Origin of the sequence: Kitasatospora sp. NPDC057940, from assembly GCF_042887425.1 — a bacterium.
Lineage (GTDB): Bacteria > Actinomycetota > Actinomycetes > Streptomycetales > Streptomycetaceae > Kitasatospora.
Map to the genome: position 1 here is coordinate 389,528 of NZ_JBHVPH010000004.1, position 55,749 is coordinate 445,276.

Consider the following 55,749-nt stretch of genomic DNA (forward strand, 5'->3'; position numbering starts at 1 on the left):
CACGCGCGAGCGGGTGTCCGCGCGGGCCTCCTGGGAGTCGGGAGCGGGGCCGGGGCGACGGGGCCGTCGCAGGGACTGGCGACCGCGGGGGGGGGCTGTCGATCGACTGCCCGCCCCGGCGTTCGTCCAGCGTGTACGCGGCTCAGAAGCCGCCGGCCTGCTCGTCCCGACGACGCTGCCAGCGCTGTTCCACCCGGTCCATCATCCCGGCCTTGCGGCGGGGCGCGGCGGCCGGCCGGGGGCCGGAGCCCTGGCCGGCGGGGCCGCGGCGCCAGCCGGTCACGGCGAACACCGCGCACCCGAGCATCACCAGGAAGCCCACGACGCTGACCCAGATCTGGTCGGGGACGACCATGCCGCCCATCAGCAGGCCGATGCCCACCACGAAGCCGGCAACGGCCAGGTACACCCGCCGGCGGGTGTAGGTGCGCAGCCCGGTTCCCTCAAGCGCCGTCGCGAATTTGGGATCTTCGGCATACAGCGCTCGCTCCATCTGGTCGAGCAGTCGCTGCTCGTGCTCCGAGAGCGGCACGGAGTCCTCCTACTCGTCGGTCGCGGGTGCGACCGGTCCGCCACCCCGGTCGGGGAGGCAAAGTCCAATCAGCCTTCGGGGCACACGGTCGGACGCCTGTGCGGGGGGACCCGGCCCGTGTCGTCCATATGCCCCACGCATCCGGCTGTCATGCTTTCCGGCTTTACCCAGATCATACGGTCCGTGGGCCCGTTACGGAGTGGTCTGCGCCGCGTGGGACGGGCCACTTCGACCGGGCACGGCCGCACCCGGCTCAACGCCACGAGACGCGGACAAGTGCCCGAACGGGTGGAATCGGTCCGGAGCTGGGCAGGTTCGGGACCACCCGGACGAGGCCGGGGGGCGTCCGGAAGGCGAACCGCCGCCGCACGGTGCGCGAACCGTACGGCGGCGGACGGTCCCTCGCTCGCTCAGGCCAGGGTGGCCAGCAGGTGCAGCTGGGTCGCCACGGCGTGGAACGCGGGCTGCTCGGCGGCGGCCTCCTCCAGCTTCAGCAGCGCCTCCATCGCGCCCGGCTCGGCGTCCACCAGCACCCCGGGGACGAGGTCGGCGAAGACCCGTACGCCGTGCACCGACTCCACCCGCAGGCCCGCGCCCTCGGCCAGCCGGCTCAGCTCCTCGCCGGTGAAACGGCGCGGCATCGGGTCCTGCTCGCCCCAGCGGCCGTCGGTCGCGGACAGCACCGTACGGGCCTCGGTGAAGTGGCCGGCCAGCGCGCGGGCCAGCACGGCGCCGTTGCGGTTGGCGGCCAGCAGGCTGACCAGGCCGCCCCGGCGCAGGGTGCCGGCCAGGCTGCCGAGCGCCTCCGCCGGGTCGTCCACGACCTCCAGCACGCCGTGGCAGAGCACCGCGTCCACGGTGCCGGGGGCGACCAGCTCGGGCAGCGTCTGGGTGTCGCCCTGGACGGCCCGGACCAGCGCCGTCACCCCGGCCTCGGCGGCCCGGCGCTCCAGCGCGAACAGCGCGTCCGGGCTGGGGTCGACCACGGTGACCCGGTGGCCGAGCTTGGCCACCGGCACGGCGAAGTTGCCGGTGCCGCCACCGGTGTCGACCACGTCGAGGACCGGCTGGTCCAGCTCGGCCGCCCGCTTCTCCAGGGCGGCCCGCACCACCTCCCACACCACGGCGGTACGCAGGGCACTGCGGGGACGCGTCGGGTACAAGGCGGGGCTCCTCGGCACATGCAGATCGATCAGGATGCCTCCACCTTAGACCGGGCGGGTGGCGGGGCCCGTCACCCCCGGCGGGTCGTCGCCGTCCAGCGGCAGCCGCGGGGCCGGCGGGGTCGGGCGCAGGCCGAGCAGGCGCTCGACCAGGCGCAGGAACAGGGCGGAGTTGCGGACCAGGTCGTCGGCGTCACGGGCCGAGGCGGCACCCCTGATCCCGGCCTCGGCGGCGGCCCGGCGGCGGGCGCCGGCGGCGTAGTAGAGCGCCCACTCGGCCAGCTCGGGGGCCATCTCGGGCAGCACCTCCCAGGCGCTGCGGATGGCCTTGCGCCGACGCGCGCTCTTCTCCGGCCGCCCACGGACCGCGAGCACGGCCGCCACCGTGCGCAGCGCGGCCAGGTGGGCGGTGGCGTACCGCTCCAGCGGGTCCTCCAGGACGCGGGCCCGGGCGAGCGTGCGGTGGGCGTCGGCGAGCAGGTCGAGGGCGGCCGGCGGCGCGGCGGTCCGGCGCAGCACGGGGTGGACGTCCCCGCCACCCGGGCGCCCGCCCGGGGAGGACGGCAGGGCGGCGGAGTGGAGGCGGGCGGTGACGGGCTCAGGACGGCTGATGGTCATGGTCTCCCCCGTTCCGAGGCAGCGCGCGGACCGGGCGGTCCGTGCCCCTCCATCGTGAACGGGACCACTGACAACGCGGCCCGGAACGGGTGAGCGGCGGCGGGCACCGGCCTGTCCCCCCAGGTCCTGTGCCGCCGCCGTACGCCGCCGCTCCGCCGTTCCCCACAGGCGGCGGTGGCCAGCTCTCCCCCTCTGGTGGCCGGTCTCCCCCCGGCCCGCTCCGCCGCCCCGTGTCGGCGGTGCGAGGCCCGTGACCGGCTCCCGCGGCGGACCTCCGCCGCCGCCCCGCCGACCCCTCATCTGCCGGCCGGGCGGACGGATCCGCCACCCGGGGCGGGGCGCCCGACGCGCCGCCGTCCCGGTGCCACCACTCTCCCGTCCCGGCAGGTCGGCGGGCCATCCGCTGACGTACTCAACCCCGGATCTGAGTACGCGTACTCAGATCCGTCGGCCCCGGACCCGGCCGTGGCCGGAACCGGCGGGCCGACCCGGCACGTCCGGGTACGGTACGGCGTGGCCGGAGCGGACCGGCCACGGCCACGAGAAGGAGGGGGAAAGCGATGAGGAGGGGGAAGCCATGACGATCGTGCCGCTGATCTTCACCAGCGGACTCGCCAGCGGCATCAACGCCTACGCGGTGGTGCTGCTGCTCGGACTGCTGGGCCGCTTCGGCGGCGCGGACTCGGTGCCGCCCGCGCTGGAGCGCACCGACGTGCTGGTCGCGGCCGCCGTGCTGTTCCTGCTGGAGGCGGTGGCCGACAAGATCCCGTTCGTCGACAGCCTCTGGGACTCCGTGCACACCGTGATCCGGCCGATCGCGGGCGCCACCGTCGGCGCGCTGATCGCGAGCACCGACCCGGGCTCGCTCGGCGAGGTCGCGGCGGGCGCGATGGGCGGCACCACGGCGCTGGTCAGCCACCTGGTCAAGGCCTCGCTGCGGATGGCGGTCAACACCTCGCCCGAACCGGCCAGCAACATCGCGGTCAGCATGGCGGAGGACCTGTCGGTGGCCGGGCTGGTCTCCCTGGCGATCTTCCACCCCTGGCTGGCCGCCTCGATCGCCGCCGTCCTGCTCGCCGTCGGCCTGCTGCTGGTCTGGTTCGCGGTCAACCGGATCCGCGCCTTCCGGGCCCGCCGCCGCGAACGCCGTGCCGCCCGCGAGGCCCGGTCCGCCGCCCGCGAGCAGGAGGCGGACCGGCCGTACGTCCCGAGGCCCTGAGGACGGCGCCCGCCGGGCCCGGCCCAGGTCACGGCCTAGGATCAGGTGCCATGGCACGGATCGTCATCATCGGCGCAGGAATGAGCGGGCTCGCCGCGGCCTCCAGGCTGGCCACCCTCGGACACCGGGTGACGGTCTGCGAGGCCGGCGGCACGTACGGGGGCATGGTCGGCCGGTACGAGCGCGACGGCTTCGCGTTCGACACCGGCCCCGGCCTGCTGACCCTCCCGGCCGTCTACCGCGACCTCGCGCTAAAGACCGGCAAGGAGCCGCTGGAGCAGCTCGTCGACCTCGCCCCGGTGGACCCGGAGAGCCGGCACCTGTTCCCGGACGGCACCGCCGTCAGCCTGCCCAACGCCTCCCGCGGCGGCGTCAGCCAGGCCCTGGACGCCGCCTTCGGCGCCGGCTCGGGCGCCCGCTGGAGCGCGGTCATGAACCACGGCCGGACGGTCTGGGAGGCCACCCGCCGCCCGCTCCTGGAGGAGCCGCTCCCGGCCGACCGGTCGCCGCTGCACACCGACCCCTACCCCGTCCCGCCCCGGCGCGGCCTGCTCGCCCGGCTCGGCCGGCCCCGCCCGTGGACCCTCGCCGACGTCGCCGCCCGCGAACTCGGCGGCCACCCCGGCCTGACCGCCCTGCTGGCGGAGCACGCCCTGCGCTTCGGCCTGCCCCCCGGGTCCGCCCCCGCCGGGGCCACCGTGCTGCCGTACATGGAGCAGTCCTTCGGCGTCTGGTACGTCCGGGGCGGCCTGCGGGCCCTGGCGGACGCGGTGCACCGGCGCTGCGAGCTGCGCAAGGTGGAGTTCCGCTTCGACACCCCGGTCACCGAGGTGCTGGTCGAGGACGGCCGGGCCCGTGGCGTCGACACCCCGGGCGGCCGGATCGACGCGGACCTGGTGGTCTCCTCGATGGACGCCAGGACGCTGTTCCGTGACGGCCTCGCCCGTGGGCCGGAGTCCGGACCCGACCACCGGGAGCCGTCCGGCGTGCCCGGCCGGTTCAGCGTGCTGCTCGCGCTGCGCGGCGCCCGGCCGGCCGGCACCCCGCACCGGACGGTGGTGCACGCCGCCGACCCGGCGGCCGAGCAGAACGCCCTGACCGTCCCCGGCCCGCCCTGCGAGCGCCCGACCCTCCAGGTGCTGCGCCCGGACGATCCCTCGCTGTGCCCCGACGACGCGCACGAGAGCGTGGTGCTGACCGCGACCGTCCCCGCCCAGGGCGACGTCGACTGGACGGCGCCCGGGATCGCCGAGCGCTACGCGGACCAGCTGCTGGCGCACGCCGACGCCGCCGGCCTGGGCCTGCGCGAACGGGTGCTGTGGCGGGTCGTGCGGACCCCGGACGACACCCGCCGGGAGACCGGCGCCCTCGGCGGGTCGGTCCCCCGCCCCGCGCTCGCCGGAGACGGCGGCGGATGGCTCCAGCCCGCCAACGAGTCGCCCGTCCCCGGCCTCTACCTGATCGGCGGGGCGGCCCACCCCGGCGGCGGACTGGCCCGGGCCGGCATGTCCGCCTGCATCGCCGCGAACCTGATCGGCCCCGCGTAGCGGCCCCGGCGCCGGAGCTCAGCCCTGGGGCCAGGTGTTCTGCTGCTGGTAGCCGTAGGTGTGGTCGTAGGACTGCTGCTGCGGGATGCCCTGGGGGTGCTGGCCCGGCTGCTGGCCGGGGTGCTGCTCCAGGTGCTGCTCGGGGTGCTGCTGCGGGGTCTGCCACTGCTGCTGGGGGTGCTGCTCCCAGCCGGGCTGCTGCTGCTGCGGGTAGGACTGGTACTGGTCCTGCTGCGGGTAGCCGCTGTACGGGTCGGACTGCTGGGGGTAGGCCCCGTAGCCCTGGTCGTAGGCGAAGGCGGGCTGCTGCTGGCTCTGCCACTGCTGCTGCTCGTAGGCCGGCTGCGGCTGGGCGGCGTTGTCGTAGCCGGACTGGTAGGCCTCGGCGTAGGGGTCGTGCGGCGCCTGGGCCTGCTGCTGCTCGTAGTAGGCGGGCGCGTAGACGCCGTCCTGGGCGAGTTCCTGCATCTCGAAGGAGGCGGTCTGCTCGACCTCGGGGACGTCCTCGGCGACCGGGTCGGGGGCGGCGACCGGGGCCTCCTCGACGGCGCTGACCTCGCCGATCCGCTTCTCGGTGGCCTCGACCGCGGCCACGGCGGCCGCGCCGCCGGTGAGGGCGCCGAGCAGGGGCACCTTGGCGAGCGGGCCGGGCAGCGAGCCGTCGGCCTTGCGCAGCGACCAGCCGGCCCGGTAGCCGCGCTTGACGGAGAGGGTGACGAAGGTCTGGCCGGCCGCGAAGAGGGCGGCGCCGGCGCCGATCACCGGGACGGAGCCGAGCACCATGCCGGCGGCCACTCCGAGGAAGCCGACCAGGGCGAGGGCCCGCCAGTGCAGCGGGGCCCGGTTCTGCAGCAGGACCTCGGCGACCAGCCAGAGCGCCACCACCGCCAACGCGACGTACAGCAGCAGGTATCCGATGCCCATCCGCCCGCTACCTCCAGTCGCGTGCCCGCGCTCGCCGCGCGTGTGCGGCGACTGTACCGGTTCAACGGCCGGGGTACCGCATCGCGTTCCCGCCGGTCGCGGCCGGGGCGCACACGACCGAGCCCGTCACCGTCGGGGCGGTGACGGGCCGGTGGACGTCCGGGTCCGCGGGCCCCGGGCGGGGGCGGGCGAGGCCCCGGACGGGGCCTACGCGTGGCGCTGGTGCAGGCCGAGGTTCTGGTAGATCTCCAGCGTCGCCGTGGAGTGGTTGAGCGTGATGAAGTGCAGGCCGGGCGCACCCTCGGCGAGCAGGCGTTCGGCCATCGCGGTGGCGTGTTCCATGCCTATCGCGCGCAGCGCCGCCGGGTCGTCGACGGCGGCCCGCAGCCGGGCCTCCAGGTCGGCGGGGAAGGCGGAGCCGCTCAGCTGGGGGAAGCGTTCCAGCTGCTTGGCGTTGGTGACCGGCATGATCTCCGGGATGATCGGCGTCTCGCAGCCGGCGGCGGTGACCCGGTCGCGCAGCCGCAGGTAGTCGTCGACCTCGAAGAACATCTGGGTGATCGCGTAGTCGGCGCCCGCCCGGACCTTGCCGACGAAGTGCCGGATGTCCTCGTCCCAGTCGGTGGAGCGCGGGTGCATGTTCGGCGAGGCGGCGACGCCGACGCAGAAGTCGCCGATGCCCTTGATCAGCTCGACCAGCTCGTACGCGTACGTGACGCCGTCGGGGTGCTTGACCCACTCGCCCATCGGGTCGCCGGGCGGGTCCCCCCGGACCGCGAGGACGTTGCGCACGCCCTGGTCGGCGTACTGGCCGATGATGTTGCGCAGTTCGGCGATCGAGTGGTCGACGGCGGTCAGGTGGGCGACCGGGGTCAGCGTGGTCTCGGTGGCGATCCGGCCGACCATGTTGACGGTGCGCTCGCGCGAGGAGCCGCCGGCGCCGTACGTCATGCAGACGAAGTTGGGGTCCAGCGGTTCGAGCCGGCGGATGGCGTCCCAGAGTCGCTGCTCGCCGACCTCGGTGCGCGGGGGCATGAACTCGAAGGAGAAGGACCGCTTTCCTGCTGCCAGGAGTTCGCGGACCGTCAGTGCGCGGTCCGGTCTGGTGGAAGCGATGCCGAGTGCCATGCTGGCAGGTTATCGGGCGTTCGAAGGGGCCGGACAACTCGGTACCACGGATTGAGACAAGTGGTGGACGACATTCCATCCGCGTTCCGTCCGCGTTCCGTCCGTGGGCCGACGAATTCCGACCGGCGTTCGGGTCCCGCGCCCGGTGCGCCCGCACGCCCGCGCACACGCCCGCTCGCACATCCGTTCCCGGCCACCCCGCTACGCTTGCTGAACCCCAGCGAACCAGCGGAGCCTCATCGTGACCTCGTCCAGCAACCGGCCGGCCAACCCCATAGACGTGGAGGACGTCCGCGCGCGCGTCAACGCCGCCCTCGCCGCGTTCATGGACGGCCAGTCCGCCCTGTTGGACAAGATCTCCCCGCAGCTCGTGCCCGCCGCCGACGCCCTGCGCGACTTCCTGCTGGACGGCGGCAAGCGGCTGCGCCCGGCCTTCTGCTACTGGGGCTGGCGCGGCGCCGGCGGCCCGGCCGGCGGCGAGGGCATCGCGAACGCGGCGGCCGCGCTGGAACTGCTCCAGGCGAGCGCCCTGGTGCACGACGACCTGATGGACCGCAGCGACACCCGCCGCGGCCTGCCCTCGATCCACCGCCGCTTCGAGGCGCTGCACCGGGCGAACGGCTGGCGCGGCGACCGCGAGCAGTACGGCGCCTCGGCGGCGGTGCTGCTCGGCGACCTGCTGCTGATCTGGTGCGACGAGCTGTTCCTGCGCTCGGGCCTGGAGCCGGCCGCCGTGCTGGCCGCCAAGCCGGTGTTCGACCTGATGCGCACCGAGGTCATGGTCGGGCAGTACCTGGACGTCCTGGAGCCGGTGGCCGGCGACTCCGCCGACGAGGGCGCGCTCGACCGGGCGCAGACGGTGCTGCACTACAAGTCGGCGAAGTACACGATCGAGCGGCCCCTCCAGGTCGGCGCGCTGCTGGCCGGGGCCGGCCCGGAGCTGGTGGCGGCGCTGGGGGCGTTCGGACTGCCGCTGGGCGAGGCCTTCCAGCTGCGGGACGACCTGCTCGGCGTCTTCGGCGATCCGGCGGTCACCGGCAAGCCGGCCGGGGACGACCTGCGCGAGGGCAAGCGCACCCTGCTGGTGGCGCACGCGATGCGGGGCCTGCCGGCCGCCGACGCCCGGCACCTGGACGAGCGGCTCGGCGCGCCGGACCTGGCGCCCGAGGAGGTCACCGGGCTGCGCGACCTGGTGGCCCGCAGCGGCGCGCCCGAGCGGGTGGAGCGCCGGATCGACGAGCTGATGGAGCAGTCCCTGGCCGCGCTGGCGGCGGCGCCGCTGGCCGACGAGCAGGCCCGCACGGTGCTGCTGGCCCTGGCCGAGGCCGCCACCGTCCGCAAGTACTGAGATCCGCGCGCAGGGGGATCCGCAGGTACGGAGAACGGTGACGGCCCCCGGGGCCGTCAGGCCGAGCGCACCCGCCGGGCGAGCTCGGCGGCGGCGGCCCGCGGGTCGTCGGCGGCCGTGATCGCACGGACCACGACGATCCGGCGGGCGCCGGCGGCCAGCACCTCGTCGAGGTTGCCGAGGTCGATGCCGCCGATGGCGAACCACGGCCGGTCGGTGCTCTGCTTCGCCGCGTACGAGACCAGGCCGAGGCCCGGCGCCGGGCGGCCCGGCTTGGTCGGGGTCGGCCAGACCGGGCCGGTGCAGAAGTAGTCCACACCGGGCTCGGCGAGCGCCGCGTCCACCTCGGACTCGGCGTGGCAGGACCGGCCGATCAGCACCTCGTCGCCGAGGATCGCCCGGGCGGCCGGCACCGGCAGGTCGTCCTGCCCGAGGTGCAGCACGTCCGGCCGGGCCGCGTGCGCGACGTCGGCGCGGTCGTTGACGGCCAGCAGCTTGCCGTGGCGGCGGCAGGCGTCCGCGAAGACCTCCAGGGCCTCCAGTTCCTGCTTGGCCTCCAGGCCCTTGTCACGGAGCTGGACGATGTCCACCCCGCCCGCCAGCGCCGCGTCCAGGAACTGGGCGAGGTCGCCCTGCTCCCGGCGGGCGTCGGTGCACAGGTACAGCCGGGCGTCGGCCAGCCGCCGGCGCGGTGTGTCCGCCGCCATCAGATCAGCATCGCCTGGGCGCGCCGCTTGACCTCGGTGCCGCGGTTCTCCTGCAGCGCCTGGATCGGGCTGCCGGGCAGCGACGGGTCCTCGGTGAAGAGCCACTCCAGGATCTCCACGTCGTTGTACCCGCAGTCGCGCAGCACGGTCAGGGTGCCGGACAGGTGCTTGACCAGCCCCTGGCCGTCGATGAACGCCGCAGGGACCTGCAGCGACTTGTTGGGGCCCCGCCGGACGGCGATCAGCCCGCCGCTGCGGACCAGGTCGCGCACCTCGGTGACGCGCACCCCCCACTGCTCCGAGATGTCGGGCAGGTACATCCACTCGGAAACCAGGGCTTCAATCTTGCTTTCAATCTCACTCACGCCACCAGACTGCCACCTCCACAGCCCCCCGCGCACCAGCCGCTACCCCGCGACCGCCGACTTCAGCGGCACCGAGGGGTCCGCCGCGCGGGCCCGGTCCAGCGCGGTGCCGCGCTCGATCAGCCGGCGGCCCTGGGTCAGGTCGCGCGGCCGGTCGACGGCCAGCAGCGCGCTCGGCACCCCGTCGCGCAGCCAGAGCGCCGTCCAGGAGGCGTCCTGCGGGTCGCCGCGCCACAGCAGTTCGTCGCCCTCGGCGTGCCGCCCGGCGTACTGGACCATCCGCCCGAACTGCTCCGACCAGAAGTACGGCACCGGGTCGTACGGCGGCGCGTCCGCGCCGAGGACGGCGGCCGCCACGGCCTCGCCGGACTGCAACGCGTGGTCCCAGTGCTGGACGGCCAGCCGGGCGCCGGAGCGGGCGGACGGGTAGCTGACGCAGTCCCCGGCCGCGAAGACGCCGGGCAGGCCGGTGCGCAGCCGCCCGTCCACCAGGACGGCGCCGGTGCCGTCCAGCTCGACGCCGGAGCCGGCCAGCCAGCCCGTCGCGGGCCGGGCGCCGACGCCGACCACGACCTCGTCGGCGGGCAGGTGCGAGCCGTCCGCCAGCAGCACCGCGCCCTCCTCGACGGCGGCCACGCCGACCCCGCAGCGCAGGTCGACGCCGGCCTCGGCGTACCAGGCGGCCATTGCCGAACCGACCTCGGCCGGCAGCGCGCCGGGGACGGGCGCCGGGCCCGCCTCGACGACCGTCACCTCGCAGCCGGCCGCGCGGGCGGCGGTGGACACCTCGGCGCCGATCCAGCCCGCGCCGACCAGCACCAGCCGCAGGCCGGGCCGCAGCAGGGCGCGCAGCGCCAGCGCGTCGTCCAGGGTGTGCAGCAGGTGCGCGCGCTCGGCGCCGGGCAGGGCGCGCGGGGTGGCGCCGGTGGCGATCACCAGGGCGTCGTACGGGAGGTCACCGGCGTCGGTGTGCAGCACGCCGGGGGCGAGGCCGGTGGCGCGGCGGCCGGTGAGCAGTTCGATGCCCAGCTGCGGGTAGTCGATGTCCAGGGTGGTGGCGTCGGCCTCGCCGAGCAGCACGTCCTTGGAGAGCGGCGGCCGGTCGTACGGCGCGTGCGGCTCCTCCCCGACCAGCGTGATCCGCCCCCGCCAGCCGCCCTGCCGCAGCTTCAGGGCGCACTGCGCCCCGGCCAGCCCGGCCCCGACGACGACCACCTGATCCGTTGCGTTCAGCTCTGCCACGCCCGTCACTGTACTCAGCGCCCTGCCGGGGCCATCGGCCCGTCCACCCCGCGTATGGGCCTTCGGCCGGGCCCGCCCCCGGCGTTATGGTGGGGGCACCATCACGGGAGCCCGGCGTACCGGGCTGAGAGGCGGGCTGGCACGGCCCGCGACCGTCCGAACCTGATCCGGGTCATTCCGGCGAAGGGAGAAGAGCAGCCTTGTCACGCTTGCCCGAGGAAACCCACGCCGACGTGCTGGTGATCGGCGGGGGCATCATCGGCCTCGCCGTCGCCTGGCGCGCCGCGCAGCGCGGGCTGAGGAACATCGTCGTGGTCGACCCCTCCCCCGGCGGCGGGGCGGCCGGGGTCGCGGCCGGGATGCTCGCCCCGGTCACCGAGCTGCAGTACGGCGAGGAGCCGCTGCTGCGCCTCGGCATGGCCTCCAACCAGCGGTACGGGGACTTCGCCGCCGAGCTCACCGAGGCGAGCGGCGGCCTGGACACCGGGTACCGCCGGTGCGGCACGATCGCCGTCGCGCTGGACTCCGACGACCGCGAGGAACTGCGCGAGCTGCACGCCTTCCACCAGCGGCTCGGCCTGGACTCGGCCTGGCTGACCGGCCGGGAGGCCCGCAGGCTGGAGCCGATGCTCGCCCCCGGCGTGCGCGGCGGCCTGCACGTCGCGGACGACCACCAGGTGGACCCCCGCCGGCTGCTGACCGCCCTGGTGGCCGCCTGCGGGCTCGCCGGGGTCGTGGTCCACCGGGCCGAGGCCGTCGGGCTGCTGGTCGAGGGCGGCCGCGCGGTCGGCGCCCGGCTCGGCACCGGCGAGACCCGGAGGGCCGACCAGGTGGTGCTCGCGGCCGGCCCGCACAGCCACCGGCTGCCCGGGCTGCCGGAGGGCGTGCTGCCGGCCGTCCGCCCGGTGAAGGGGCAGATCCTGCGGCTGCGGATCCCCGAGGCGTACCGGCCGTTCCTGTCCCGCAACGTCCGCGCGGTGGTGCGCGGACAGCACCTGTACCTGGTGCCCCGGGAGAACGGCGAGCTGGTGATCGGCGCGACCACCGAGGAACAGGGCTACGACACCACCGTCACCGCCGGCGGGGTGTACGAACTGCTGCGCGACGCCCACGAGTTGGTGCCGGGCATCACCGAACTCCCGCTACTGGAGACCTCCGCCGGGCTGCGGCCCGGCTCGCCGGACAACGCCCCGCTGCTGGGCCCGACCGCGCTGCCCGGGCTGGTCGCCGCCACCGGCCACTACCGCAACGGCGTGCTGCTCACCCCGGTGACCGCCGACCTGCTCGCCGAGTACCTGGCGAGCGGCGAACTCCCTGAGCTTGCACAGCCGTTCACACCCACCCGGTTCTCCCCCGACCGCTCCACCGCGAAGGCCTCCGCATGACCGAGATCGCACCACCCCAGACCACACCGGCCCAGACCACGCCGACCCAGACCACACCGGCCCAGACCGCGCCGGCCGAGATCGGGCTGACCGTCAACGGCGAGCCCCGCCGGGTGTCCGCCACGACCACCCTCGCGGAGGTGGTGGCCACCCTCAGCGCCGCCCACAGCGGCGTCGCCGCCGCCCTCAACGAGGCCGTGGTGCCCCGCAGTTCGTGGCCGGCCACGGAACTGTCGGCGGGCGACCGGATCGAGATCCTCACCGCCGTCCAGGGAGGCTGACATGGCTGACGACCTGCTGACCATCGCCGGGGAGTCCTTCGGCTCCCGGCTGATCATGGGCACCGGCGGCGCGCCCAGCCTGGAGATCCTGGAACGGGCGCTGCTGGCCTCCGGCACCGAGCTGACCACCGTGGCGATGCGCCGGGTCGACGCCGGCACCCAGGGCTCCGTCCTGGACGTGCTGACCCGCAACGGCATCCGGGTGCTGCCCAACACGGCGGGCTGCTTCACCGCCGGGGAGGCCGTGCTGACCGCCCGGCTGGCCCGCGAGGCGCTCGGCACCGACTGGGTGAAGCTGGAGGTGATCGCCGACGAGCGGACCCTCCTGCCGGACCCGATCGAGCTGCTGGACGCCGCCGAGACCCTGGTCGACGACGGCTTCACGGTGCTGCCGTACACGAACGACGACCCGGTGCTGGCCCGCAAGCTGGAGGACGTCGGCTGCGCGGCGATCATGCCGCTGGGCTCGCCGATCGGCTCCGGCCTGGGCATCCGCAACCCGCACAACTTCCAGCTGATCGTGGAGGGCGCGGGCGTCCCGGTGATCCTGGACGCGGGCGCCGGCACCGCCTCGGACGTCGCGCTGGCGATGGAGCTGGGCTGCGCGGCGGTGATGCTCGCCTCCGCGGTGACCAGGGCGCAGGACCCGGTGCTGATGGCCGAGGCGATGCGGCACGCCGCCGAGGCGGGCCGGTTCGCCCACCGGGCCGGCCGCATCCCGCGCCGGTTCCACGCCGAGGCCTCCTCGGCGATGGCCGGCCGGGCGGAGCTGGACACCCGCGAGCACCCGGCGTTCTGACGCCGGGACGCCCGGCACCCGCCCGCGTGTGCCGTGTCACAAACCGGGCACAGCCGGGCCCGGAGGCGATGTCCTCCGGGCCCGGCCGACAGCCGGAGCCCTAGACTCTCCGGGTGGACATGGCACTGCACGACCCCTTGATCGGTACCCTGCTCGACGGCCGGTACCGGGTCGAGCAGCGCATCGCGACCGGCGGGATGTCCACCGTCTACAGGGGCACCGACACCCGGCTGGACCGGGTCGTCGCCCTCAAGGTGATGCACCCCGCGCTGGCCGGGGACGACGGCTTCACCGCCCGGTTCATCCGCGAGGCCAAGGCCGTCGCCCGGCTCTCCCACCCGAACGTGGTGAACGTCTTCGACCAGGGCGCGGACGGCGCGAACGTCTTCCTCGCCATGGAGTACGTGCCCGGCCGCACCCTGCGGGACCTGCTGCGCGACCGCGGCGCGCTGTCCGTGCGGGCCGCGCTGGACGTGCTGGAGCCGGTGCTGGCCGCCCTCGGCGCCGCCCACCGGGCCGGGCTGGTGCACCGGGACGTCAAGCCGGAGAACGTGCTGATCACCGAGGACGGGCTGGTCAAGGTCGCCGACTTCGGCCTGGTCCGGGTCCTCGGCACCGCCGACGGCGCGCCCACCTCGACCAGCACCGCGACCGGCGGCACGGTCCTCGGCACCGTCTCCTACCTGGCCCCCGAGCAGATCCTCCCGGACGCCCCCACCGACCAGCGGGTCGACGTCTACGCGGCCGGCATCCTGCTCTACGAGATGCTCACCGGCCGCCGCCCGCACACCGGCGACAACCCCGTCCAGGTGATGTACAAGCACCTGCACGAGGACGTCCCCGCCCCCTCGCTGATCGCCCCGGCCGTCGGCCCCGGGCTGGACGCCATAGTGGCCGGCGCCTGCGCCCGGACGGCCGACGCCCGCCCGTACGACGCGGTCGAACTGCTCGCCGCCCTCCAGCGGATCCGCCGCACGCTCACCCCGGCCGAGCTGGACGCCGAGCCGCCGGCCTCCACCCGGCCCAGCCCGCGCTACCCGACCAGCGAGCCGACCTCGGTGATCCAGCAGCCGGCGGGGCCCGTCGACGCGGCGCCGGAGCCCACCAGCGTGCTGGACGTGCCGGCGGAGCTGCTGGACCAGCTGCTGGTCGAGCCGCGCCCGTACGACGAGCCGACCCCGGTGCGCGGGCGCCGGCCCGGCCTGCTGCGCCGCCTCCCCCGCAAGCCGCTGATCTGGGTCGCCGCACTGACCGCCCTGGTGCTGGCGGTCGGCGGCGCGACGTACGGGCTGTCCGAGGGGCTGTACGGGCCGGTGCCCGGCGTGCTCGGCAAGGACCGGGCCGAGGCGCAGCGGATCCTGGACAAGGACGGCATGCACGGCCGCTTCGTCGAGGTGTTCAGCGAGAGCGTCCCGGCCGGGCAGGTGATCGCCACCGACCCCGGGGTGGGCGCGCGGACCCGCAAGAGCGACACCGTGACGGTGACCGTCTCCCGGGGCCCCAAGCGGATCGCGGTGCCGGACCTGGCCGGGAAGACCGCCGACCAGGCCGCCGACGCGCTGACCGCGGCCCAGCTGACCAGGGGCGGCGTGACCGGGACGTACGACGACACCGTGCCGGAGGGCGTGGTGATCAGCAGCTCGCCGGCGGCCGGGCAGCTGCTGCAGGAGAACACCGCGGTCTCGCTGGTGGTCAGCAAGGGCATGGTGCCCGTCCCGGACGTCACCGGGATGAGCAAGGACGACGCGGCGAAGGCGCTCCAGGCGGCCGGCTTCACGATGCAGACCAGCGGGGTCAACCTGTTCGGCACCGGCAAGGTGTCCAGCCAGTCCCCGGCGGCCGGCGAGCGGCGCCCTCAGCACACCGCGGTGACGGTCAACTTCCCCTTCTTCTAAGGGGATTCCTCGCTCCTGAGGGGATTCCTCCGGACGTCGGCCCGCCCTCAGCGCAGCGGGCCGTCGCCCGGCTCCTCCTGGTGGGAGTAGCGCTGCTCGCGCCACGGGTCGGCGAGGTTGTGGTAGCCGCGCTCCTCCCAGAAGCCCCGGCGGTCGGCCCGCATGTACTCCACCGCGCGGACCCACTTGGGGCCCTTCCAGGCGTACAGCCCGGGGACGATCAGCCGGACGGGGAAGCCGTGCTCGGCGGTCAGCGACTCGCCGTTGCGGTGGGTGGCGAAGATCGTCCGGGGGTCGGCGAAGTCGGCCAGCCGCAGGTTGGCGCTGTAGCCGTACTCGGCCCAGACCATGACGTGGGTGACGCCGGGCGCGGGGGGCTCCAGGTCGAGGAGGGCGGCGGCCGGCACGCCCGACCACTCGTTGCCGAGCAGCGTGAACTTGGTGACGCAGTGCAGGTCGGCGACGACGGTGGTGCGCGGCAGGGCGTGGAAGGCCTCGAAGTCCCAGCTGTGCTTCTCCGCCGAGGCGGTGGCGCCGAACACCTGGAGGTCCCAGGTCAGCGGCTTGAAGCGGGGTACGGGCCCGTAGTGCAGGGCGGGCCAGCCGCGCTGCACGCGCTGCCCCGGGGGGAGCCTCGGGTCAGACGGCGGAAGTGGTTCTTGTTCGGACTGACCCATGACTCCATGGTGACAGACGGCGGCCGACGCGCCGTGCGCGCCCCTTGGCGCGACCACGCGCCCCACTCTCAAGAACCGGTGGCCGAGCCCGTATCGGCCCAAATCGGATATTCCAAAACATGTCCTAGTGAGTGTGAACTTACTGGAACTTCCTCCCATTTCGATGCCAGGATGCGCAGCGCAGGAGTCACAACAGGCCGTAGCGCAGGGAGGCACCAGCCATGCAGGGCGACCCAGAGGTCATCGAGTTCCTCAACGAGCAGCTCACCGCGGAGCTCACCGCGATCAACCAGTACTTCCTGCACGCCAAGATGCAGGAGAACTTCGGCTGGACGAAGCTCGCCAAGTACACCCGGCACGAGTCCTTCGACGAGATGAAGCACGCCGAGACCCTCACCGACCGGATCCTCTTCCTGGACGGGCTGCCGAACTACCAGCGGCTGTTCCACGTCCGGATCGGCCAGACGGTCAAGGAGATGTTCGAGGCGGACCGCCAGATCGAGGTCGAGGCGATCGACCGGCTGAAGCGCGGGATCGTGGTGATGCGCGCCAAGAACGACGTCACCTCGGCGAACATCTTCGAGGACATCCTGGCCGACGAGGAGCAGCACATCGACTACCTCGACACCCAGCTGGAGCTCCTGGAGAAGCTCGGCGAGGCGCTCTACCTCGCCCAGGTGATCGAGCAGCCGGACTCCTGAGCCCTCAGGCCGCGCGCAGCGGGGCGACCGGGGTCGGGGCGGCCTGGGTCGCGGTGGCCACCGGCGCGGGCGCGGCCTGGTCCTGCGGGTCGGCCAGACCGAGCTTCGCGGCGAGGCGGGCGGTCGGGCAGGGCCGGGCGCCGTGCTCGCCGAGCAGGGCCTGGATCCGGCGGACGCAGGATCCGCAGTCGGTGCCGGCCTTGCAGCCCCGGGCGATCTGGCGCGGGGTGCCGGCCCCGGCGTCGATCGCCTTCTTCACCTGGTCCTCGGTGACCGCATGGCACATGCACACGTACATCGCGGACTCTCCAGGGTGGTGCGGCGCCGACCGGCGGAACGATCTTGACTAAGGCTTGCCTTACTTCACTAAGCCTCACCTTACCCGGCGATCCGGGTACGAAAAAGCCCCTCCGGGCTCGGGGACCCCGAATCCGGAGGGGCTTTCGTCACATTCGTCCAGCGGTGACCCGCCGGCGGCGGCTCACCCGTGGCAGCTCACTGGCCGCGGTACATCTCCGCCACCAGGAACGCCAGGTCCAGCGACTGGCTGCGGTTGAGCCGCGGGTCGCAGGCCGTCTCGTAGCGCGTGTGCAGGTCGTCGACCAGCACCTCGTCGCCACCGCCGACGCACTCGGTCACGTCGTCGCCGGTCAGCTCCACGTGGATGCCGCCCGGGTGGGTGCCCAGCGCGCGGTGCACCTCGAAGAAGCCCTTGACCTCGTCGAGCACGTCGTCGAAGCTGCGGGTCTTGTGGCCGCTGGAGGCCTCGAAGGTGTTGCCGTGCATCGGGTCGCAGATCCACACCGGCTGGGCGCCGGACGCGGTGACCTTCTCCACCAGGGTGGGCAGGTGGTCGCGGACCTTGCCCGCACCCATCCGGGTGATGAAGGTGAGGCGGCCGGGCTCGCGCTCCGGGTCCAGCTTCTCGATCAGGGTCAGCGCCTCGTCGACCGAGGTGGTCGGGCCGAGCTTGACGCCGATCGGGTTGCGGACCTTCGAGGCGAACTCGATGTGCGCGTGGTCCAGCTGGCGGGTGCGCTCACCGATCCACACCATGTGGCCGGAGACGTCGTACAGCTCGCCGGTGCGCGAGTCCACGCGGGTCAGCGCGGTCTCGTAGTCGAGGATCAGCGCCTCGTGCGAGGAGAAGAACTCGACGGTCTTGAACTCCTCCGGCGCCACACCGCAGGCGTTCATGAACGCCAGGGCGTTGTCGATCTCCCGGGCGAGCTGCTCGTAGCGCTGGCCGGCCGGCGAGTTGCGCACGAAGTCCTGGTTCCAGGCGTGCACCTGGCGCAGGTCCGCGTAACCACCGGTGGTGAACGCGCGCACCAGGTTCAGCGTCGCGGCGGACGCGTTGTACATCCGCTTGAGGCGCTCCGGGTCCGGGATGCGGGACTCGGGGGTGAACTCGAAGCCGTTCACCGAGTCGCCGCGGTAGACCGGCAGCGTCACGCCGTCGCGGGTCTCGGTCGACTTGGAGCGCGGCTTGGAGTACTGGCCGGCGATCCGGCCCACCTTCACGACCGGCACCGAGGCCGCGTACGTCAGCACGGCGGCCATCTGCAGCAGGGTCTTCAGCTTGTTGCGGATGTGCTCCGCCGAGACGCCGTCGAAGGCCTCGGCACAGTCACCGCCCTGCAGCAGGAAGGCCTCCCCGCGCGCCACGGCGCCGAGCCGGGCGCGCAGCTGGTCGCACTCGCCGGCGAACACGAGCGGCGGATACGAGGCGAGCTCGGCAAGGGTCTTGCGCAGAGCCTCTTGGTCCGGCCATTCAGGCTGCTGCGCCGCGGGCAGGGACTGCCAGGAGTGGCCAGTCCTCGATGTCTCAGTCGTCACGGTCACACCACCAAGGCTACGGGGTGACGCGAGCGATTCGTGACCATTGCCCGAGGGGTGAGACATAACTCGGACAAACAAGTGACCGGGCTCACCCTCCCCGCACGATCCGCTACGCTCGAACCATGCACGCGCCCCACACCCACTCCTGGTGGTGGGCCTCCCCCAAGGGTGGCCCACCGATCGCGCGTTCCTAGACGAACACGACGGCCGCCCCTCGGGGCGGCCGTCGGCGTATGCGCAGACGGCCCTCCGGGAGCGGATCCCAGCACCGCACCTCACCAGTCCCCCGGAAGGAAGCCGCTCCGTGACCGCCACCGCCGACCTGCTCGCCCGCCTCACCGCTCCCGACGCGCCCGCGTTCGCCCTGCTGCACCGCCGCACCCCCCGGCTCGCCCCGGACACCGTCGAGGTGCTGGTCGGCACCGTCGACAGCTACCGGAACCTCGCCGACCTGCCGGTCCGCACCGGCGTCCCGGCCGACGGCCCCGTGCACGACCTGCTCGCGCTCGTCCCGTACCGGCAGATCCGCGAGCGCGGCTTCGAGGCGCACGACGACGGGACCCCGCTGCAGGCCCTCTCGGTGGCCGAACAGCACACCCTGCCGCTGGCCGAACTCACCGCCGCCCTGCCGCAGTCGCCGGTCTCGCTCACCGGCGGCTCGTTCGACATCGACGACGAGGCGTACGCCGCGATCGTCCGCCGGGTGATCGAGGAGGAGATCGGCAACGGCGAGGGCGCCAACTTCGTGATCCGGCGCGACTTCGGCGCCACCCTGGAGAACTTCTCGCCCGCCCTCGCGCTCACCCTGTTCCGGCGGCTGCTGGAGCAGGAGCGCGGCGCCTACTGGACCTTCCTGGTGCACACCGGAGAACGCGTCCTGGTCGGCGCCTCCCCCGAGGTGCACGTCCGGCAGAGCGGCGGCACCGTCGTGATGAACCCGATCTCCGGCACCTACCGCTATCCGGCCGGCGGCTCCGACATCGACTCGCTGCTCCGGTTCCTCCACGACCCCAAGGAGCTGGAGGAGCTGACGATGGTCGTCGACGAGGAGCTCAAGATGATGTGCACGGTCGGCGACCTCGGCGGCCAGGTGCTCGGGCCCCGGCTCAAGGAGATGTCCCACCTCGCCCACACCGAGTACGAGCTGCGCGGACGCACCTCGCTGGACGTCCGCGAGGTGCTCCGCGAGACGATGTTCGCCGCCACCGTCACCGGCAGCCCGGTGCAGAACGCCACCCGGGTCATCAAGCGGTACGAGCCCGGCGGGCGCGGCTACTACTCCGGCGCGCTCGCCCTGATCGGCCGCTCCGCCAGCGGCGGGCAGCTGCTGGACTCGCCGATCTGCATCCGCACCGCCGACATCGACCCGGCCACCGGCCGCCTGGTCGTCCGGGTCGGCGCCACGCTGGTGCGCCACTCCGTCCCCGAGTCCGAGGTCGCCGAGACCCACGCCAAGGCTGCCGGGGTGCTCACCGCGATCGGCGCCCGGCCCGCGCCCGCCCGGCTGCCCGGCCCCACCGGCCCCCGGCTCGCCGACGACCACCGCGTCCAGGCCGCCCTGGACGCCCGGCGGGCCGACCTCGCCCCGTTCTGGCTGCGGATGCAGACGCCGACCGTGGTCACCGAGCCGACGCCGACCCTGGTGGTCGACGGCGAGGACACCTTCACCTCGATGCTCGCCCACCTGCTCACCTCGATCGGCCACCAGGTCAGCGTCGTCCGCTACGACGCGCCCGGGCTGCCCGCGCTGCTGGCGGCGCACCGCGGGCCGCTGGTGCTGGGCCCCGGGCCCGGCGACCCGGCGCTCGCCGACGACCCCAAGATGGCCCTGCTGCGGCCGGTCGTCGCGGACGCCCTGGCCGCGGTCCGCTCCGGGGCCCGCACCGCGCCGCTGCTCGCGGTCTGCCTCAGCCACCAGTTGCTCTGCGGCGAGCTCGGGCTGGCGCTGGGCCGCAAGGACGTCCCGTACCAGGGGGCGCAGGAGAGCGTCGACCTGTTCGGCACCAAGCACACCGTCGGCTTCTACAACACGTTCACCGCGCGCTGCTCGGACGCCGACGCGGCCCGGCTCGCCGCGCAGGGCGTCGAGGTCGCCCGGGACGCCGCCACCGGGGACGTCCACGCGCTGCGCGGTCCCGGCTTCGCCGGCCTCCAGTTCCACCCCGAGTCGGTGCTGACCCGCGACGGCGTCGGCATCGTGGCGGGCCTGCTGCGCGAGGCGGCGGCCGTCCGCGGCTGAGCGGCCGGTGGGGGCCGGTCCCGGACCGGCCCCCACCGCACGCGGCATCGCCGACGCGGCCGGACCCGCCGGAACCGTCAGAGGTCGTCGTCCAGCCCCTGCTCGATCGCGTACCGCACCAGTTCCACCCGGTTGTGCAGTTGCAGCTTGCCGAGCGTGTTCTGGACGTGGTTCTGCACCGTCCGGTGCGACAGCACCAGCCGGTCGGCGATCTGCCGGTACGACAGGCCCTTGGCCACCAGGCGCAGGACCTCGGTCTCCCGGGCGGTCAGCTGCGGGACGGCCGGCGCGGAGGCCGGGGCCGGTTCGGCGGCCAGCCGGCGGAACTCGCCCAGCACCAGGCCGGCCAGGCCCGGGGTGAACACGGCGTCGCCCACGGCCGTGCGCCGCACCGCGTCCAGCAGTTCCTCCCGCCCGGCCGACTTCACCAGGTACCCGGTCGCGCCGGACTTCACCGCCTCCAGCACGTCCTGGTGCTCGCCGCTGGCCGAGAGCACCAGCACCCGCACCGCGGGGTCCTGCGCGACCACCTGGCGGCACACCTCGGCGCCGGGCAGACCGGGCAGGTTGAGGTCCAGCACGACGACCTGCGGCGAGCAGGCGCGGGCCCGGCGGACGGCCTCCTCGCCGTCGCCCGCGGTGGCCACCACGTCCAGCCCGGCCTCGGCGAGGTCCCGCGAGACGGCGTCGCGCCACATCGGGTGGTCGTCCACGACCATCACCCGCACCGGCCGGTCAGTCGTCGGCTGATCGGTCATCAGAGCCCTTCCTCGGGACGCGGAGTTCGACCTCGACGCCCTCGCCGGGCGCCGAGTACAGCTCGGCCGTTCCGCCGAGGTCCAGCAGTCGGCCGCGGATGGACTGGGAGACGCCCAGCCGCCCGGCCCGCTCCGCCTCGCCGAGCCGGCCGGGGGCGAAGCCGGGGCCGTCGTCGCGGATGCTGACCGTGACGGCCTGCGGCTCGTCCTCCACCAGGATCCAGGCCCGGGTCCGCTCCCCGGCGTGCCGGCGGACGTTGTCGACGGCGGCGCCGACCGCCGCGGCCAGTTCGCCGGCCGCCCCGGCGGGCAGCAGCACCGGCCCGCCGGGCGCGGACAGCGTGATCCGCTCGTCGGCGTACGGGCGCAGCAGCGCGGTGAGGTCCTGCGGCTCCCCGGCCCCGCGCTCCTGCGGGCGCTGCGCCGGGATCGGGCCGCCGGTCATCAGCGCCCGCAGGGCGCGCTCCTGCTCGCCGGCCAGCCGGCCGAGTTCCGCGAAGTCGGCGTCACCGCCCGGGCGTCCACCGGCCGCAGCGCCCTCGGCCGGCCGCGCGGTGAGTTCGGCGCCGTGGCGCTGGACGAGGGCGAGCACCTGGAGCACGCCGTCGTGGATGTCCCGGGAGAGCCGCTCGCGCTCCCGGGTGGCCGCCTCGACCTGGAGCGCCCGGGTGAGCGTCGCCTCGCTGGCGCGGGCCAGTTCGATGACGTAGCCGATGGCGCAGCCGGCCACCATCAGCAGCATGATGTTGTGGATGTTGTCGCCGGTCGGGCCGCCGTGGCCGAGGATGTTGGCGACGCCGATCACCGTGCCCGCGGCGGCCGCCCAGCGCCAGCCGCCCTTGCCGGCGAAGCCGAGCACCGTACCGGCGGCCCAGATGGTCGGCAGGGTGGGCGCGCCGTGGCTGATCCGCACCGGGTCGTCGGTCAGACCGCTCATCACGATGCCGGTGACGGCGAGGGTGAGGTCGGTGCCGAGCACGTACCAGGTGCAGCGCTGCGGGCCGGCGAAGGCCCGGGTGCTGGCGAGCGTCCAGAGGGTGAGCGTGCCGAGGAAGATCCAGCCGGCGACGGGGTGCAGGAAGTCCAGGTAGGAGTTGAGGTACCGCAGCAGGGCGTAGCAGAGGGCCAGCACCCGGAAGTACGAGATGGCCTTCCACAACGGCAGTTCGACGGACATGCCCCCGGCCGCGACCGCGCCGCCGACCGCCCCGGTTCTCTCGCCGTCCGTCATCCTTCCGCCCCTCCCCTGGGCCGTGCCCCGCGGTCGTCAGGCCGACCCGGTCTCCTTCGGCTCCTGCCCGGACTGCTCGGCCTTCTCCGTCGCGGCGGCCTTGTCGGCGGCGGCCTTCTCGGCCTCCGCCTCCGCCTTCTCCGCCTTGGCGGCGGCCTTGCGCTCGGCGTCGGCCTTCTTCTTGTCGTCGGCGATCTGCCGCTTGGCGGCGGTCGCGTAGATGTCCACGTACTCCTGGCCGGAGAGCCGCATGATCTCGTACATCACCTCGTCCGTCACCGAACGGAGGATGAAGCGGTCGTTCTCCATGCCGTGGTAGCGGGAGAAGTCCAGCGGGCGGCCGATCCGGATGCCGGGGCGGATGCCGAAGTTGGGGATCACCTGGCCGGGCGGCTGGACCTTCTCGGTGTCGATCATGGCGACCGGGATGACCGGCGCACCGGTGGCCAGCGCGACGCGCGCCAGACCGCCGACCTTGCCGCGGTACAGCTTGCCGTCGGGCGAGCGGGTGCCCTCGGGGTAGACGCCGAACAGCTCGCCGCCGTCCAGCACCGCGATGGCGCTGCGGATCGCGGCCTCGCCCGCGCCGCGCACGCCCGAGCGGTCCACCGGCAGCTGGCCGACGCCCTTGAAGAACGCGGCGGTCAGCCGGCCCTTGATGCCCGGGGTGTTGAAGTACTCGGCCTTCGCGATGAAGGTCACCCGGCGTTTGATCAGCGCGGGGAAGAAGAAGGAGTCCGAGAAGGACAGGTGGTTGCTCGCGATGATGGCCGCGCCCTCGGTGGGGATGTTCTCCTCACCCTCGATCCACGGCCGGAAGAAGATCCGAAGCAGTGGCGCGACGATCATCTTCATCAGTCGGTAGAACAACCCGGGCCTCCTGTTATGCGGACCGGTCGATCCTAATGCCCCGTGGGGTCGGCCCGCGCCCCGCCCCGCCCCGGCGGGCCGCCGCCGGACTCCCGCGGGCACCCGCACGGGGGCCGCCGCGAGGGGTGCGCGGCCCGCGCGGGGGCCGCCATGAGGGGTGTACGTCCCGGGCGGGGCCGTGGGACGATGCGGATTCCCGCAGCCTCCCCCTCCAGCGTTCCTCCCCCAGCGCCACCCGCCCGCGAAGGAGTCCGCCATGCCGTTGCTGCCCGGTGCCGAACCGTACCGCCACCGCGGCGGACCGGTGGGGGTGCTGCTGTGCCACGGCTTCACCGGGTCGCCGCAGTCGCTGCGGCCCTGGGCGGAGGAACTGGCGGCGGCCGGGTTCAGCGTGTCGCTGCCGCTGCTGCCCGGGCACGGCACCCGGTGGCGGGACATGCAGGTCACCCGCTGGGAGGACTGGTACGCCGAGGTCGAGCACGAACTGCTGACGCTCTCCGCCGAGTGCGAGCAGGTCTTCGTCTGCGCGCTGTCGATGGGCGGCGCGCTGGCGCTGCGGCTGGCCGCGCTGCACGGTCCGGCGGTGTCCGGGCTGGTGCTGGTCAACCCGTCGGTGCGCTCGGACAACCCCGCGAGTGTGCTGCTGCCGGTGCTGCGGCACCTCGTGCCGAGCGTGCCCGGGATCGCCGACGACATCGCCAAGCCCGGCACGGTCGAACTGGGCTACGACCGGACGCCGCTGAACGCCGCCTGGTCGCTGGGCCGGCTGTGGCGGGACGTCCGACGGCGGCTGCCGCAGGTGACCCAGCCGGTGCTGCTCTTCCGCAGTCCGCAGGACCACGTCGTCTCGCCGGCCAACTCGGAACTGGTGCTGGCCCGGATATCCTCGACCGACGTGACGGAGCGGCTGTGCCAGCGCAGCTTCCACGTCGCGACGCTGGACCACGACGCGGCGGAAATATTCGCGGCCAGCCAGGACTTCATCCGACGGCTGGCCCCCGCGCACGCGGTGGGCGTCACCGGGGTCGAATCCGACGATCACCATGGCTGAAGGGCCGGAAGTGCACGAGAGCAGCACGGCGGGCGGCGGGGACGAGGCACCCCGCGAGGACGGCGCGACGAAGGACGGCACGGCGAAGGACGGCACCGCGCAGAGCGGCGCCCCGGCGGACCGTCCGGGGGCGGACGGCGTCACCGCCCCGGCCGCGGAGGCCGCCGAAGCCACGGCCGCCGACCGGCGCCCGGCCGAACCGGAGGCCGCCGCGCCCGCGGAGCCCCGCACCCGGCGCGCCCCCGAGCGCAGCCAGGCCGAGCAGGACGAGATCTTCGCCGCCCTGGTCGCCCAGTTCGACGACCCCGTGGACCTCACCAACCCCAACTGGCCGGAGGTCGAGAACCTCCGGGCCCAGAGCGAGCTGAAGGGCGGCTTCAAGGACGCCCCCGGCTCCCGGACCGAGCCGGACGACCTCGCCGACCTCGCCCCGCAGCCCCGCCCCCGCTCCGGTCGGCCGGTGATGCCGGCGGCGGGCTCGGGCCCGCGCGACTTCGAGCTGGCCGAGGAGACCGACGAGGACCACTACGTCCCGCCGGAGCCCCCGCCGCTGCCGACCGCCGACGTCACCGCGAAGTTCGCCTGGCTCGCGGTGCTCGGCGGCCCCGCCCTGCTGCTGTTCGACGCGGTGGTGTGGCGGGAGATCGCCGGCTGGCCGGCCTGGGTCGGGATCACCGCCTTCCTCGGCGGCTTCGTCACCCTGGTGACCCGGATGAAGGACCGCGACGAGGACGAGCCCGAGGACCCGGACAACGGAGCCGTCGTCTAGGTCCTATCCGGAGCCTCCGGCAGCTCCAGCACCGCGAGCACCGGCAGGTGGTCGGTCGCGGCGCGCAGGTCGGCCTCGGTGACGCCGGGCAGCCCGTGCGGCACCCCGCAGCCGAGGACGGTGATCCCGGGCGTGGCGAACACCGCGTCGATCCGCTGGTAGGGGCGCTCGGGGACGGACGTGAACTCGCCGCCCCAGGGCGCGGTCGGGTACCCGTCCTGGAGCCGCGCGGCCAGCAGCTGCCAGCCCCTGCCGTCCGGGTGCTCGTTGAAGTCCCCTGCCACGATGCCGTGTTCGGCGATCCCTAGCTGGTCGAGCAGCAGCTCGAACTGGCCGTAGCGCTCGTCGGCGTCCAGGCTGAGGTGGCAGCTGGTGAGGGTGAACGGCGCCGTTCCGGGCAGGCGCAGCAGCGCGCTGGCGAAGCCCCGGGCGTGCAGGCCGCGGGTCTTGGGCAGCAGCCGGTCGTGCACGCCCAGCAGTTGCGCCGCACCGGGGCGGCCGAGCAGCAGCGGCCCGGCGGCGGTCCGGCCGCCGCCGGCCAGGACAGCCGTCCCGGTGCTCCGGGCCAGCCAGGCGGCCTGGCCCTCGGGCCGCCAGTAGCGCGGCGACTCCTGGATGCAGACCAGGTCGGGCGCGCAGGCCCGGATCACCCGGGCCAGCGCCCGCCGGTCGTCCCGCAGCGAGCGGATGTTGTAGCTGAGCAGGCGCAGCCGGCGCGGGCCGGGCGGCGGCGGTCCGGCGGGTGCCGTGGTCATGGTCCTGGTCCTCCCCGTACGTACGTGGTGCGTGGGACGACCGTACGGCAGGGCCGGGGGCGTGCGTCGGCGGCGGCGCGTCCGGGTTTGGTCGGGGTCCGGTCGCACCGCCGCCGGCGGGTTCGGGGGGTGGCTACGCGGTGCGGGCCAGGTCGGCGGCGCCGACGATGCCGGCGGCGGAGCCCATCGAGGCCAGCACGACCTCGGCGCGCGGGCGGTGGATGCCGCCGGTGAGGTAGTGCTCGAAGGCCTTGGCGACCGGGTCGAGCAGCAGGCGGCCGGAGTCGGAGACGCCGCCGCCGAGGACGAAGACGCCCGGGTCGAAGAGCGCGGCGAGGTCGGCCATGCCGCGGCCGAGCCAGTCGGCCAGTTCGGCGTAGCACTCCAGGGCGAGCGGGTCGCCCTCCTCCGCGGCCTCGGTGATGTGGATGCCGCGGATGGTCTCGGCGACGCCGTCGTTGAGCTCCAGCATCCGCCGGCCGCGCACCTGGTCGGCGGCGGCCTTCTCCCGGCCGTAGCGGCGCAGCGCCCGCCCGGAGCCGTACTGCTCCCAGCAGCCCTTGCCGCCGCAGCCGCAGGGCAGGCCGTCGGGGACCATGTTGAGGTGGCCGATCTCGCCGGCCACGCCGAACCGGCCGCGGTGCAGCCGGCCGTCGAGGACGATGCCGCCGCCGATGCCGGTGCCGACGGTGATCAGCACCATGTCCTGGTGGTCGGCTGCGGCGCCGAAGCGGAACTCGGCCCAGGCGGCGCAGTTGGCGTCGTTCTCGACGACGGTGTCCAGGCCGGCGAGCTCCTCGATGCGGCCGCGCAGCGGCTCGTTCTCCCAGTCGATGTTGGGAGCGAAGATCACCGTGGAACGGTTGCTGTCCACGAAGCCGGGGGCGCCGACGCCGACGGCGGTGACGTCGGGGTGCTGCTCCTTGAGCTCGCGCACGGCCTGCGCGATGGCATCGACCGCCCACTGCGGATCGGCCGGGGTGGGCACCCTGGTCCGGGCCAGGATCGCGCCCGCCTCGTCGACCACGCCTGCCGCGATCTTGGTCCCGCCGACATCGACGCCGATGGTCAGAGCCATGTGTCCCTCAGCTATTCACTCGTTCCCGCTGGGCGGAACGGTACCGCCCAACCCTGCCCCCCGTACACAGCCTCGCATACATTAACCGAAGACAATCATGGACCAACCGCGCCGCGACGCTTCAAAAGTCGTACCTAATCGCCCGCTTCGTCACGCACCAGAGCAACGCGATCACGGTTCGAAGGTTACGGATTCACTGCTTGGCGGACGCCTCGTCAGGCGTGTCGAGGTCGATCCGCTCGGTGGCGGCGCCCTCGCCGGCCGTCCAGCGGTGCTCGTGGCCGGCCACCGCGGCCCGGTAGGCGGCCAGCAGTTCGGTGCCCGCGGCGGCCAGTCCGGAGCCGGCGGCGGCGAGGTGGGAGTAGACCTCGGGCTGCTGGGTGCGCAGCCGGTCGGCCAGCCCGGAGAGGGTGATCAGGGTGTCGGCGCTCGCCTCCTGCGCCTTCTGGCCGACGGCGGAGGCGAGCTTGCGCACCTCGTCCACCAGCGGGCCCAGCTCCGGTCCGAACGGGTGGGCCTGCGGACCGCCCGGCTCGGCGGTGGGCTCGGTCCGGTCGTCGGTGCTGGTCATCGCGGGCGCCTCCTCAGCCGTGGCCGCACCCCGCGGCCCTCGGGCCCGACGCTACCGGACAGCCCGTAGGGGCCCCGAAAGGGCTTCAGCCCCGGGGCCAGAGCGCCGGGTCGGGCGCGAACCGCACCGAGAGCGCCCCGTCGTGCAGGCTCGCGCCGGCCACCGTGCAGCGACGCAGCGCGGACGGCAGGGTGAGCACCCGGCGGTGGGCGCCGAGGCCGACGACCAGTTCGTCGCCGCGCCGGACGAGGTCCAGCTCGGCCCGGTCGGCGCCGGGCAGCGCGAGGTGCCAGACCAGCAGGCCCTCCTCGGCGAGGCGGTCCTCGACCGGCCAGGGCTCGGGGGCCAGCCGCTCCGGGCCGGGCCCGTCCCCGTACAGGCGGTCGGCGACGGCCTCCAGGGTGGCCTCGGCCAGTCCGGTGGCCAGCACCGGGGCGTCGGTCTCGGCGGCGAGCTCGGCCAGTTCCTCCCGGCGGCGGCGGGCCAGCGCGGCCAGCCACGGGTCCGGCGAGTCGACCGCGCCCTCGGGCAGCACGCCGTGCACCACGACGGCGTCCGGCCGGTGGCCGTGCAGGGCCAACCCGGCCCGGATCCGGCCCAGTTCCTGGTACGGGTGGCCGTCTGCGGGCACGACCAGGCGCACGCTGGTGCCGGGCGCGGCGATCGCGGCGCGGGACTCGGCGAGCACCGCGGCGGCCTTGGTCCGCCCCTCGTACAGCCACTCGGCGGGCATCGGCACGCCGGCCAGGCCGGCCAGCAGCGGGCGCAGCGCCCGGGCGGCCTGCCGCTGCTCGGGGACGAGCCGGTCCAGGTAGCGCTCCAGTTGCTCGGGCAGGGCGAGGGTGGCGATCAGCTCGGCGGGCGGCGGGGCGAGCACGACCAGGACGTCCTGGTCGGCGGCGGGCAGGGCGCGCAGCAGGGCGATCCGGGCGATGCCGGGGAGGGCGGTCAGCTCCTCGGGGTCGAGCTGCTCGGCGCCGAGCAGGTCGAGGGCGGGCTTGAGCCGGCTGGTGAGCTCGCCGGCGGCGTACCGGAAGGCGGCCTGCTCATCGATCCGGGAGACCGTCAGGCCGGGTGCGTAGCGGGCCGGTTCGGGCTCCAGGCGGGTGCCGAGGACGCCGTCCAGGGCGCGGTGCGGGTCGTCGGCGGCCAGCAGCCAGGTGCGGTGGCCGCGCCGGGCCGCGTGCAGGGCGGTGGCGGCGGCCACCGCGGGCGCGCCCGCGTCGCCGCTGACCAGGATGGTGCGTGTCGCCGTCATGCCGTCGGCCCCCGTTCCGCCGCGTCAGCCCTGGACGGGCTTCTTGCCGTCGGCGTCCTCGACGCGCTTCTTCAGACCGGCCAGGGCGCGGTCGATGATGACCTTCTCGGCCTTGCGCTTGATCATGCCGAGCATCGGGATCTTGACGTCCACGGCGAGCTGGTACGTCACCTCGGTGCGGCTGCCGGAGAGCGGGGCGAGGGAGTAGGAGCCGTCCAGCGAGCGGAGCATCTGGCTGCGCACGAGGGTCCAGCCGACCTCGCGGTCGCCGTCCCAGGTGTAGGCGAGGACGTGCTCGTCGCGGATGGCGCCGGCGTCGAGCAGCAGGCGGACCTGGGCGGCGCGGCCGTCCTCGCCGGCTTCCAGGACCTCGACCTCCTTGACCTCGCCGGTCCAGGCCGGGTAGGCGGCGAAGTCGGCGATCACGGCCATGACCGTGGCCGGGGTCGCGTCGATGGTGATGCTCGACCTGGTGTGCTCCGCCATGGAATGGCCCTCCGCGTCGTCCCTCTGCCTGCCGGTCCGGTCGAGCGTGCTCGGCCTTGTCCGCCCGGAGCAGGCTACCGCGACCGGCGATCGGCTCGGCCGCGCGGGCCGTGGCTCGGCGGGGGCCCGGCGCCGGGCGGCGGGGCATGCTACCGGCCGGTCACATCAGGGCTGTCGTAGGGTGCCATTCGAACGACCCGGTCACGGCCTGGTCGGACCCGGCCGGGTGTGACACTTCGAACACCGGAGCCGACCCCCCTGGTCGAAGCTGCCTACCGGGCAGTAACGTCCTGCCGTCCCGCAGCGTCGCGAACGAGGAGCAGTCTTGCTCGACTTCAGCCTTCCGGCTCTCTACCAGGTACCCAGCGGCGGTAATCTCTCCGACCCTGTGCACCGGAACGCAGCGGAGCACCCGGACGTCGCGGTGCTCAGCCGTAAGGTGGACGGCCGCTGGCAGGAGTTGACCTCGGTGCAGTTCCTGGCCGAGGTGCACGCCGCCGCCAAGGGCCTGATCGCCGCGGGCATCGAGCCGGGCGACCGGGTGGGCGTCATGTCCCGCACCCGGTACGAGTGGACGCTGCTGGACTTCGCGATCTGGACGGCCGGCGCGATCACCGTCCCGGTGTACGAGACCTCCTCCGCCGAGCAGGTCGAGTGGATCCTCGGCGACTCCGGCGCGGTCGCCGTCGTCACCGAGACCGCCCAGCACGTCAAGGTGGTCGACGAGGTCCGCGGCCGGCTCACCGGGCTGAAGCACACCTGGCAGATCGAGGGCGGCGCGATCGCCGCACTGACCGAGGCCGGGAAGGACGTCCCGGACAAGACGGTGCAGGAGCGCCGCTCGACCGCGACCGCCGACTCGATCGCCACCATCGTCTACACCTCGGGCACCACCGGCCGCCCGAAGGGCTGTCAGCTGACGCACGCCAACTTCCTCGCCGAGTGCGGCAACGTGGTGGAGCGTCTGGCCCCGCTGTTCCGCACCGGCGACAGCTCCGTCCTGCTGTTCCTGCCGCTGGCCCACGTGCTCGGCCGGATCGCCGAGATCGCCACCGCGATGGCGCCGATCAAGCTGGGCCACGTCTCCGACATCAGGGACGTCACCGCCGAGCTGGCCGCCTTCAGGCCGAGCCTGATCCTGGGCGTGCCGAGAGTCTTCGAGAAGGTCTACAACACCGCCCGCGCCAAGGCCCAGGCCGACGGCAAGGGCAAGATCTTCGACAAGGCCGCCGACACCGCGATCGCCTACAGCCGGGCGCTGGACGCCGGCGGCGCGGGCCTGGTCCTGCGGATCAAGCACGCGGTCTTCGACAAGCTGGTCTACAGCAAGCTGCGCGCCGCCCTCGGCGGCCGGGCCACCCACGCCATCTCCGGCGGCGCCCCGCTCGGCGAGCGGCTGGGCCACTTCTACCGGGGCATCGGCTTCACCGTCCTGGAGGGCTACGGCCTGACCGAGACCTGCGCGGCCACCGCCTTCAACCCGTGGGACAAGCCGAAGATCGGCACGGTCGGCCAGCCGGTCCCCGGCGCCTCGGTGCGGATCGCCGAGGACGGCGAGGTCTTCTTCAAGGGCCCGCACGTCTTCACCGGCTACTGGAACAACCCGCAGGCCACCGCCGAGACCCTCAAGGACGGCTGGATCGCCACCGGCGACCTCGGCTCGCTCGACTCCGAGGGCTACCTGACCATCACCGGCCGCAAGAAGGAGATCATCGTCACCGCGGGCGGCAAGAACGTCGCCCCGGCCGTGATCGAGGACCGCATCCGGGCGCACGCGCTGGTCGGCGAGGTCATGGTGGTCGGCGACCGCAAGCCCTTCGTGGCCTGCCTGGTCACCGTCGACCCGGACTTCTTCCCCAAGTGGAAGGAGCTCAACGGCAAGCCCGCCACCGCCACGGTGGCCGAGCTGAGCCAGGACCCGGACCTGCTGGCCGCCCTCCAGGCCGCGGTGGACGACGGCAACGCGGCCGTCTCGCACGCCGAGGCGGTCAAGAAGTTCCGCCTGCTGGACACCGAGTTCTCCGAGGAGAGCGGCCACCTGACGCCCTCCCTCAAGCTCAAGCGCAACCTCGTGCTGAAGGACTTCGCCGCCGACATCGAGGCGATCTACCAGAAGTAGCCGTGAGCGGGCCCCGCCTCCGGCGAAGGAGACGGGGCCCGCTCACGGGTCCAAGCCGGCTTCTAGGCCGCCAGCAGCGAGGTCAGCCGCCCGGCCAGCAGGTCCCAGCGCCAGGAGCGCTCCACCCAGCGCCGCCCGGCCTCCCCCATCCGCCGCCGCAGCTCCTCGTCGCCCAGCAGCCGGACGATCCGCTCGGCGGCCGCGGCGGCCGAGCCGCCCGGCACCACGTACCCGGTCTCGCCCTCCAGCACCGCGTCCGGCGCGCCGCCGGAGTCGCCCGCGACCACCGGCAGACCGGTCGCCGAGGCCTCCAGGTAGACGATGCCCAGCCCCTCGACGTCCAGCCCCCCGCGTCTGGTCCGGCAGGGCATCGCGAAGACGTCCCCGGCCCCGTAGTGGGCGGGCAGCTCCTCCCACGGCACCGAGCCGGTGAAGCGCACCGAGGCCCGGACCCCCTTGGCATCGGCCAGCTTCTCCAGGTCCGCCCGGTACGGGCCGCCGCCGACGATCAGCAGCACGGCGTCCGGCACGTCGGCGAGGATCTGCGGCATCGCCTCGATCAGCGTGTCCTGGCCCTTGCGCGGCACCAGCCGGGAGACGCAGACCACCACCGGCCGGTCCGCCAGCCCGAGCCGGCGACGCACCTCGGCGCCCCCCGAGCCCGGGTGGAAGGTCGTCTCGTCCACGCCCGGCGGCAGCTGCACCATCCGGGCCGCGGCCTGCGGCCCGACCGCGCCCGCGATCCGGGACCGGGTGTACTCCCCCAGGTAGGTCAGCACGTCGGTGCCCGCACCGATCCGCCGCAGCAGCTGCCGGGCGGCCGGCAGCTGGGCCCAGGCGGCCTCGTGCCCGTGGGTCATGCCGAGCAGCCGCGCCGCACCGGCCCGGCGCAGCGCGGGCGCCATCAGCCCGAGCGGGGCGGCGGCGCCGAACCAGACCGAGTCGCACTTCTCCGCCCGCAGGATCTCGGCGGCCCGCCGGGTGACCCGCGGTGTGGGAACCATCACCTTCGTCCGGTCCCGGATCACCGGGAACGGCTGCTCGGCGTCGAAGCGGGCCACCTCACTGCCGTCCCGCCAGGTGGAGGCGTACACCACGATGCTCCCGGCGGGCTGACGTACAGCCATGTTGTGCACGAAGGCCTGGATGCCGCCGGGGCGGGGCGGGAAGTCGTTGGTGACGATCAAGGTTCGGTGCATTCAGGCCACGGCTCGCTTGTCGGGGGGTGCTCGGTGTACCGCTGGGTGATCCGTACGATAGGTCAACACCATGACCCGCCGGGAACGGATCCGCGCTCGGCAACCGTTTCACCCCCGGGTCAGTCCTAGAACCTAGGCGGCCGGTGGCGGCCCGGCCCAGCGTGCCGCGCCCGCCCCGCCGACCGCCCGGGCGTCCGTCGCGCGGCGCCTCCGGTGGGACGTCCGAGACGAACGAGGGAGCGCAGTGGAGTTGGCCCCGGCCACCGAGTCCGGTACACCCAGCGGCGCCGCCGGCCCCGGCCCGACGCCGGCCGCCCGGCAGGAGCCGGCCCGTGCCCCTGGCCGCCCGTTCGGGGCGCTCGCCGCACTCGGCGCCACCTGGCTGGCCACCCGGACGCTGCTGGTGCTGCTGATGACCGGCGTGATCAAGGGGATCGGCGGGGACATCACCGCGGACGTCTGGATGATCTACCACGCCTGGTACGGCGTCCTGCAGACCGGCACCTTCCCGTTCGACGACGTGACCTGGCAGTACCCGCCCGGCGCGGCCCTGGTGATCCTGCTGCCCGGCCTGCTGCCCTGGTCGTACCTGGTCTCCTTCTGGGTGATCTGCGGGATCGCCGACATCGCCGCCACCGCCCTGCTGGTCCGCACCGGACTGCGCCGGGGCCGGGCACTGACCGGCGCCTGGATGTGGGTGGTGGCCGTGCCGCTGCTCGGCCCGATGGTCTACAACCGGCTGGACATCATCGTCACCGCGATCGCCCTGGCCGGCCTGCTGGCGCTGATCCGCCGCCCGGCGATCGGCGGGATGCTGCTCGGCCTGGGCGGGATCATCAAGATCTGGCCGCTGCTCGCCCTGATCGGCACCCCCTCCGGCCGCCGCACCCGCCGCGCCTGGACGCTGGCCGCGGCCACCGCCGTCTCGGTGGGCTTCCTGCTCGCGGCCGGGATGAACGGCGCCTTCGGCTTCCTCGCCTTCCAGAAGGAGCGCGGCATCGAGGTGGAGTCGCTCGGCGCACTGCCGCTGCACTTCGCCCGGCTCGCGGACGCCTGGGACGGCAAGGTCACCATGAACTACGGCTCCCCGGAGATGCTCGGGCCGTGGGTCCCCGTGATCAGCAAGGTGATGATGGCCGGCACCGTGCTGGGCTTCGCCTGGCTGCTGCTCTGGCGCTTCACCGCCAAGCGCCGCAACGCGGCCACCATGTACGACGCGGCGCTCAGCGCGCTGCTCATCTTCACCGTCACCAGCCGGGTGATCAGCCCGCAGTACCTGGTCTGGCTGATCGGCGTCGCCGCCGTCTGCCTGACCGTGCGCGGCAGCAGCCAGCGGCCGGTGGCCCTGCTGATCCTGCTCGCCTGCCCGCTGACGCTGGCCGAGTTCCCGCTGATGTTCAGCCGGATCCTCGCCAGCGAGCCCTGGGGCGTCACCGTGCTCAGCCTGCGCAACCTGCTGCTGCTGGCCGCCACCGTGCTCTCCTGCGTCCGGCTCTGGCGCGCCACCCGCGGCCCGGCACAGCTCCCGGCGACGGTGGTGCTGGCCAAGCCCGAGCCGGTGCCCGCCGGCGCCTACCCGGTGCGCCCCGGCATCGCCTACGAGCAGGACCTGCTGGACGGCATCGACCGGCCCGGCACCCCGGCCGGACAGCGGCCCGGCACCCCGGCCAGGCAACGGCGCTGAACGACGCGCGCCTTCAACCGCGCAGCGCGGCCACCTCGTCCAGCCAGAGCCGGGTGAACTCGGCCAGGCCCACGCCCGGTCCGGCCCGGAGCAGCCGGTCCAGCCGGCGGTCCCGGTCCTCCCCCTGCCCGTCGGCCCCGCCGACCGCCCGGTAGAACGCGACGAGCCGCTCGGGCCCGTAGCGCCGGGCGATCAGCTCGCAGGCGAGCCAGGCCTGCTCGTACGCCTGGGCGATGCCGTCGGCCCCCGCGGTGAAGTCCCGGTCGGCGGGCAGCGCGGTGGGCAGCCGGCCGGCGGCGACGTCCCTGGCCAGCTCGGGGGCGATCTGCTGCGGGCGCCGGCCGGAGCCCCGGTAGGCGGTCCAGTCGGCGACGCCCTCGGAGAGCCAGAGCGGTGTCCAGGCCCGGGTGTCGGCCCTGGTCGCGACGTGGGTGGCCTCGTGGGTGACGACCACCTGCCGGCCGAAGTCGCTGAGCCGCCCGAACGTGTCGGGGTTGACCAGCACCCGGTCGGCGGGGGTGTGCCAGGGCGCGCCGGGGGCGGCCGAGGTGACCGCCGCCATGCCCGCCCAGCCCGCCGGGTCGACCTCCAGCAGCCGGGCGAACTGCTCGGCGGTGGCGGGCACTTCGAGCAGCAGACGGCCCGGCCAGCCGGTGCCCCAGACCTCGCTCACGGCGGGTGCGGCCCGGTCGGCCACCGCGACCAGGGGTGCCGGGTCGGGCCCGTCGGCCAGGCCGAGCACCAGGCAGTGCGCGCCCGCCGCGGACCGGACGGAGCCGAGGTCCCAGAGCGCCGGGGGCCCGCTCGCACTCTCCTCCCGGTCGACCCGCCAGCCGCCACCGGACCGGACCAGATCGATCCGGCGCGGGTACACCACCGGGTAGTCGTCGTAGCCGATGATCCGGACCGCCAGGTCGGCGGCGGCCGTGAGGCGCTCCGGCCCGGCGTCCGCGCCGAGCACCAGGTTGCGGTAGCCGGCCTCGATCGCCGCCGGTCCGGACCAGGAGGGCAGCGCCCGGGCCCGCGCGTCCAGCAGCGCGGCCACCTCGGCCCGCCGGTCCGACGCCAGCCGGTCCGACGCCCGCCCGGCCGCGGAGGGGGCCGCCGGGGCGGCCGGCGGCAGCGACAGCTGGGCCAGCCCGCCGGCCGCGAGCAGCAGCGCACCGCGCCGGGACAGCGTCCGGCGGGCGCCGTCTGTCGGGTGGGGGGCGTCGGGGTCGGACGGTGCCGGGCTCAGAGCCGGACCACCCCCGTGACCGGCATCGCGTTGACGCTCTCGTAGCGGACCCTGGCGCCCGGGTAGGGGGCGTGCACGATCACCCCGCCGCCGGCGTACATCCCGACGTGGTGCATGTCCCGGTAGAAGATCACCAGGTCTCCCGGCCGCGCTTCGGAGAGGCTGACCCGCTGCCCGGCGTACGCCTGGGCCTGCGAGGTGCGCGGCAGGGTCACTCCGGCCTGCCGCCAGCTGTAGTACATCAGACCGGAGCAGTCGAAGGCGCGGGGCCCGGTGGATCCGTAGAGGTAGGGCGAGCCGATCATCCCCACCGCGGCGGCCAGCGCGGCCGCCCCGCGCTCGGAGGCGGGCGGGGCCGTGCCGAGGTCCAGCCGGTCGGTGCCCCGGGTGGCGCGCTGCTCGGCCTCCCGGGCGTCCTGGGCGGCCATCCGGGCCCGCTCGGCGACGCCCAGGCTGTTGAGCAGCCGCTGGGCCTTGGTGAGCCGCTGCTGGATCTGCTGCTTGCTGTCGGCGAGCGAGCGGCGGGCCTGGTCGAGTTCGGCGAGCTTGCCGGCGGTCTCGGTGCGGCGCTGGTCGAGCCGGCGCTGGCGGGTGGCCAGTTCGTGCAGGGTCTCCTGCTGCCGCTCGGCGGCCTGGTCGAGGGTGCGGGCCCGGGACAGGTAGCCCTCCGGGTCGGTGGAGAGCATCAGCTGGACGGTCTGGGCCATGCCGCCGCCGCGGTACTCGGCGCCGGCCACGGTGGCGAGGTCGCCGCGCAACTGGTTGAGCTGGTCCTGGGCGACGGCGATCTCGCCCTGGAGGACGGTCGTCTCGCCCTGGAGCCGCTGCTGCGCCTCCTGGGCGGCGTTGTACTTCTCGGACGCCTGCTCGGCCTCGCCGTAGAGCTGCTCCACCTGCGCCTTGACGTCCTTGCGGGTGGGCGCGTCCGGCGCGGCGGGGGCGGCCTGGGCGCTGCCGCCCGTCGTCACGCCCAGGGCGGTGGTGGCGGCCGCGGTCAGCACCAGCGCACGGGCGAACAGTTGGGAACGACGGTGCACGGGCATGGCGGCAACGGCTCCGATCCGGCGGTGGGGCCCCGCCGCCGCACCAACGCGGGCGGCCCTGGAAGCGGAGTCCGGTGGCAGACGTTAGCGAGTCCGGGCAACCGAGTCCAAACCCCCGCCAACCCGAATATTTGACCCTTAATCGGACACCGGTCCGAGTCGCCGGAAAAGCCGCAGGCCCGGCCTTCCGTGGTGGAAGGCCGGGCCTGGGAGGACCTGCGCTGGGATCAGACCCGCACGATGGAGGTCAGCGGCATGTTGCTGACGGCCTCGTAGCGGACCGACGCGCCCGGCTTCGGCGCGTGCAGCACCTGGCCGTTGCCCGCGTAGATGCCGACGTGGTGGGCGTCCCCGTAGAAGATCAGGAGGTCGCCGGGCTGGGCCTGGGAGAGGTCGCTCCCGATCCGGGTACCGGCGTGGGCCTGCTCCTGCGAGGTGCGCGGCAGCGAGACGTCGACCTGGTTGAACGCCCAGACCATCAGGCCCGAGCAGTCGAAGGAGCCGGGGCCGGAGGCGCCGTAGACGTACGGGCTGCCGATCTTGGAGGCGGCGATGGACAGCGCCGCGGCGCCGCGCGAGCTGCCGGCGCTCGGCTTGCTGACCGGCGCGGCGGGGGCCTGCGACGCGCTCAGGTCGTTGCGGTTGTTGTCCCGGGAGGAGCGGTCGGCGGCCTGCTGGGCCGCCTGCTGCTGCTGGGCGGCCTTGGCGGCGGCGTCGGCCTTCGCCTTGGCGTCGGCGGCGGCCTTCTCCTCGGCCGCGCGGATCGCCTGGCGCTCCTGCTCGGACAGGGTGTTGAAGAGGTCCTGCGCGGCCTTGAGCTTGCCCTGGACCTCGTCCTTGGCGCTCTTCAGCTGCTGGGTGGTGGTCTCCATCTCGGCGAGCTTGCCCTGGGCCTCGGAGCGCACCTGGTCGAGCTTGCGCTGCTCGTCCTGGAGCTGCTTGAGCTGGCCCTTCTGGGTGCCGCCGGCCTGGTTCAGCGTGTCGGCCTGGCTCAGGAAGGTGTCCGGGCTGGCGGAGAACATCAGCTGGACGGTCTGGGATATGCCGCCGTTGCGGTACTGCTCGCCGGCGATCTCGGCCAGGCCGCCCTGCAGGTCGGTCACCTGCCCCTGCTGCCGCGCCACCTGGTCCTGCAGGTCGGTGACCTGCTTCTGCAGCTGCTGCTGCTTCTCCTGGGCGGCGTTGAGCTTCTCGGTCGCGACCTCGGCCTGGTCGTTGAGCTGGTCGACCTGCTCCTTGACCTGGTCCTTGGTCGGCTGCGGGTCGGCGTGGGCGCCGGACTGCGCGGACAGCGCGACGGCCGCCGCGGCGAAGCCGGTCAGGATCGAGACCCGGGTGCGACTTGCGGGCTTGGGACGACGATGGGACGCCACGAAGGCGGACTCCTTCTTCCTACGCCGTCTACCGGGTGAGCTGACGGGTTCGGGCCGGAAGCGTGCCCTACGACGCCTCACGGCCGTTCCACCGGCCGACCTGGCGCCGATTCACCCCGGAGGAACGTGGTTCCCCGGCTCCGTTCGACAGCGCCCCCGACTGCTGGGCTCCCCGTCGGGCAGGCACTGGGCCCGCCCCGCTGCGTCACGAACTCGACGGAAACCACCGCCGCCACCCTGGCTGGGCGATCGGGAGTGCGGTGGTTCGGGGCACGACCCTAGTAACTGAACCGTGATCCGTTCAAATCCTTGTCAGAAAAAAGACGGAAGAAGACCAAAGTTCTTTTGTGAATATGACACATAGTGATCACCGCCGTACGTAAAGCTGATCACTCTTCATCGGGGAGTCATGCTGCGGACAAAACCCGAACGCCACCCCCGGTCCGAGGGTGGCGTGGATCACAGGCCCGGACGGGCCCTTCGGGCGTGTCGGGACGTCAGACCCGGCGGATCGTGTTGATCTGCATCGCGTCGACCTTCATCACCTTCACCACGTCACCGGTGTGCGGCGCGTGGACCACCATGCCGTTGCCGATGTACATCCCGACGTGGTGCCGGTCGGGGCCGTAGATGACCAGGTCGCCCGGCTGGGCCTGGTCCAGCGAGACCCTGGTGCCGACGTTGCCCTGCTCCTGCGAGGTGCGCGGCAGCGAGACGCCGGCCTGGCCGTACGCCCAGACCATCAGGCCCGAGCAGTCGAAGGTGGTCGAGCCGGTGGCGCCCCACACGTACGGCGAGCCCTGCTTGCTCATCGCCTTGGCGACGGCCACGCCCGCGTAGCCGCCGGCCTGCGGGAGGCTGCCGAGGTCGGCACGGTCGCTGCCGCGCGAGGCGCGGTCGTCCTGCTGCTGCTGGGCCCGCAGCGCGGCGCGGTCGGAGGCGCTGAGCGAGTTCAGCAGGTCCTGCGCGGCCTTCAGCTTCTGGTTGACGTCCGTCTTGGCCTGGTTCAGGTCCTTGGTGGTGGAGTCGAGCGAGGCCAGGACGGCGGCGGCCTCGGACTTCTCCTGGTCCAGCCGGCGCTGCTGGTCCAGCAGGCCCTTGAGCGCCTCGGACTCGCTGGCGCTGGCCTGCTGGGCGCTGGACGCCTTCTCCAGGTAGCCGGACGGGTCCGAGGAGAGCATCAGCTGGACGGACGGGTCGATGCCGCCGGTGCGGTACTGCTCGCCCGCCACGCCGGCCAGGCCGGTCTGCAGCTGGGTCATCTCGTCCTGGCTGCGGGCCACCTTGTCCTGCAGCTGGTCGGACTGCTTGCGGAGCTGGTCGGCCCGCTCCTTGGCGCCGTTGTACTTCTCCGCCGCCTGCTCCTGGTCCTGCTGGAGCTGGTCGATCTGCGCCTTGACGTCGCTCTTGCTCGGCTGGGGCGCGGCGTGCGCGGCGACCTGCGCGGAGAGGGCGACCGCGGTCGCCGCGGCAGCGGTGAGCACGGAGACCCGGGCGCGGCTCGGCTGCTTGGGACGGCGGTGCGAGGCCAAGGGAATTGCTCCTTCTTCCATCGGCCTCACCCAATCAGGTGAGAATCCGGAAAATAGGTTTGACGCCACACCCTAGGGAAGATCCACGGGTTTTGCCACTCCCCCGAAGGCGTGAACTCCACTTCCCCCGCGGGCTTCACCGGATGTGCACACCACCGCAAACCGGGCGCTGACCAGGCGTCATCCCGTCGCGGAAGCCGTCAGGGCCGCGCCAGCCGGTTCAGCAGCAGAACGGAAGCCACGGGGCGCGCGCCGGCCTTCCGCACGCCCTCCGCGACCTCCCGGTCGGTGGACACCACCACCACCGGACGGCCCTGCGGTTCGGCCCGCACCAGACGGCGGATCAGCTCGTCCGCGGTCTCGCCGGTCCGGCTGAACCGCACCCGCACCCCGCGCGGTGGCGCCATGATCACCGGAACGTCCAGGTCCTGCCCGTCGAACACGCAGGTGACCTCCGCCTGCGTGCGCTGGGCCAGCATCGCCAGCCCGCCCAGCAGCCGGATCCGCTGCTGCTCCAGCGGCAGCGTCGGATAGCCCGTCTTGGTCACGTTGTAGCCGTCCACCACCAGGTGCACCTGCGGGATCGCCAGCAGCTGGTCCAGCAGCGCCGGATCGTCGTCGGCCAGACCGCGCCGGGCCACGTCGTGCGGCGAGGCCGCACCCGGCACCACCGCCTCCACCAGGTCCCCCGGCCGGATCTGGGAGACCGGCAGCGCCAGCTCCCGCTGGAGCCCCTGAGCCGACTGCAGCACCGTGTCCAGCAGCAGCCGCAGCCGCATGTCCTCGACGCTGCGGCCCTCGCGGGCCGACCGGCGGCCCTGCTCGGCCGCCGTCTCCAGCTCGCCGACCCGGTGCCGCAGCCGCCGCGCCTCGGACTCCGCGGCGCCGCGCTCGGTGGCCGCCTGCGCCCTCGCGGCCTCCAGCTCGGCGGTCAGCCGCCTGGTCTCGGCCTGCGCCCGGCGGGTGTCGCTCTCCAGCGAGCGCACCTTCTTCCGCAGCGACTCGGCCTCCCGGCGGACGTCCTCGGACTCCGCGCGCTGCCGATCCAGGTCCGCCCGGGCGGCGGACCGCAGCTCGGCGAGCTCCGCCTGCAACTTCTCCACCAACCGGGTGGCCTCGGCGGCCGCGCCCTCGGCGCCGGCCCGCTCGGCCTCCTCCCCGGCCTCGGCCACCAGCCGGCTCCAGCCGGCCGACCGCACCAGGTAGGCAGCGGCCGCGACGTCCATCGGATCGGCGGCGCCCGGGACGCTGCCCGACTCCAACGCCTTCACCAGATCCGGCTGGCCCAGCCTCAGCCGCTCCGCTATCCGCACCCGGAACGCCGGCTCCGACTCCAGCGCCGCGGCCAGCGCCGTGGCCGCGTACTTGGCCCGTCGGGCCGGGGTGAACTTGACGTACTGGCGCAGGCTCTGCGGCAGCTCGCCGGGCGGCAGCCCGCCGAGCGCGTCCGAGGCCAGGCCGACCACGCGCCGGCGCACGCCCTCGGGCAGCGGCCGGTCCAGCTTCTCGGCAGCACGCTCCGGCGCCACCTCGCCGGTACCCGCCGCCCCGCCGGAGCCCACCGATTCACCGGGCCCCGCCGACTCACCGGAACCTGCCGCCCCGCCGACGGCCGCGGGCTCGGACGGGGCCGGATCGGCGGCCTGCGCCTGCACGGCCGCAGCGGGCTGAAGCCCCTGCGCTTCGGCGGGCTCCCTCGCTGCGTCCACCACGTCCTCGGCTCCGATCCTGGTCCTACGGGGTCACGGCCCGCGGCCGCCGCCCTGTCGTCACGCTCCGTGCGTCCTGTCTGTATTGTCCCAGCGCGGCGGGCAGGCGCGCCGCGCACCCGCCCCCCGCGCCGTCGGGCGTCAGCCCTGCTCGGCGGAGGCCTCCGCGCCCTCGGCGCCCGGACGGGCCACCAGCTCGACCTGGTCCACGGCGTTGCACCAGCGGCAGCGCACCGACTCGATCGTCTCGCTCAGCACCTCGGTCTCCTCGACCTTGGAGTCGCCGGCCAGGTCGAAGTGCAGGAACTCGGTGACCCGCGCGGTGCGGGTCACGTCGAAGCGGGTGAGGTTTCCGCACAGGGTGCAGCGCCAGCGCGTCTCGGCGGTCAGGGCGGGGACGGTCATCGGGGGTCCTCTCGGGTGGTCCCTGGGTGGGCCAGGCGCTCCCCCCGGAGCCCCGGCGTCGGCGGCGGGAGGCGGGAATGCCCGCCCCAAGCCTATTGCCTGGGGCAACCATCCCGGCCACCGGTCAGGAGAACGAGCGGGCTAGTCCACCTGCCGTACAAGGCCGTGTCACACGCCCGACACGGAGGGATGCTTGGCCGCATGGCACTGACGGCCCCCGGGCACACCGACGCGCGGGGCGAGCACCCGTCCGTGCCCGCCCCGGCGGTCACCTACGCCCTGATCGCGCTCAACACCCTGGTGTTCCTGCTGGGCCCGGCCGCCGGGCTCAACCCGCTGTACGGCACCGGCCAGTCCCGGCTCTGCGCGGAGCAGCGGTACGAGCAGCGCTGGGGCGTCATCCCCGCCGAGGTGCTGGCCGGCCGCCCGCTGACCGCCGAGCAGCTGGCCCAGGCCCCCGACCCGGCCCCGGGCTGCCCGGCCGCGCCCACCCCGGGCAAGCACCCGGCGCTGTCCGTCCTCACCGGGCTCTTCGTGCACGCCGGCTGGCTGCACCTGCTGGGCAACCTGCTCTTCCTCCACGTCTTCGGCCCCACCGTCGAACAGCGGCTGGGCCGGGCCCGGTTCGCCGTCTTCTACCTGGCCGCCGGCAGCCTGGCCACGTACGGGTTCGCCCTCGCCGAGGCGCACTCCCCGGGCTCCACCCTGGTGCTGATCGGCGCCTCCGGCGCGATCTCCGCCGTCCTCGGCGCCTACCTGCGCTTCCATCCGCGCGCCCGGGTGACGACGCTCGTCCCGCTGCTGCTGTTCCTGCCGCTGCGCTTCCCGGCCTGGCTGGTGCTCGGCCTCTGGTTCGCCCTGCAGTGGTGGTCGGTCCACTCGGCCGGGCCCGGGGTGGCCTATCTGGTCCACGTGATCGGCTTCTCGGCGGGCTTCCTCCACGCCTGCACGGCGGTCAGCCACCCCCCGAGACGACCCGGCTGACGCCCGATACGCTGGCGGCACCCCACAAAGGAGCCCGAACAGTGATCACCGCCATCGTCCTGATCAAGACCAGTGTCGACCGCATCCCGGAGATCGCCGAGGCCATCGCGGCCATCGAGGGCGTCAGCGAGGTGTACTCGGTGACCGGTGGCTACGACCTGGTGGCGATGGTCCGGGTGCGCCGGCACGACGATCTGGCCACGGTCATCCCGGGCCGGCTGAACAAGGTCCCGGGCGTGGCCCACACCGAGACCCAGATCGCCTTCCGCACCTACTCCCAGCACGACCTTGAGGCCGCCTTCGCCCTCGGCCTGGACGAGTAGGCCCCTTCGGCCCCGCCGACCGGGCCCCTCAGCCCTGCTGACGCCCCCGGTCGACCTGCACGGTGGCGACGCAGCGCCCGCCCTCGTTGCGGTAGTCCCACGCGGCACCGTCCGTGACCAGCTCGCGCACGGCGGTCAGGAAGCGGTCGACGTGCTCGTCCGGGGTACCGGCCCCGAAGCTCACCCGGATCGCGTTCAGGCTGCGCTCGCCGGGCAGCGACGGCTCGGGCGCCCCGCACTCGGAGGGGGAGACCTCCTCGTCCCCCAGCAGGGTGCGCAGCAGCGGGTGCGCGCAGAACAGGCCGTCGCGGACCCCGATGCCGTACTCGGCGGACAGCGCGGCCGAGAAGTGCGAGCTGTTCCAGCCCTGGACGACGAAGGACAGCACACCCACCCGGGCCGCCTCGGCACCGAACAGGTTCAGCACCTTGACCTGCGGGATCTCCGCCAGCCCGGCGGTCAGCCGGGCGATCAGCTGCCGCTCCCGGGCCTCCAGCGCGTCGAAGCCCGCCTCGCTCAGCGCCCGGCAGGCCGAGGCGATCGCGTAGGCGCCGATGACGTTCGGCGAGCCGGCCTCGTGCCGGGCCGGGCCGGAGTGCCACTGGACGGCCACCGAGCCGTCGCTCTCCCGGGCCACCGTCCGGGTCGCCCCGCCGCCGGCCAGGTAGGGGTCGGCCGCGTCCAGCCAGTCCGCCCGGCCGGCCAGCACGCCGGCGCCGAAGGGCGCGTAGATCTTGTGGCCGGAGAAGGCGATCCAGTCGACGTCCAGCTCGCGCACCGAGACCCGGTGGTGCGGGGCCAGCTGGGCGGCGTCCAGCACCACCCGGGCGCCGTGCCGGTGCGCCGTCCCGGTCAGCTCGGCGACCGGCCACAGCTCGCCGGTCACGTTGGAGGCGCCGGTGACGCAGAGCAGCTTGGGGCCCTCGGGCGCCTCGGCGAGCGCGGCGTCCAGGGCGGCGACCGCCTCGGCGTGCGAGCGCGGCGCGCGCAGGTAGTGGACGTCGAGCCCGGCGTGCGCCCAGGGCAGCAGCGAGGCGTGGTGCTCGGTCTCGAAGGCGAACACCCGGGTCCCGGCCGGGACGGCCGAGGCGAGCAGGTTCAGCGAGTCGGTGGTGGCCCGGGTGAAGACCACCTGGTCGCCCTCGCGCAGGTCGAGGAACTCGGCGACGGTGCGGCGGCTCTGCTCGAACAGGTCGGTGGACAGCTGGGAGAGGTACCCGGCGCCGCGGTGCACGCTGCCGTAGTAGGGGGCGTAGGCGGAGACGTCGTCCCAGACCCGCTGGAGCGCCGGGGAGCTGGCCGCGTAGTCGAGGGCCGCGTACCCGACCTTCTCGCCGCTGGCGAGCGGGACCTGCACGTCGTGGCCGAGGACGGCGAGGGGGGCGCAGAGTTCAACACGAGGCTGCCGCGCGGAGCGCGTCGAGACAAGGGTGGCGGCGGGCGACGGGTGGGAGACGGACATGAGGATGCACTCCTTCTGGGGGTCTGGGACCCCGGGAGTGCTAAGTCGTCGGGTGTCCGCGCTTGCCGCACGGACGATTTGCCGAGCGACCCGGTCCTCACCCAGGGCACCCCGCCACGGACGGAGGGTTGCCGGACAGCAAGCTGGGGCTTGGCGCTGTCACTCATGACCTGGCCCAGACTCTAGGTCGCGCCCAGCGAGTGGTCAAACGGGCATCCACCATCCGGACAGCCGAGGAGCCCGCGCCGGCGTTCCGGCACGGGCTCCCAAGTACCGCCTCACACCCGGCTGGTGGCCTCCGACCAACGCCGCAGCAGTTCCTGCGCCGCGCCCGAGTCGATGGCCCGCTCCGCCCGCGCCATGCCGGCCGCGAGCTGTTCGGTGAGCGGCGCCTCGCCCAGGTCGAGCGCGACCAGCGCCGCCGCCGTGTTCATCAGGACGGCGTCCCGCACGGCCCCGCGCTCGCCGGCCAGCAGCCGCCGCGCGACCTCGGCGTTGTACGAGGGGTCCGCCCCGCGCAGCGCCTCGATGCCGACCAGCTCGACGCCGACGTCCCGCGGGTCGAAGGCGGTCTCGGTGACGGTCCCGTCCCGCACGATCCACACCTGCGAGGTGGTGGTGATGGTCAGCTCGTCCAGGCCGTCGTCGCCCCGGAAGACCAGGCCGGTCGAGCCGCGCCGGGCGAGCACGCCGGCGATCAGTCCGGCGAGCCGGGTGTCGAAGCAGCCGATCGCGTGCGAGGTGACCTTGGCCGGGTTGGTCAGCGGGCCGAGGATGTTGAACGCGGTCGGCACCCCGAGGTCGCGCCGGGCCGTGGCGGCGTGCCGCATCGACGGGTGGAACTTGGCCGCGAAGCAGAAGGTCAGCCCGACCTCCTCGGCGATCTCGGCGACCCGCCGGGCCGACAGGTCGAGGCGGACGCCGAGCTTCTCCAGCACGTCCGAGGAGCCGCTGGCCGAGGAGGAGGCCCGGTTGCCGTGCTTGACCACCTTGGCGCCGGCCGCGGCCGCGACGATCGCCGACATGGTGGAGATGTTGACGGTCTTGGCCCGGTCGCCGCCGGTGCCGACGATGTCCACGGCCGGGCCGGGGATGTCCAGCGGCTCGGCGTGCGCGTACATCGCGTCCACCAGGCCGGTGATCTCGTCGACCGTCTCGCCCTTGGCCCGCAGCGCCACCATGAACCCGGCCACCTGGACGGGGGACGCCTCGCCGCTCATGATCCGGTCCATCGCCCACGCGGTGGCCGAGCGGTCGAGGTCCTCCCCCTTCAACAGCGCCGCCAGGACGTCCGGCCAGGTGCGGACCACCTGCGCGGGTGCGGTACCACCGTTCGCAGGGTTCACGTTCACCATGGCTGACTCCAGCTGTTGTCGGGTTCCCCGCGTCGGGGGGACGTCCGTACGGATGGAGTCAGCCTATCGACCGGCGGGGTCCCCGCGGCGGCCTCTTCTCTGGTCCTGAGACGGCACCGCTCAGCGGCTGACGGGCGCCCGCTTGGCCAGCCGCGCCCGCAGCAGGGTGGCGACCGCCTCGGCCAGCGCCACCGGGTCCACCGGGCGGGAGATCGCGGCGTCGGCCCGGCTCCAGGCGGCCAGCCAGGAGTCCTGCGGCCGGCCGATCAGCACCAGCACCGGCGGGCAGCCGTAGATCTCGTCCTTGAGCTGGCGGCCGAGCCCGAGCCCGCCGGCCGGCACCGCCTCGCCGTCCAGGATGCAGAGGTCCACGCCGCCCTTCTCCAGTGCCTTCAGCACCGCGGGGGTGGTCGCGCACTCCAGGTAGGAAAGTTCCGGAAGGTCCTCGACGGGCCGGCGGCCGAGTGCCGTCAGCACCTGCTCGCGGGTGTTGCGGTCATCGCTGTAGACGAGGACGGTGAGCGTCTCGTCGGTCGTGTACGCCATGGGCCCTGCTCCCTCAAGTGTGATCCGGACCACGTTCGCCTGATCCGGATGCTACTCCCGATCACCCGTCGCCGAGTCCCTTCGCGGACCTTCCTCCTCAAGCCGCCGCGCCCGCGACTCACCCGCCCGGAGGACGGCCCGTCACCCGGACCCGTCCAGACCACCCGTACGGCCGATAAGGGGCCCGCGCATTACCCCCGGAGGCTCCGCCATGCGTGCAACGACGCGCTGGGCAACGGGGTCGCGGGCCCCTTCGAGGAACCGTCAGAAAAGGGACACGCCGCTGCTCAGCCGCCATTGGGACCCCCCACCGCCCTCCAGGGGGGCATACCGCACGCACCGGACACTCCGAGGGACACCCCCCGGCGTGAAGACGGAATAAGGGACCGACATAATGTCCGTCGTGGCGACAGCAACAGCAGTAGAAACCGGGCACGCGCACGGATCGGTCAACCGGCCGAACATGGTCAGCGTCGGAACGATCGTCTGGCTCAGTTCCGAGTTGATGTTCTTCGCGGCCCTCTTCGCGATGTACTTCACGCTCCGCTCCGTCAAGGGAGCCGAGTTCTGGACCGAGAAGGCGCACGCCCTCAACGTGCCCTTCTCCTCGGTCAACACCACGATCCTGGTGCTCTCCTCGCTGACCTGCCAGCTCGGCGTGTTCGCTGCCGAGCGCGGGGACGTGAAGAAGCTCCGCTCGTGGTTCGTCATCACCTTCGTGATGGGCGCGATCTTCATCGGCGGCCAGATCTTCGAGTACACCGAGCTGGTCAAGAAGGACGGCCTCTCGCTGTCCTCCGACCCGTACGGCACGGTGTTCTACCTGACCACCGGCTTCCACGGTCTGCACGTGACGGGTGGTCTGATCGCCTTCCTGCTGGTCCTGGGACGGACGTACGCAGCCAAGCGCTTCACGCACGAGCAGGCCACCGCCGCGATCGTCGTGTCGTACTACTGGCACTTCGTCGACGTCGTGTGGATCGGCCTGTTCGCGACCATCTACCTGATCAAGTAACCAGCTGATCAGGTCGCTGGCCACCGGCTTCGGTCCCCGCCCTCACCGGCGTCGGGCCGATTCTGCCGGTGGCGACGCTCCCACCGACCGACCGCGCGCGCAGCCCTAGACAGGCAGCCTCGTGCCGGCCAGACCGGCCGCCGGGTGCACCCACCAGTCGACCAGATCCTGACACCGGGGTTATTCCGTGAAAAAGCTCTCCGCACGACGGCGCCACCCATTGGCGGCGCTGGTCGTCCTACTTCTCGCCCTGGCGGCAACCGGGGGGCTGTACGCCGCGTTCGCGCCCGCCGACAAGGCGCAGGCCGACGTCGCCGCGCAGTCGCTCGCGATCGATGAGGGCAAGAAGCTCTTCGCCGTGGGCTGCTCCTCGTGCCACGGCCTGAACGGCCAGGGCAGCAGTGACGGTCCGAGCCTGGTCGGCGTCGGCTCCGCCTCCGTCGACTTCCAGGTCGGTACCGGCCGCATGCCGGCCCAGCAGCCCGGCGCCCAGGTGCCGCGCAAGAAGAACATCTACTCGCAGGCGGAGATCGACCAGCTCGCCGCCTTCGTCGCCTCGCTCGGCCCCGGCCCGGTGACGCCGACCCCGGAGCAGTACACCTCGACCAACCCGGATGACATCTCCAAGGGTGGCGAGCTGTTCCGCACCAACTGCGCCCAGTGCCACAACTTCGCCGGCCAGGGCGGTGCCCTGACCAAGGGCAAGTACGCCCCGTCGCTGGAGGGCGTGGACGCCAAGCACATCTACGAGGCCATGCAGACCGGCCCGCAGAACATGCCGTCGTTCCCGGACACCACCATGCCCGAGGAGCAGAAGAAGCAGATCGTGGCCTTCGTCCGCCACACCACCTCCGATGAGCCCAACCCCGGTGGTCTCACGCTCGGCAGCCTCGGTCCGGTGACCGAGGGTCTGTTCGGCTGGATCTTCGGTCTCGGCACGCTCATCGCGGTCGCGATCTGGGTCGCCGCCCACACCACCAAGGCCAAGAAGTCATGAGCCACGACATGTCAGAAGACAAGCTTCCGGAGTCACACGGCTCCGCCGGTGACGTCGCCGCGCACGGCGACCCGTTCGCCGACCCGGGCCTTCCGGCCCACGAGCCCCGCCGCACCGACATCGACGAGCGGGCCGCCAAGCGGGCCGAGCGTCAGGTCTCGCTGATGTTCGTGGTCTCGATGCTCGCCACCATCGGCTTCATCGCCTCGTACGTGGCCATCGACCCGGACAAGATCGTCTACATCTTCCCGCTCGGTCACGTCAGCGCGCTGAACTTCGCGCTCGGCCTGACCCTGGGCGTCGCGCTGTTCATGATCGGCGCGGGTGCGGTCCACTGGGCCCGCACGCTGATGTCGGACGTCGAGCTGCCGGCCGAGCGCCACCCGATCGAGGCTGACGACGAGGTCCGCGCGGACGTCATCGAGCAGTTCAAGACCGGTGCCGCCGAGTCCGGCTTCGGCCGCCGCAAGATGATCCGCAACACCCTCATCGGCTCCATGGCGCTGGTCCCGCTCTCCGGCGTGGTCCTGCTCCGCGACCTCGGGCCGCTGCCCGAGAAGAAGCTGAAGGAGACGGGCTGGAACGAGGCGACCCCGGCCCAGCCGCTGCAGCTCATCAACATGAGCACCAACCTGCCGATGAAGGCCGAGGACATCGTCATCGGCTCGCTGACCTTCGCCATGCCCGAGGGTCTGCACGTCCACGACGAGGACTTCCAGCAGGCGATCGCCAAGGACGCCCTGATGCTGGTGCGCATCGCGCCGGACGACATCAAGGACGACCGGTCGCGGGAGAAGGGCTTCGAGGGCATCCTCGCCTACTCCAAGATCTGCACCCACGTCGGCTGCCCGATCAGCCTGTACGAGCAGCAGACCCACCACGCGCTCTGCCCCTGCCACCAGTCGACCTTCGACCTGGCGGACGGCGCGCGCGTGATCTTCGGCCCGGCCGGCCACCCGCTGCCGCAGCTGAAGATCATCACTGACGAGAAGGGCTACCTGGTCGCCACCGGCGACTTCGACGAGCCCGTCGGCCCGAGCTACTGGGAGCGTGCTCGATGAGTACGAGCAGCACCACCGGTGCCGCCAAGCCCGCCAGCACGCGCGCCAAGCCCGCCAACAAGTGGGAGGCCGCTGCTGACTGGACGGACGGCCGGGTGGGGATCTACTCCCTCGCCAAGGCCAACCTGCGCAAGATCTTCCCGGACCACTGGTCCTTCATGCTCGGCGAGATCTGCCTCTACACGTTCGTCATCATCATCCTGACCGGTGTCTACCTGACGCTGTTCTTCAAGCCGTCGATGGCCGAGGTCGTCTACAACGGCTCGTACGTGCCGCTCAAGGGCATCGGGATGTCCGAGGCGTACGCCTCGACGGTGGACATCAGCTTCGAGGTCCGCGGCGGTCTGCTGATCCGGCAGATCCACCACTGGGCCGCCCTGGTCTTCGTGGCCGCGATGCTCGTGCACATGATGCGCGTGTTCTTCACCGGCGCGTTCCGCAAGCCGCGTGAGATCAACTGGGTCTTCGGCTTCCTGCTGCTGATCCTGGGCATGTTCGACGGCTTCTTCGGCTACTCGCTGCCGGACGACCTGCTGTCGGGTACCGGTATCCGGTTCATGGAAGGCGCGATCCTCGCCGTCCCGCTGGTCGGCACCTACATCCAGATGTTCCTGTTCGGGGGCGAGTTCCCCGGCCACGACATCGTGCCGCGCTTCTTCACGATCCACGTGCTGCTGATCCCGGGCATCATGCTCGGCCTGCTGGTGGCGCACCTGATCCTGGTCTTCTACCACAAGCACACCCAGTGGGCGGGCCCGGGCAAGACCGAGAAGAACGTCGTCGGCATGCCGCTGATGCCGGTCTACATGGCCAAGGCCGGTGGCTTCTTCTTCCTGGTGTTCGGCCTGATCGCCGCCATCTCGGCGATCGCCACGATCAACCCGATCTGGGCGTACGGCCCGTACCGCCCGGACCAGGTCTCCACCGACGCCCAGCCCGACTGGTACATGGGCTTCTCCGAAGGCCTGATCCGCGTCATGCCGGGCTGGGAGGTCGGCCTGTGGGGCCACACCCTGAACCTGGGTGTCTTCATCCCGCTGATGATCTTCCCGCTGGTCCTGGTCTCGATCGCGGTCTACCCGTTCATCGAGGGCTGGATCACCGGCGACAAGCGCGAGCACCACATCCTGGACCGCCCGCGCAACGCGCCCGTCCGCACCGCGCTCGGCGCCGCCTGGATCAGCCTGTACCTGGTGCTGCTGGTCGGTGGTGGCAACGACCTGTTCGCCACCCACCTGCACCTGTCGATCAACTCGATCACCTACTTCGTCCGCGTCGGCTTCTTCGCGGTGCCGGTCATCACCTTCATCGTCACCAAGCGCTGGTGCCTCGGCCTCCAGCGCCGGGACAAGGAGAAGGTGCTGCACGGCCGCGAGACGGGCGTCATCAAGCGCCTGCCGCACGGCGAGTTCGTCGAGGTGCACGCCCAGCTGCCGCAGAAGGACCTGTACAAGCTCACCGCGCACGAGCAGGTGCAGCCGGTCGAGCTGCCGGCCCAGACGGACGAGAACGGCGTGGCCGCCAAGGCCGGCCTGCTCGGCCGCACCCGGGCCAAGCTGTCCCGCGGCTTCTACGGCGGCGGCGCGCAGATCCCCAAGCCGACCTCCGAGGAGCACCACGAGATCACCAGCGGCCACGGCCACCACTGATCCCGTACGCCCCGCAGCGTCACACCCGAGGGCCGCTGACCAGAGTTCTTCTGGTCGGCGGCCCTCGGGCTTTCCCGTCCCCCGTCCGCACCCTCCAGGAGCTCCCGTGCAGCTGTCCGTCGACCCCGCCGCCGCCACTCCCCCGTACGAGCAGATCCGGGCCCAGATCGCCGAGCGGGCCCGTTCCGGCGAACTGCCGACCGGGCTGCGGCTGCCCACCGTCCGGGCCCTGGCCGAGGAGCTGGGGCTGGCCGCCGGGACGGTCGCCCGGGCGTACCGGGAGCTGGAGGCGGACGGCGTGGTGGAGACCCACGGCCGGCGCGGCACGCTGATCGCGGCCACCGGCGACACCGCGCACCGGCTGGCCGCCGCAGCCGCCGCCGAGTACGCCGAGCGGGCGACCCGGCTCGGGCTCCCGCGGGCGGACGCGCTGGCCGCCGTGGACGCCGCCCTGCGGCTTGCCTACCAGGAGGCCTGAGAAGGCCCTCCAGGGGCCCTCAGACCTCCGGGCGGATCATCCCCGAGGCGTGGGCCTGGGAGGCCGGTGCGGTGGTGCTGACGGGCTGTCCGAGGGCGCTGTGCTTGACCCAGTCCGTCCAGGAGATGTTCCAGTCCCCGAAGCCGTTGCCGAACGGCTCCATGGTGGCGCCGCGGCTGTTCACCACCGTCACCAGGTCCCCCACCCTGGTGTTCTGGAAGAACCACTTGGCGTTCTCGGTGCTCATGCCGGTACAGCCGTGGCTGACGTTCTCCAGGCCCTGCGAGCGGACCGACCAGGGCGCCGCGTGGACGTACTCGCCGCTCCAGGTGACGCGGGTGGCCCACTCCACGTCGAGGTCGTAGAACTCCGAGCTCCCGACCTTTATCCCGATCGTCTCGCCGTTCATCCGGACGGACCGCTCCTGGCCGAGCACCACCTTGACGCCGTTGCGGGTGTCGAAGCCGGGCTTGCCGGTGGTCACCGGGATGCTCCGCACCAGCTCGCCGTCACGGCTGAGGGTGAGCTGGTGGGCGGCCGCGTCGACCAGCGTCTCGACCCGGGCGCCGATCCGCAGGCCCAGCGTGCTGCGGTCGCCGCCGTAGAGGCCGTCCTCGATCCGGACGCCGGTGCCGTCGAAGGACAGCGAGACGGTCGTCCCGGCCGGCCAGTACTCCTGCGGGCGGAAGTGCAGTTCCTTGTCGCCCACCCAGTACCAGGCGCCGGTGACGGCGGGCTGGGAGCTGACGGTCAGGACGCGCTCGACCTCCTGGCGGGCCTGCGGGTCCTGCACGGCCTCGGAGAGCTGCACGGTGAGCGGCTGGCCGACGCCGTAGATGCCGCTGCCGGAGGAGTCCGGGCCCAGCTTGGCGGTGAGCAGGCGCTGGGCGGCGAGGGTGCTGAAGTCCGCGGTGGTGTCGCCGCGGCCGCCCTTGCCGTCGTCGGCGGCGATCCGCACCGAGTAGTCGGCGTCGGCCTTCAGCCGGCCGGTGGTCTGCCAGCTGTGCTGGTCCTCGGCGAGCTGACCGGCCACCACCCGGCCGTCCGGGCCGGTCACGGTGACGTCGGTGAGCCGGCTGCCGGGCACGGACGTCACCGTGACCGGCTTGGAGGGGTCGACCTTGCCCCCGCCCTCGGCCGAGAGGTGGACGAGCGCGGCCGCGTCGATCCGGTGGGGGCCGACCGCCTCGCCGCCGCCGGACGAGCAGGCGGCCAGCGGGGCCAGTACTGCGAGGGTCAGCGAGATGCCGCCGATACCTGCGATTCCGCGCCTGTCGGCCATGAAACGCCTCCGAGGGTCCGCACGATTGCTCAGATCGTAGGAACGAGGCTGGCCTGAGCGACATCGGAGCGACCCCGTGTTCACCCGGGTGAGTGGTTTCGTCACCCTGGAGACGCAACGGGGCCGGTCCTCCCCGTGCGGGGAGGACCGGCCCTGTCGTCGTCGGCGGAACCCGGGAACCTACTGGTTCTGGTTCTCGCCCCGGTAGAACTCGAAGACCCAGCCGAAGAGGCCGATCAGGATGATCGGGATCGACCAGAACAGCAGCCACCAGCCGAAGATCACTCCGAGGAACGCCAGCGAACCGCCGATCGCCAGGGAGAGCGGCTGCCAGCTGTGCGGGGCGAAGAAGCCCAGCTCGCCGGCGTCGTCCGCCACCTCGGCCTCGGGGTTGTCACCCGCGCCGCTGTCCACCCGGCGGGCGGTGAAGGCGAGGTAGTACCCGATGAAGGCGCAGAGCGCGAAGGCGAGGAACAGCGCCGTGGTGCCGGCCGCCTCGATCCCGTGCTCCGAGTGGTTGGTCCACAGGCCGTAGGTGACGGCCATCGCGAGGACGAAGACGGCCAGGCCGAGGAAGATCTTTCCCTGTTCCTTCATCAGACGTCGCCCTCCTTCTTGCCCTTTTCCAGCTTCGGGGCGTCGTACTTCGCCGGGGTCACGCCGGCGAGGTGCTTGGCCGGCTCACCGTGGTTCTCCAGGTAGTCCAGCGCGGCGATCTCCGGGTGGTGGAGGTCGAAGGCCGGGGATTCGGAGCGGATCCGGGGCAGGGTGAGGAAGTTGTGCCGCGGCGGCGGGCAGGAGGTCGCCCACTCCAGCGAACGGCCGTAGCCCCACGGGTCGTCGACCTCGACCTTCTCGCCATACTTGGCCGTCTTCCACACGTTGTAGAGGAACGGCAGCATCGAGGCGCCGAGCACGAACGAGCCGATGGTCGAGACGGTGTTCAGCGTGGTGAAGCCGTCCGAGGCCAGGTAGTCGGCGTAGCGGCGGGGCATGCCCTCCGCGCCGAGCCAGTGCTGGACCAGGAAGGTGGTGTGGAAGCCGAAGAACAGCGTCCAGAAGGTGATCTTGCCGAGGCGCTCGTCCAGCATCTTGCCGGTCATCTTCGGCCACCAGAAGTGGAAGCCGGCGAACATCGCGAAGACGACGGTGCCGAAGACCACGTAGTGGAAGTGGGCGACGACGAAGTACGAGTCCGAGACGTGGAAGTCGATCGGCGGGGAGGCCAGCAGCACACCGGTCAGACCACCGAACAGGAAGGTGACCAGGAAGCCGACCGTCCAGAGCATCGGCGTCTCGAAGCTCAGCGAGCCCTTCCACATGGTGCCGACCCAGTTGAAGAACTTCACACCGGTCGGGACCGCGATCAGGAAGGTCATGAAGGAGAAGAACGGCAGCAGCACCTGCCCGGTGACGTACATGTGGTGCGCCCACACCGTCACGGACAGACCGGCGATCGCGATGGTGGCCGCGATCAGGCCGGAGTAGCCGAACATCGGCTTGCGGCTGAAGACCGGGATGATCTCCGACACGATGCCGAAGAACGGCAGCGCGATGATGTACACCTCGGGGTGGCCGAAGAACCAGAACAGGTGTTGCCACAGCATCGCCCCGCCGTTGGCGGGATCGAATACGTGGGCCCCGAATTTACGGTCCGCCTCCAGGGCGAACAGCGCGGCGGCCAGGACCGGGAAGGCCAGCAGGACCAGCACGGCGGTCAGCAGGACGTTCCAGACGAAGATCGACATCCGGAACATCGTCATGCCGGGCGCGCGCATGCAGATGATCGTGGTGATGAAGTTGACCGCACCGAGGATCGTGCCGAAGCCGGAGAAGGCCAGACCCATGATCCACATGTCGGCGCCGACGCCCGGCGAACGGACCGCGTCCGACAGCGGGGAGTAGGCGAACCAGCCGAAGTTGGCCGCGCCGTTCGGGGTCAGGAAGCCCGCCACCGCGATGGTCGAACCGAAGAGGTACAGCCAGTACGCGAACATGTTCAGACGCGGGAACGCCACGTCCGGGGCGCCGATCTGGAGCGGCATGATCCAGTTCGCGAAGCCGGCGAACAGCGGCGTCGCGAACATCAGCAGCATGATCGTGCCGTGCATCGTGAACGCCTGGTTGAACTGCTCGTTCGACAGGATCTGGGTCCCGGGACGAGCCAGCTCGGCGCGCATGACCAGCGCGAGGATGCCGCCGATCAGGAAGAAGGCGAACGACGTGCCCAGGTACAGGGTGCCGATCGTCTTGTGGTCGGTGGTGGTCAGCCACTTGATGATGGTCGAACCCGGCTTGCGGGTCCGCTGCGCCCCGACCGTGACGGCCCCGGCGCCCCCGCCGGCCGCGGCGGGCTCGTTGAGGATGGTCACTTCTCTTCACTTCCCATGGTCGTGATGCCGGAGGGCAACGCGCCGGTCTGGCCCTTGGCCCGGAGGTCCGCCAGGTGCTTGTCGTAGTCGGCGCGGTCGACGACCTTGACGTTGAACAGCATGCGCGAGTGGTCGACGCCACAGAGCTCCGCGCACTTGCCCATGTACTCGCCCTTGACGGTGGGGGTGACCTCGAACCTGTTCACCACGCCCGGCACGACGTCCATCTTCATCATGAAGTTGACGGGCCAGAAGTCGTGGATGACGTCACGCGAGGTCAGCCGGAACTGCACCGACTCGTTGACCGGCAGCCAGAGGGTCGGAACCTCCTTGGGCGTACCGACCTCGTACGCGGCGTCCTTGTTGGCCGGGTCGGGGTTCTCGGTGTTCTCGTAGTTGAACGCCCAGCTCCACTGGAAGCCGACCACGTTGACCGTGTGCTGCGGCTTCTCGGAGACGGCGATCAGCTTCGACTCGTCGCGGGC

At 73.2% G+C, this 55,749-nt stretch carries 53 protein-coding genes and 3 riboswitches (1 of these 56 running past the window's edge); of the genes, 20 read left to right on the forward strand and 33 right to left on the reverse strand.

Features of this window, described 5'->3' with window-relative positions; all coding sequences use genetic code 11:
* Positions 1-142 precede the first annotated feature (142 nt).
* The 3 genes from ACFVTF_RS10095 to ACFVTF_RS10105 form a co-directional block, all read right to left on the reverse strand.
* Positions 143-532, reverse strand: coding sequence for a DUF3040 domain-containing protein (locus ACFVTF_RS10095; RefSeq protein WP_350884379.1), 390 nt, complete (start codon positions 530-532; stop codon positions 143-145).
* A 410-nt stretch (positions 533-942) separates the two neighbouring features.
* Positions 943-1,695, reverse strand: coding sequence for a methyltransferase domain-containing protein (locus ACFVTF_RS10100; RefSeq protein WP_371516670.1), 753 nt, complete (start codon positions 1,693-1,695; stop codon positions 943-945).
* 45 nt (positions 1,696-1,740) lie between these two features.
* The gene (locus ACFVTF_RS10105) at positions 1,741-2,307 is read right to left on the reverse strand and encodes an SAV_6107 family HEPN domain-containing protein (protein WP_387811701.1); all 567 of its coding nucleotides are present in this window, start codon (positions 2,305-2,307) and stop codon (positions 1,741-1,743) included.
* A 583-nt stretch (positions 2,308-2,890) separates the two neighbouring features.
* On the opposite strand from ACFVTF_RS10105, the gene ACFVTF_RS10110 reads away from it, so the two are divergent.
* Complete coding sequence (locus tag ACFVTF_RS10110; RefSeq protein ID WP_387811546.1) at positions 2,891-3,532, forward strand: DUF4126 domain-containing protein; 642 nt, start codon at positions 2,891-2,893, stop codon at positions 3,530-3,532.
* A 50-nt stretch (positions 3,533-3,582) separates the two neighbouring features.
* Positions 3,583-5,079: a phytoene desaturase family protein gene (locus ACFVTF_RS10115; RefSeq protein ID WP_387811549.1), complete on the forward strand. Its 1,497-nt coding sequence runs from the start codon at positions 3,583-3,585 to the stop codon at positions 5,077-5,079.
* A gap of 18 nt (positions 5,080-5,097) precedes the next feature.
* On the opposite strand, the gene ACFVTF_RS10120 is transcribed toward ACFVTF_RS10115, so the two are convergent.
* Positions 5,098-6,003 carry a hypothetical protein gene (locus tag ACFVTF_RS10120; protein WP_387811552.1) on the reverse strand — a complete coding sequence of 302 codons (906 nt, stop codon included), beginning with the start codon at positions 6,001-6,003 and terminating at the stop codon, positions 5,098-5,100.
* A 207-nt stretch (positions 6,004-6,210) separates the two neighbouring features.
* Positions 6,211-7,131 (reverse strand): methylenetetrahydrofolate reductase [NAD(P)H], encoded by a 921-nt coding sequence (gene metF / locus ACFVTF_RS10125; RefSeq protein ID WP_363618869.1) that lies wholly within the window; start codon positions 7,129-7,131, stop codon positions 6,211-6,213.
* 241 nt (positions 7,132-7,372) lie between these two features.
* Between metF and ACFVTF_RS10130 the strand changes: the two genes are divergently transcribed.
* Positions 7,373-8,479 (forward strand): polyprenyl synthetase family protein, encoded by a 1,107-nt coding sequence (locus ACFVTF_RS10130; protein ID WP_371516674.1) that lies wholly within the window; start codon positions 7,373-7,375, stop codon positions 8,477-8,479.
* Positions 8,480-8,535: 56 nt separating this feature from the next.
* On the opposite strand, the gene thiE is transcribed toward ACFVTF_RS10130, so the two are convergent.
* Genes thiE through ACFVTF_RS10145 form a run of 3 tightly spaced genes read right to left on the reverse strand, consistent with a single transcriptional unit; the run spans position 8,536 to position 10,802 of the window.
* On the reverse strand, positions 8,536-9,186 hold the full coding sequence (gene thiE, locus ACFVTF_RS10135) for a thiamine phosphate synthase (protein WP_387811556.1): 651 nt from the start codon (positions 9,184-9,186) through the stop codon (positions 8,536-8,538).
* Complete coding sequence (locus tag ACFVTF_RS10140) at positions 9,186-9,551, reverse strand: Rv2175c family DNA-binding protein (protein ID WP_350884398.1); 366 nt, start codon at positions 9,549-9,551, stop codon at positions 9,186-9,188. The genes thiE and ACFVTF_RS10140 overlap by 1 nt, the downstream gene beginning before the upstream one ends.
* Before the next feature lie 42 nt (positions 9,552-9,593).
* Positions 9,594-10,802, reverse strand: a complete 1,209-nt coding sequence (locus ACFVTF_RS10145; protein WP_387811559.1) for an NAD(P)/FAD-dependent oxidoreductase — start codon at positions 10,800-10,802, stop codon at positions 9,594-9,596.
* An 84-nt stretch (positions 10,803-10,886) separates the two neighbouring features.
* Positions 10,887-10,999, forward strand: a riboswitch (TPP riboswitch).
* Between the two features lie 3 nt (positions 11,000-11,002).
* Here ACFVTF_RS10145 and thiO point away from each other — a divergent pair.
* From thiO to pknB, 4 genes are all read left to right on the forward strand, one after another.
* A complete protein-coding gene (thiO, locus tag ACFVTF_RS10150) occupies positions 11,003-12,178 on the forward strand; it encodes a glycine oxidase ThiO (protein WP_387811562.1) in 1,176 nt (391 codons plus the stop codon).
* A complete protein-coding gene (thiS, locus tag ACFVTF_RS10155) occupies positions 12,175-12,459 on the forward strand; it encodes a sulfur carrier protein ThiS (protein WP_387811565.1) in 285 nt (94 codons plus the stop codon). Before thiO ends, thiS begins: the two co-directional genes overlap by 4 nt.
* A 1-nt stretch (position 12,460) precedes the next feature.
* On the forward strand, positions 12,461-13,258 hold the full coding sequence (locus ACFVTF_RS10160; protein ID WP_350884406.1) for a thiazole synthase: 798 nt from the start codon (positions 12,461-12,463) through the stop codon (positions 13,256-13,258).
* Positions 13,259-13,377: 119 nt separating this feature from the next.
* On the forward strand, positions 13,378-15,153 hold the full coding sequence (gene pknB / locus ACFVTF_RS10165; protein ID WP_387811704.1) for a Stk1 family PASTA domain-containing Ser/Thr kinase: 1,776 nt from the start codon (positions 13,378-13,380) through the stop codon (positions 15,151-15,153).
* 47 nt (positions 15,154-15,200) lie between these two features.
* Here pknB and ACFVTF_RS10170 read toward each other — a convergent pair whose 3' ends face one another.
* Positions 15,201-15,830 carry a molybdopterin-dependent oxidoreductase gene (locus tag ACFVTF_RS10170; RefSeq protein WP_387811569.1) on the reverse strand — a complete coding sequence of 210 codons (630 nt, stop codon included), beginning with the start codon at positions 15,828-15,830 and terminating at the stop codon, positions 15,201-15,203.
* A gap of 221 nt (positions 15,831-16,051) precedes the next feature.
* Here ACFVTF_RS10170 and bfr point away from each other — a divergent pair, with 221 nt between their 5' ends.
* Positions 16,052-16,531: a bacterioferritin gene (gene bfr / locus ACFVTF_RS10175; protein ID WP_350884410.1), complete on the forward strand. Its 480-nt coding sequence runs from the start codon at positions 16,052-16,054 to the stop codon at positions 16,529-16,531.
* Between the two features lie 4 nt (positions 16,532-16,535).
* Here the strand turns inward: bfr and ACFVTF_RS10180 are convergent, their stop codons facing one another.
* Both ACFVTF_RS10180 and ACFVTF_RS10185 read right to left on the reverse strand, forming a co-directional pair.
* The gene (locus ACFVTF_RS10180) at positions 16,536-16,829 is read right to left on the reverse strand and encodes a bacterioferritin-associated ferredoxin (RefSeq protein ID WP_387811573.1); all 294 of its coding nucleotides are present in this window, start codon (positions 16,827-16,829) and stop codon (positions 16,536-16,538) included.
* A 197-nt stretch (positions 16,830-17,026) separates the two neighbouring features.
* Positions 17,027-18,436, reverse strand: a complete 1,410-nt coding sequence (locus ACFVTF_RS10185; protein ID WP_371516682.1) for a class II 3-deoxy-7-phosphoheptulonate synthase — start codon at positions 18,434-18,436, stop codon at positions 17,027-17,029.
* A gap of 241 nt (positions 18,437-18,677) precedes the next feature.
* Here ACFVTF_RS10185 and ACFVTF_RS10190 point away from each other — a divergent pair, with 241 nt between their 5' ends.
* Entirely contained in the window at positions 18,678-20,612 is a 1,935-nt protein-coding gene (locus ACFVTF_RS10190) for an anthranilate synthase family protein (RefSeq protein WP_387811577.1), read from the forward strand.
* 77 nt (positions 20,613-20,689) lie between these two features.
* Here the strand turns inward: ACFVTF_RS10190 and ACFVTF_RS10195 are convergent, their stop codons facing one another.
* The 3 genes from ACFVTF_RS10195 to ACFVTF_RS10205 are packed head-to-tail and all read right to left on the reverse strand — an operon-like array spanning position 20,690 to position 23,471.
* Positions 20,690-21,370 carry a response regulator gene (locus ACFVTF_RS10195; RefSeq protein WP_387811580.1) on the reverse strand — a complete coding sequence of 227 codons (681 nt, stop codon included), beginning with the start codon at positions 21,368-21,370 and terminating at the stop codon, positions 20,690-20,692.
* Complete coding sequence (gene macS / locus ACFVTF_RS10200; RefSeq protein WP_387811583.1) at positions 21,348-22,601, reverse strand: MacS family sensor histidine kinase; 1,254 nt, start codon at positions 22,599-22,601, stop codon at positions 21,348-21,350. The genes ACFVTF_RS10195 and macS overlap by 23 nt, the downstream gene beginning before the upstream one ends.
* 36 nt (positions 22,602-22,637) lie before the next feature.
* Positions 22,638-23,471: a lysophospholipid acyltransferase family protein gene (locus ACFVTF_RS10205; protein ID WP_371516686.1), complete on the reverse strand. Its 834-nt coding sequence runs from the start codon at positions 23,469-23,471 to the stop codon at positions 22,638-22,640.
* A gap of 256 nt (positions 23,472-23,727) precedes the next feature.
* Between ACFVTF_RS10205 and ACFVTF_RS10210 the strand changes: the two genes are divergently transcribed.
* Positions 23,728-24,522 carry an alpha/beta hydrolase gene (locus tag ACFVTF_RS10210; protein WP_387811586.1) on the forward strand — a complete coding sequence of 265 codons (795 nt, stop codon included), beginning with the start codon at positions 23,728-23,730 and terminating at the stop codon, positions 24,520-24,522.
* 10 nt (positions 24,523-24,532) lie between these two features.
* A complete protein-coding gene (locus tag ACFVTF_RS10215; RefSeq protein ID WP_387811589.1) occupies positions 24,533-25,291 on the forward strand; it encodes a hypothetical protein in 759 nt (252 codons plus the stop codon).
* Here the strand turns inward: ACFVTF_RS10215 and ACFVTF_RS10220 are convergent.
* The 5 genes from ACFVTF_RS10220 to ACFVTF_RS10240 form a co-directional block, all read right to left on the reverse strand.
* Entirely contained in the window at positions 25,288-26,046 is a 759-nt protein-coding gene (locus ACFVTF_RS10220) for an endonuclease/exonuclease/phosphatase family protein (protein ID WP_387811592.1), read from the reverse strand. The two genes, ACFVTF_RS10215 and ACFVTF_RS10220, sit on opposite strands and share 4 nt — an antisense overlap.
* Positions 26,047-26,179: 133 nt before the next feature.
* On the reverse strand, positions 26,180-27,124 hold the full coding sequence (locus ACFVTF_RS10225; RefSeq protein WP_371516690.1) for an ROK family glucokinase: 945 nt from the start codon (positions 27,122-27,124) through the stop codon (positions 26,180-26,182).
* A gap of 193 nt (positions 27,125-27,317) precedes the next feature.
* Entirely contained in the window at positions 27,318-27,695 is a 378-nt protein-coding gene (locus ACFVTF_RS10230; protein ID WP_350884427.1) for a DUF5304 family protein, read from the reverse strand.
* An 85-nt stretch (positions 27,696-27,780) separates the two neighbouring features.
* Entirely contained in the window at positions 27,781-28,953 is a 1,173-nt protein-coding gene (locus tag ACFVTF_RS10235; protein ID WP_387811596.1) for an ArsA family ATPase, read from the reverse strand.
* Between the two features lie 24 nt (positions 28,954-28,977).
* Entirely contained in the window at positions 28,978-29,439 is a 462-nt protein-coding gene (locus ACFVTF_RS10240) for an SRPBCC family protein (RefSeq protein ID WP_350884431.1), read from the reverse strand.
* A gap of 325 nt (positions 29,440-29,764) precedes the next feature.
* Between ACFVTF_RS10240 and ACFVTF_RS10245 the strand changes: the two genes are divergently transcribed.
* Complete coding sequence (locus ACFVTF_RS10245; RefSeq protein WP_387811599.1) at positions 29,765-31,558, forward strand: AMP-dependent synthetase/ligase; 1,794 nt, start codon at positions 29,765-29,767, stop codon at positions 31,556-31,558.
* 62 nt (positions 31,559-31,620) lie between these two features.
* Here the strand turns inward: ACFVTF_RS10245 and ACFVTF_RS10250 are convergent, their stop codons facing one another.
* Positions 31,621-32,757, reverse strand: coding sequence for a glycosyltransferase family 4 protein (locus ACFVTF_RS10250; RefSeq protein ID WP_363582986.1), 1,137 nt, complete (start codon positions 32,755-32,757; stop codon positions 31,621-31,623).
* Between the two features lie 244 nt (positions 32,758-33,001).
* Between ACFVTF_RS10250 and ACFVTF_RS10255 the strand changes: the two genes are divergently transcribed.
* Positions 33,002-34,441 (forward strand): glycosyltransferase 87 family protein, encoded by a 1,440-nt coding sequence (locus tag ACFVTF_RS10255; RefSeq protein WP_371516694.1) that lies wholly within the window; start codon positions 33,002-33,004, stop codon positions 34,439-34,441.
* 13 nt (positions 34,442-34,454) lie between these two features.
* On the opposite strand, the gene ACFVTF_RS10260 is transcribed toward ACFVTF_RS10255, so the two are convergent.
* The 6 genes from ACFVTF_RS10260 to ACFVTF_RS10285 all read right to left on the reverse strand — a co-directional run bounded on the left by ACFVTF_RS10260 (position 34,455) and on the right by ACFVTF_RS10285 (position 41,740).
* Positions 34,455-35,486, reverse strand: a complete 1,032-nt coding sequence (locus ACFVTF_RS10260) for a hypothetical protein (protein WP_387811604.1) — start codon at positions 35,484-35,486, stop codon at positions 34,455-34,457.
* A gap of 188 nt (positions 35,487-35,674) precedes the next feature.
* The gene (locus ACFVTF_RS10265; protein WP_387811607.1) at positions 35,675-36,721 is read right to left on the reverse strand and encodes an NlpC/P60 family protein; all 1,047 of its coding nucleotides are present in this window, start codon (positions 36,719-36,721) and stop codon (positions 35,675-35,677) included.
* 227 nt (positions 36,722-36,948) lie between these two features.
* Positions 36,949-38,094, reverse strand: a complete 1,146-nt coding sequence (locus ACFVTF_RS10270) for an NlpC/P60 family protein (RefSeq protein ID WP_387811610.1) — start codon at positions 38,092-38,094, stop codon at positions 36,949-36,951.
* 10 nt (positions 38,095-38,104) lie between these two features.
* Positions 38,105-38,254: riboswitch (cyclic di-AMP (ydaO/yuaA leader) on the reverse strand.
* 337 nt (positions 38,255-38,591) lie between these two features.
* Entirely contained in the window at positions 38,592-39,626 is a 1,035-nt protein-coding gene (locus tag ACFVTF_RS10275; RefSeq protein WP_387811613.1) for an NlpC/P60 family protein, read from the reverse strand.
* 200 nt (positions 39,627-39,826) lie between these two features.
* The gene (locus tag ACFVTF_RS10280; RefSeq protein WP_387811707.1) at positions 39,827-41,188 is read right to left on the reverse strand and encodes an NYN domain-containing protein; all 1,362 of its coding nucleotides are present in this window, start codon (positions 41,186-41,188) and stop codon (positions 39,827-39,829) included.
* Between the two features lie 288 nt (positions 41,189-41,476).
* Complete coding sequence (locus tag ACFVTF_RS10285; RefSeq protein ID WP_387811616.1) at positions 41,477-41,740, reverse strand: hypothetical protein; 264 nt, start codon at positions 41,738-41,740, stop codon at positions 41,477-41,479.
* Positions 41,741-41,941: 201 nt separating this feature from the next.
* Here ACFVTF_RS10285 and ACFVTF_RS10290 point away from each other — a divergent pair, with 201 nt between their 5' ends.
* Both ACFVTF_RS10290 and ACFVTF_RS10295 read left to right on the forward strand, forming a co-directional pair.
* A complete protein-coding gene (locus ACFVTF_RS10290; RefSeq protein ID WP_387811619.1) occupies positions 41,942-42,724 on the forward strand; it encodes a rhomboid family intramembrane serine protease in 783 nt (260 codons plus the stop codon).
* Positions 42,725-42,765: 41 nt separating this feature from the next.
* A complete protein-coding gene (locus ACFVTF_RS10295) occupies positions 42,766-43,047 on the forward strand; it encodes an Lrp/AsnC ligand binding domain-containing protein (protein WP_387811622.1) in 282 nt (93 codons plus the stop codon).
* 28 nt (positions 43,048-43,075) lie between these two features.
* Here ACFVTF_RS10295 and ACFVTF_RS10300 read toward each other — a convergent pair whose 3' ends face one another.
* The 3 genes from ACFVTF_RS10300 to ACFVTF_RS10310 form a co-directional block, all read right to left on the reverse strand.
* Positions 43,076-44,509, reverse strand: coding sequence for an aminotransferase class V-fold PLP-dependent enzyme (locus ACFVTF_RS10300; RefSeq protein ID WP_371516701.1), 1,434 nt, complete (start codon positions 44,507-44,509; stop codon positions 43,076-43,078).
* A 53-nt stretch (positions 44,510-44,562) separates the two neighbouring features.
* Positions 44,563-44,680, reverse strand: a riboswitch (SAM riboswitch).
* A 107-nt stretch (positions 44,681-44,787) separates the two neighbouring features.
* Entirely contained in the window at positions 44,788-45,864 is a 1,077-nt protein-coding gene (gene trpD, locus ACFVTF_RS10305) for an anthranilate phosphoribosyltransferase (protein ID WP_363583004.1), read from the reverse strand.
* Between the two features lie 120 nt (positions 45,865-45,984).
* A complete protein-coding gene (locus tag ACFVTF_RS10310; protein WP_350886353.1) occupies positions 45,985-46,410 on the reverse strand; it encodes a hypothetical protein in 426 nt (141 codons plus the stop codon).
* A 394-nt stretch (positions 46,411-46,804) separates the two neighbouring features.
* On the opposite strand from ACFVTF_RS10310, the gene ACFVTF_RS10315 reads away from it, so the two are divergent.
* The 5 genes from ACFVTF_RS10315 (at position 46,805) to ACFVTF_RS10335 (ending at position 51,610) form a co-directional block, all read left to right on the forward strand.
* Positions 46,805-47,425, forward strand: coding sequence for a heme-copper oxidase subunit III (locus ACFVTF_RS10315; protein ID WP_063347284.1), 621 nt, complete (start codon positions 46,805-46,807; stop codon positions 47,423-47,425).
* A 187-nt stretch (positions 47,426-47,612) separates the two neighbouring features.
* Positions 47,613-48,422: a c-type cytochrome gene (locus ACFVTF_RS10320; RefSeq protein WP_063347285.1), complete on the forward strand. Its 810-nt coding sequence runs from the start codon at positions 47,613-47,615 to the stop codon at positions 48,420-48,422.
* Positions 48,423-48,430: 8 nt separating this feature from the next.
* On the forward strand, positions 48,431-49,483 hold the full coding sequence (locus ACFVTF_RS10325) for a Rieske 2Fe-2S domain-containing protein (protein WP_371516703.1): 1,053 nt from the start codon (positions 48,431-48,433) through the stop codon (positions 49,481-49,483).
* Positions 49,480-51,132 (forward strand): cytochrome bc complex cytochrome b subunit, encoded by a 1,653-nt coding sequence (locus ACFVTF_RS10330; protein WP_371516704.1) that lies wholly within the window; start codon positions 49,480-49,482, stop codon positions 51,130-51,132. The genes ACFVTF_RS10325 and ACFVTF_RS10330 overlap by 4 nt, the downstream gene beginning before the upstream one ends.
* 106 nt (positions 51,133-51,238) lie before the next feature.
* Positions 51,239-51,610, forward strand: a complete 372-nt coding sequence (locus ACFVTF_RS10335; protein ID WP_063347288.1) for a GntR family transcriptional regulator — start codon at positions 51,239-51,241, stop codon at positions 51,608-51,610.
* Positions 51,611-51,629: 19 nt separating this feature from the next.
* Here the strand turns inward: ACFVTF_RS10335 and ACFVTF_RS10340 are convergent, their stop codons facing one another.
* From ACFVTF_RS10340 to coxB, 4 genes are all read right to left on the reverse strand, one after another.
* Entirely contained in the window at positions 51,630-52,892 is a 1,263-nt protein-coding gene (locus tag ACFVTF_RS10340) for an Ig-like domain-containing protein (RefSeq protein WP_387811631.1), read from the reverse strand.
* Positions 52,893-53,072: 180 nt separating this feature from the next.
* Entirely contained in the window at positions 53,073-53,489 is a 417-nt protein-coding gene (locus ACFVTF_RS10345; RefSeq protein WP_063347290.1) for a cytochrome c oxidase subunit 4, read from the reverse strand.
* A complete protein-coding gene (ctaD, locus tag ACFVTF_RS10350; RefSeq protein WP_371516707.1) occupies positions 53,489-55,264 on the reverse strand; it encodes a cytochrome c oxidase subunit I in 1,776 nt (591 codons plus the stop codon). The genes ACFVTF_RS10345 and ctaD overlap by 1 nt, the downstream gene beginning before the upstream one ends.
* A protein-coding gene (gene coxB / locus ACFVTF_RS10355; RefSeq protein ID WP_387811635.1) for a cytochrome c oxidase subunit II crosses the window boundary here: on the reverse strand, positions 55,261-55,749 show its 3' portion. 366 nt of this gene lie beyond the right edge of the window; 489 of the gene's 855 nt are visible here — the last part of the coding sequence; the start codon falls outside the window, past its right edge; the stop codon is at positions 55,261-55,263. Before coxB ends, ctaD begins: the two co-directional genes overlap by 4 nt.

Bases quoted from the DNA above. Each gene is read 5' to 3' on its own strand.
- ACFVTF_RS10110 (WP_387811546.1), top strand. From the start codon at position 2,891: ATGACGATCGTGCCGCTGATCTTCACCAGCGGACTCGCCAGCGGCATC.
- ACFVTF_RS10115 (WP_387811549.1), top strand. From the start codon at position 3,583: ATGGCACGGATCGTCATCATCGGCGCAGGAATGAGCGGGCTCGCCGCG.
- ACFVTF_RS10120 (WP_387811552.1), bottom strand. From the start codon at position 6,003: ATGGGCATCGGATACCTGCTGCTGTACGTCGCGTTGGCGGTGGTGGCG.
- metF (WP_363618869.1), bottom strand. From the start codon at position 7,131: ATGGCACTCGGCATCGCTTCCACCAGACCGGACCGCGCACTGACGGTC.
- thiE (WP_387811556.1), bottom strand. From the start codon at position 9,186: ATGGCGGCGGACACACCGCGCCGGCGGCTGGCCGACGCCCGGCTGTAC.
- thiS (WP_387811565.1), top strand. From the start codon at position 12,175: ATGACCGAGATCGCACCACCCCAGACCACACCGGCCCAGACCACGCCG.
- ACFVTF_RS10160 (WP_350884406.1), top strand. From the start codon at position 12,461: ATGGCTGACGACCTGCTGACCATCGCCGGGGAGTCCTTCGGCTCCCGG.
- pknB (WP_387811704.1), top strand. From the start codon at position 13,378: ATGGCACTGCACGACCCCTTGATCGGTACCCTGCTCGACGGCCGGTAC.
- ACFVTF_RS10170 (WP_387811569.1), bottom strand. From the start codon at position 15,830: ATGGGTCAGTCCGAACAAGAACCACTTCCGCCGTCTGACCCGAGGCTC.
- bfr (WP_350884410.1), top strand. From the start codon at position 16,052: ATGCAGGGCGACCCAGAGGTCATCGAGTTCCTCAACGAGCAGCTCACC.
- ACFVTF_RS10180 (WP_387811573.1), bottom strand. From the start codon at position 16,829: ATGTACGTGTGCATGTGCCATGCGGTCACCGAGGACCAGGTGAAGAAG.
- ACFVTF_RS10185 (WP_371516682.1), bottom strand. From the start codon at position 18,436: ATGTCTCACCCCTCGGGCAATGGTCACGAATCGCTCGCGTCACCCCGT.
- ACFVTF_RS10195 (WP_387811580.1), bottom strand. From the start codon at position 21,370: ATGACCGATCAGCCGACGACTGACCGGCCGGTGCGGGTGATGGTCGTG.
- macS (WP_387811583.1), bottom strand. From the start codon at position 22,601: ATGACGGACGGCGAGAGAACCGGGGCGGTCGGCGGCGCGGTCGCGGCC.
- ACFVTF_RS10210 (WP_387811586.1), top strand. From the start codon at position 23,728: ATGCCGTTGCTGCCCGGTGCCGAACCGTACCGCCACCGCGGCGGACCG.
- ACFVTF_RS10220 (WP_387811592.1), bottom strand. From the start codon at position 26,046: ATGACCACGGCACCCGCCGGACCGCCGCCGCCCGGCCCGCGCCGGCTG.
- ACFVTF_RS10225 (WP_371516690.1), bottom strand. From the start codon at position 27,124: ATGGCTCTGACCATCGGCGTCGATGTCGGCGGGACCAAGATCGCGGCA.
- ACFVTF_RS10230 (WP_350884427.1), bottom strand. From the start codon at position 27,695: ATGACCAGCACCGACGACCGGACCGAGCCCACCGCCGAGCCGGGCGGT.
- ACFVTF_RS10235 (WP_387811596.1), bottom strand. From the start codon at position 28,953: ATGACGGCGACACGCACCATCCTGGTCAGCGGCGACGCGGGCGCGCCC.
- ACFVTF_RS10240 (WP_350884431.1), bottom strand. From the start codon at position 29,439: ATGGCGGAGCACACCAGGTCGAGCATCACCATCGACGCGACCCCGGCC.
- ACFVTF_RS10250 (WP_363582986.1), bottom strand. From the start codon at position 32,757: ATGCACCGAACCTTGATCGTCACCAACGACTTCCCGCCCCGCCCCGGC.
- ACFVTF_RS10265 (WP_387811607.1), bottom strand. From the start codon at position 36,721: ATGCCCGTGCACCGTCGTTCCCAACTGTTCGCCCGTGCGCTGGTGCTG.
- ACFVTF_RS10285 (WP_387811616.1), bottom strand. From the start codon at position 41,740: ATGACCGTCCCCGCCCTGACCGCCGAGACGCGCTGGCGCTGCACCCTG.
- ACFVTF_RS10290 (WP_387811619.1), top strand. From the start codon at position 41,942: ATGGCACTGACGGCCCCCGGGCACACCGACGCGCGGGGCGAGCACCCG.
- ACFVTF_RS10300 (WP_371516701.1), bottom strand. From the start codon at position 44,509: ATGTCCGTCTCCCACCCGTCGCCCGCCGCCACCCTTGTCTCGACGCGC.
- trpD (WP_363583004.1), bottom strand. From the start codon at position 45,864: ATGGTGAACGTGAACCCTGCGAACGGTGGTACCGCACCCGCGCAGGTG.
- ACFVTF_RS10310 (WP_350886353.1), bottom strand. From the start codon at position 46,410: ATGGCGTACACGACCGACGAGACGCTCACCGTCCTCGTCTACAGCGAT.
- ACFVTF_RS10315 (WP_063347284.1), top strand. From the start codon at position 46,805: ATGTCCGTCGTGGCGACAGCAACAGCAGTAGAAACCGGGCACGCGCAC.
- ACFVTF_RS10325 (WP_371516703.1), top strand. From the start codon at position 48,431: ATGTCAGAAGACAAGCTTCCGGAGTCACACGGCTCCGCCGGTGACGTC.
- ACFVTF_RS10330 (WP_371516704.1), top strand. From the start codon at position 49,480: ATGAGTACGAGCAGCACCACCGGTGCCGCCAAGCCCGCCAGCACGCGC.
- ACFVTF_RS10340 (WP_387811631.1), bottom strand. From the start codon at position 52,892: ATGGCCGACAGGCGCGGAATCGCAGGTATCGGCGGCATCTCGCTGACC.
- ACFVTF_RS10345 (WP_063347290.1), bottom strand. From the start codon at position 53,489: ATGAAGGAACAGGGAAAGATCTTCCTCGGCCTGGCCGTCTTCGTCCTC.